Below are 57470 nucleotides of genomic sequence, written 5' to 3' on the forward strand. Positions count from 1 at the left end.
CGACAACGCCAACCTCACATCATCACCGGTTACTTCAAGGCCCCGCATGTCCGCTACACCCTCGACGAGTGAACCCCATGAGTTTCTGATCAATAGGCAGTCCTTTGCGGAACGACCAGGCCCCTGATAGACGGGATTTTCGACCAAGATCACCCGCGTCTGCCAAGAGCCTCGCGTGCTGTGACCTGCCTGCTTCTTCACCTTGAGGAACGGGTGCACCGTCACCGGCTCTCCTTCACGAAGAACCCTGTGACCCGCGTGAGGACGTCGACATCCTCACGCGGCCGACGGTTCTCCTGCCGCAGCGCGGTCGGTTCCTCGCGCTCACCCGCGTCTATCTCTGTCTGCCTCCCCCGACCCCGCACCGCGGCCTCGGCCGGTTCGAGTCCTTGGCGACCTGCCCGACCGGGGACTGTAAAACGTTCGGTGTAACTCCCGATCATGGAAGATGCATCGATGACCAGCAACAACGTGACCGAGGCCGAGACCGTCGAGCCGTCTGAGCCGGTGCCGCCGAAGTCTGTGGATGACCGGCTGATCGACGAGCTCATGAGTCGGGCCCAGGCCGAGGGCCTGCAGCTGACCGGCGAGGGCGGGCTGCTCCAGCAGCTGACGAAGCGACTTCTGGAGTCCGCTCTCGAGGGCGAGATCACCGACCACCTCGGCTATGACAAGCACGATCCCGCCGGGAAGAACGGCGGCAACTCACGCAACGGCACCCGAGCCAAGACCGTACTGACCGACGTCGGCCCGGTGGAGATAACCGTGCCCCGCGACCGCGAGGGCTCCTTCGAACCGAAGATCGTCAAGAAGCGCCAGAAGCGCCTGTCCGGCGTTGACGAGATGGTCATCTCGCTCGCCGCGAAGGGCCTGACGACCGGTGAGGTCCAGGCTCACCTGTCCGAGGTCTATGGCGCCGAGGTGTCGCGCCAGACGATCTCCACGATCACCGACAAGGTCCTCGAAGGCATGGCCGAATGGCAGAACCGGCCCCTGGACGCCGTCTATCCGGTGGTCTTCATCGACGCGATCCACGTGAAGATCCGCGACGGCGCGGTCGCCAACCGGCCCATCTACGTGGCCCTGGCCGTCACGACCGAGGGCCGGCGGGACATCCTGGGATTGTGGGCCGGTGATGGCGGCGAGGGTGCCAAGCACTGGATGCACATCCTCACCGAGATCAAGAACCGAGGCGTGAACGACGTCCTCATGCTGGTCTGCGACGGGCTGAAGGGGCTGCCCGACGCGGTCGAGGCCGTCTGGCCCCGCACCGTCGTGCAGACCTGCGTGGTCCACCTGCTGCGGAACTCTTTCCGCTATGCCGCCCGCCAGGACTGGGACAAGATCGCCAAGCTCCTCAAGCCCGTCTACACCGCGGCGACCGAAGAGGCCGCACTCGAGCGGTTCGCGGAGTTCGCCAACGCGTGGGGCAAGAAGTATCCGGCGATCGTCCGGCTCTGGGAGAACGCGTGGGAGGAGTTCACCCCGTTCCTCCGCTTCGACACCGAGATCCGCCGCATCGTCTGCACCACGAACGCCATCGAGTCCGTCAACGCCAGGATCCGCCGGGCCGTGAAGGCCCGCGGCCACTTCCCGAATGAGCAGGCCGCCTTGAAATGCGTCTACATGGCGATCATGTCGCTTGACCCGACCGGCAAGGGCCAGGCCCGCTGGACCATGCGCTGGAAGACCGCCCTGAACGCCTTCGATATCACCTTCGACGGCCGGCTCTCCGCAGCACGTCAGTAGCCCTCACCAACCCGAGTTACACCGCTCGTTTGACAGACCCCCCGACGAGCGGCCACCCCGTCGGTAGTCCGACGATCTTGGACTTGAACTCCAGCATGTGCGGCAAGGGCAGCGAGGCCGTTGCGCCTCATTCAAACTCGAAGTCAATTTCCGCCGTGCGGCCTCGTGCTGGCTCGTCCAAAGGCGTCTGTCCACCGGCTGTCCACCGGGCCACGCCCCACGCTGCTCGGGGTGACCACCTACTTGCACAGCGGGTACAACAGATGGCGATCTCCTGCGCCGACCGAGAGGTGCTTGTTGAGGTCCGACAAGCTCCGCTTTCCCCAGGGCACGGCGGCATGTCCGTCCCGATCGTCCCGAGAAGCCGCCGCTGGGCCCCGACAGGCTGTTGGCGGTACCGGCCTGCCGAGGCTTTCCGGTCAGGAGAGGTTCTTGGTGAAGAAGGCGTCGAGCTTGTCGAAGGGGATGATGTCCTTGCGGTCGTACAGGTCGATGTGGTCTGCGCCGGGGACGATCAGGAGGTCGATGGTGTCGGGGGCCATCTTCTGGACGTCTTCGGAGTAGTAGCGGGAGTGGGCGTCGGCTCCGGCTACCAGGAGGGCCTTGCGGGGGGCGAGCAGGTCGAGGTTGGCCATCAGGGGGAAGGCGAAGAACGACATCGGCGTGGTGCCGGTCCAGGCGGTGGTGGAGTTGATCGAGCGCGGGTGGTAGCCGCGCTCGGTGCGGTAGTAGTCGAAGAAGATCTTCGTGACCGGGTCGGCGTCCGCCGGGAGGGTCTTGGGCAGGATGCGGTTCGTGGGGGCGACGTCGCAGTTCTCGTCGAAGGGGACCTCGTGGGAGAGGCGGGCGTACGTGCCCTTCTCGGCGTCGATCCAGCGCTGCCGGCTGAGGTGGTCCACTACCTTCTGGCGCTGCTCGCGGGTGTAGAAGTCCTCGTGGCCGCGGGACATGCTGCGCGACATGTCGTACATCGAGGCGGTGGCGACGGCCTTGATGCGGCTGTCCGCAGCCGCTGCGCTGAGGGCCATGCCGCTCAGGCCGCAGACGGCCTGCGCGCCGATCCGCTCGCGGTCGACGTTCTTCTGCAGGCCGAGGAAGTCGACGGCAGCGCTGTAGTCCTCGGTGTAGATGTCGGGCGAGGCGACGTCGCGCACGGTGCCGCCGCTCTCTCCGGTGAAGGAGGGGTCGAAGGCGAGGGTGACCTATAGTGGGTAAATTCTGAGATCTCAGCAAGGGCCGTGATCACGTGCAACTGCTGGCACGACCGGTCGCGTGGAGTCTCTCTCTGCCTGGTTGAGTCCCCCAAGTGACTCAACTCAGGCAAAGAGACGGGCTCGAGCAGTGCTACTCGCCGTGGCCTTCGGAGTGGCCGTAGCCCTCGCCCTTCTCGTCGTGGCCACTCTTCTTGTCGTCGTAGCCCTTGCCGTCGTCGTGGCCACCTTTGCTGTCGTCGTAGCCCTTGCCGTCGTAGTCACCGTTGATGCAGGTGTTCCCGAAGGCCGGGTTCAGCAGGCCGATGACGTTCACGGAGTTGCCGCACGCGTTGATCGGAATGTTGATGGGGATCTGGACGACGTTGCCGGACAGCACACCCGGGGAACCGTAGGCGATCCCCTGTGCGCCGGCGTCCGCGCTGGCCGCGCCCGCACCGGCGAACACCAGGGCACCTGCAGCCGCGGCCAGAACTGCCGCGCTTCCGAACTTGAACATGAAATCTCCCGCAGAGTGTGAGTGTTGCCCGCCAGGATGGGGCAGCTTCAATCACCATGCGGGCTCATCCCCCTCGAGCACTTCGACGCGCCCGCCCGGGGCCGCCAATCCCCTCAATGGCCGATGCCCCACCAGCCTGACCACCGCCAGCCCCGCCTGCGTGCCGATGCCAGCGGCTGCCTCGTCGTGGAGCGAGGACGTCGGTGCCGCGGGCGTGACAGTGCCCCGGAGGAGAGAGAGCGGCAGGAGCGCTTCCCAGCCATGCACTCGTATGGCGACGAATGCCCGCCCATCGCTGCGGACCTCCAGACCACGAATGTCGGTGGGCTGCCAATCGGCGCCGTTGCGGTCCATGGCTCATGATGACGGGCCGAATCGCTGTTGCCCGGTTCTGACACGACCGAGCGCTGTTCGAGTGCCCGGCCTGGTGTGGAGCAAGGGATAGGTGTCGGATGGTTTGAGTCAGAGCGTTGCCGACAGCATCACGAACACAATCGCGGGTGCGGAGAAGCACTCCGTCGGGCGGCGCCTTTCGCTGCCCCCGGAAAGGAGCCGCGTCGCCACCGCCCGGCGCCTGCCTGGCGCAGACTGGCACCGGCCAGGTCGACGACGTCATTCCGAGTTCAGCGAGCGCCACGGACGAAGCGCACCGCGAAAGCCCCGAGGAGGGCGAAGGCTGCGGCGGCCAGGTACAGCGCCGTGTAGTTGTCCTTGCCGTCTGCTCCTCCGACCGCGAGGAAGAGGGGCGCGACGGCAGGAGCGACGCTCTGCGGCAGGGCGTTGGCGATGTTGAAGAGGCCCATCCCCTTGGCTGCTTCACCCTCGCTGTCCGGGAGTACGGAGGCGACCAGGGCGTAGTCGATGCCGACGTAGACGCCCTGCCCGATACCGGCGACGGTGACACCGACGAGGAAGCCCGTCACCGAGTCGCTGAAGGCGATGACCACCATGCCGGCGGCGAACAGCAGCGACGCGATTCCGATGAATATCTTGCGGCGCTCCAGCAGATCGGACAGCCAGCCGGCGACGTTGCTGCCCACGACGATGGCGACGCCGAGGATAAGCATCGTCCAGCCGAGGATCCGTGCCGCTTCGTCGGCGTCGTATCCGAGGTGGTCCATCAGGAAGTACGTCTTGTACGTCAGCAGAAATGCCTTGCCGGTCCATACCAGGAAGCGGCTGAGGAAGGCCCAGGCGAAGTCGGTGTGACGCAGGGGGTTGATCCACATGCTGCGCGGGATGTCCGACCAGGACAGCGGCCGCCGTTCCGTGCGGCTCTGGGGTACCTCGCGCAGATGGCAGGCGAAGACCATCACCAGGACGACGCCGATGAGGGCCGGAACCAGGAACATTCCCAGGCCGTGCGTACCGGTGAGCTGGATCAGGAACGTCCCGGCGACCGTGGCCACCTGATTGGTCATGCCCATGAGCCCGGAGACCCGGCCTCGCCGGTGTTCGGGAATGCGGTCGGGCAGTACGGCGATCAGCGCGGCCAGGGCAGCGTTGACACCGATCTGCAGGACGCACCAGCCTGCCAGCATGGTGGGGATGTTCGGGGCGCTGCCGACCACGAGCAGCGAGAGCGTGGCGAGCAGGACGCCGCCCACCATGAAGGGGCGGCGGCGTCCGAATCGTGAGGCCGACGCGTCGCTGAGCCTGCCGCAGACAGGGTTGGCCACCAGGGCGAACACTGCGCCCACGCCGGTCACCAGGGCCAGGGAGGAGCTCTTGTGTTCGGGGTCCAGCTCGGCCACCCGCAGCGACAGGGCGACGGCTGTGGGCGGGAGCACGGCCAACCACAGGCCGATGATGGCGAGGATGTAGAGGCTGATGAACGTGGTGCCGACCGGCTGCCCGGTGAGCTGGATGGACCGTTCCGGTAGGCCCTCGGCGGGCGGCTGGTGGGCGTCCGCTTCCGGAGTGGCGGCGGCGTGTGGAGGTGTCATGGGGCGACTCCGTTGTCGTCAGGGTGAGCGGATACGACGTGCGTGGCGGGTGCAGGGCGTTGCGGGCGGCGTTCGGAGCCGGTCCTCAGATGCTGTGCGTGGCCGCGAGTGCGGCGGCGTCTCGCAGGAGCCGAGCGTCCGCTTCCGCGATCCTGGAGCGCAGGTCCGCGGCGGCGCGGTGGTGCCCGGCCAGGTCGAGTTCTGCCTCGCGGGCCAGTTCCTCGCGGCGTGCTGCCGACGTGCCGCCCAGGCTCGTGCGGGTCTCCACGAAGGCGGCAGCGTCCAGAATCCGTGCCAGGTCCTCGGGGGTGTACCCGGTCGGCTCGCCGGGCGCCGGTGCCGGATCCAACGGGTTCGCCGGGGCGTTCGTCTCCTGACGGGCGATGTACCGGGCGACGGTCTCGTGGGCCTGGCGGAAGCTCAGCCCGCGGGTGCGGACCAGGTCGTCGGCGAGCGCGCTCGCCGTGGACCAGTGGCGTCCCGCTGAGGCCCTCATGGCCTCCCGGTCGACTTCGAGGGTCGTGACAGCCTCGGCGAGCAGGTCGAACGCGCCGGCGCTCTCGTGGCAGTACCCGGGTATGCGGTTGTGGACGTAGGCCTGGTCGGCGTCCGTGGACGTGGCCGAGTGCAGCGTGCCCAGCTGGCTCGCCGTCCAGCCCGCCGCCTCACCGGCCAGCCCCCGGATCCGTTCCAGGACGATGGGATTGCGCTTCTGCGGCATCATGCTCGACGTGCCGCACAGCGAGGCGGAGAGCCTGACCAGACCGACTTCGGTACTGGACCAGTAGAAGAGGTCGGACGCGCAGCGAGCCGCGCCGGCCAGAGAGAGGCCGAGCACCGAGGCGATCTCGGCGCCGCCGTCCTGCGCGGACAGCCCGGCGTCCCGGGCGTTACGCACGGGCCTGGCGAAACCGAGGTAGGAGGCGGTGGTCTCCCGGTTGATCGGCCACGACGTGCCGCTGTGCGCAGCACCGCCGAGCGGGCATTCGTCGAGTCGGTGCAGGGTGTGGATCATCCGGTCCAGCGCGCGGGCCACCGGCCAGTACTGGGCGTTGAAGTAGTGCCCCAGCGTGGTCGGTTGGGCGTGCTGAAGGTGCGTATAGCCGGGGGCGAGGACCGCGTCGTGGTGCGCGGCGGCGGCCAGGAGCGCCTCGCCCAGCCGCAGCAGGGCGTCCAGGGTGTTCAGCAGGGCTTCGCGGTCGGCCAGGCGTATGCCGGTGGCCTTCTGGTCGATCCGGCTGCGCGCCCGCTGGATGTCGAGACCGGAGGGGCCGCACTGCTCTTCGAGGTAGCGCTCGATCTGCAGGCCGAGCGTGCCGATCGCGGGATCCCCGGCCAGGAGCGTCCCCGGGTCCGTCTCCAGCAGCCGGAGCAGGGAGGCGGTGACGGCCGCGCCCTGCTGCTCGCGGAAGATGCCTTCCTGGGTGAGCATCAGGGTGTGGGCCAGGTCCATGCGGATGTAGTGCGCGACGGCTGCGGTCTCGTCGTCGAGTTCGACCGCGTTCACGTGGTCGACGAGACCTCGGGCAGGTCCTCTGCCGAGCCGGGCTTCAGTGAGGGTGGGACTCACGACTTCTGCTCCCTCCATGGCGCGGTTGCTGTGATGTAAACGTCAACATGGCCATGTAAACGTTGACACGGGGAGTATTGGATACCGGCACCCCCATGTCAACGTTTACATTGGAGGTAACGGCAGGTGACCGCGAGCCCGAAGCCGACGGACGTATGACCGCGGCCTCAGAAGGAGAGACATGCCGGACGAGCGCGCAAAGCGGAGGGTCACCCTGCGGGAGGTCGCCCGGGCGGCAGGGGTGAGCACGGCCACCGTCACCCGTACGCTGCAGCATTCGCCACGGGTCGAAGAAGCCACCCGGAACCGCGTCCTGGCGGCGGTCGAGGAACTCGGATACACCCCCAACCCCATGGCCCAGGGGCTGCGCGACGGCCGGCGAGACGGCGCGGTCGGCCTGGTGACCAGCGGCTTCACCAACGTCTTCCAGGCGGGTGTCGCCGCGGGCGCCGAGCGCGAACTGCGCCGCGCCGGACTCCAGATGATCATTGCCTCGACCGACGAGGACCCCGGCCGTGAGCCGGAGGTGGTCCGCGCCCTGATCGACCGACGGGTCAGCGCACTGCTGGTCATGCCTGACAGCGACGAACGCGACCACCTGGCCCCGGACCGCACCTTCGGCACGCCGGTGGTCATGGTGGGACGCCCGGCCGGTGGACTGTCAGCCGACCTGGTAACCACGGACGACGACGCAGCGGTCCAAGAGGCCACGAAGCGGCTGATCGGCCTCGGGCACCGCCGCATTGCCGCCCTTGCCGGCCTCCGCGCCACCTTCCCGGCGCGCCGCCGGCTCGAAGGATTCCACCGCAGCCTGGCCGGCGCAGCCATCGAGGACGAGCCGCACCTCGTGGTGAGCGACCTGGCCACCTCGGAGCAGGCCCGCACCGCGCTGCGGACCCTGCTGCGCACGCCTGATCCGCCGACCGCGGTACTCGGGCTCAACCTGGGCATCAGCACCGGCATCCTCCTCGAACGCCTGGCCGGTGCGACCCCGTTCGCCTTCATCGGCTTCGACGAGACCGAGGTGTCCGCGGGCCTCGGCATCTCCGCGATCGTCCGTGACCCCCAGGACGTCGGACGGCAGGCCGCACGCCTGGCAGTGGCCCGCCTGACCGAACCGGCCCTGCCCCCACAGACGTTGACCCTCCCCAGCCGCCTCGTCGCCCGCGGCTCCGGCGAGATCCCGGTGGACGAGCTCGCTCCCGGGACAAAACGCTGACCGCGCGCTGACCGGGCGAAGATCAGGCCGGGAAAGGGTTCTGTCAGGCGGTCCAGCCGTTCGTAGAGGGCCCGCACGAGACGGGCGCGGTCCTGTGCGCAGCGGGCGGTGCCCTCTACCGGTGCGGTCAGACGTGTGCTGGCTTCGCGGAGGATGATTTCGGCAAGGGCGCCGCGGCCGTCGTCCTTCGGCAGGGCAGCGGCGCGGCGCTGGACTGCGGCGGCGACCACCCCTGCGTGGCCGATCAGTTGGAGCACGGTCTGTTCGTAGTCGCAGGGCGTGAGGCTCGGTTTCTTCCACGCGAGGACGGCGGTGATGAGGGCCTCGAACGGAGCGCGGTCCGGTGGGGGTTCGGCTGCAGTCAGGCCGTGGGGGGCGGGGAGGGCAGCATCGCTGTCGCTCACCGGTACCTCGCTGCCCTGTCGTGGTCACCACCACCGGGGGCGGCCGGGGTAGGAGGTGCAAGGAAGCGGGCGTAGCCGCGGTCGGCTCGCGCCAGCAAGGCCGCGGAGGGTCGGCCGAAGACGGGAGGCTGGAGGTCCCGTCCTCCGGCGGGTGGGGGTGCGCTCATGGGCGGCCTTCTGCCGCTGATCACGTCGGTGTGATTCGACGCCGCGGGGAAGGCGGATTGGTCCTCGACGCGCGTACGGATCATCGCGGAGCTGGATGCCCGAGCGTCGGCGTGGCCGTCCCGCGCCGGGTCAGCCGTCACACGATTCGTCCACACCGGTGCCGACAGGTCTCTCCGCCGGCACCGGCGCAGGTGGTCCTCAGTTCTGGTTCAGCGGGAGTGCGATGTCGACGACCTGGCGTCCGGCCGGGAACGAGCCGACGAGGGATGTCTCACCGTCGAGGATGTTCACCCGGTAGAAGCGCTGCTTCCCGCCGGTGGACAGTGCGGCGAAGCCGCGGTTGGAGCCGTCGGAGGTCTTGTAGTAGATGTCGAACCCGGCCCAGGGCCCTGTGTCGACTCCCAGGCTTCCGGTGGGCGCGAGGGTGCCGGCGTTGGCCGGGGACTGGAGGGAGACCCGGTCGTTGACCGTGTCGATGTCGAACAGGGTGGTGGCGGTGGCCGCGTCGAGATCGTTGTTCGTGTAGGCGGTCCCCGTCACGCCGAGCGCGGTCGAGGGCGGCGTGGTCGGGTTGGTGAGCGTCCCGTCGACGGTGGTGGTGCGCGGTGCGGCCGGGTCGTCGATGTTGTGGCGCAGGTTCTGGCCGCTGTCGCTGATCACGCGCAGGCGGTTGGCGGCGGGGTTGAAGTCGACGCCGAAGTTCATACCCGCCAGTGCGACGGTGAGCTGGGAGACCTTGACCGCCTGCGCGTCGCTGTTGACGGTGTAGATGCCGCCCCGGTCACCGACACCGTAGAGCTTGCCGTTCTGGACCCGGAAGTCGATACCGACCAGCTTCCTGTCCGCCCTCAGGCCGGAGACCTTCCCGAACGACCAACTGTCGCCGGGGTTCGCGACCTGGAAGCCGATCAGGCGCTGGTCGGAGGTCAGCCCCACGCTGATGAGACCGGTCGACGCCGCCCGCCCACGCGGACCGAACGGGGTGGGCTCGGCTTCGGCCGATGCGAGAGCGGGGGCGGCGAGGGACAGCGCGACGGCGCCGACAGCGGCGGCCGAAAGAAGACGAGTACGCACGGTTGCACTCCGAACGGTAGTCAGCCCGCCCACGGAGCAGGCGAGTCACCCGTTACTTCGGCGCCACCTTCAACACGGTTTGCTCCCATCGCGTAATAAGCCTCGAATAGCCCATAAATGCACTTCTGTGCGCGACCGAATGGGGGCATCGCCGGTGAGCCCTGAGCGAGCATCTTCCGCAGCTCCCACGTTTGGCTGCGGAAAGTAGCCGCGCGTTGCCGTGCGTGATTACGTCACGGGTGATGCCGGTGTCCGGCCGGCCCCAGCCCCTGTAGGAGAAACCCATGCGTATATCCCTGCTCGCCCCCGCTGTCGCCGCCGCCGTCCTGAGCCCTCTCGCCTTCGCCGCATCCGCGGCAGCCGCCACGCCGGCCGGACCTGCCGCGCGGACCGCCGCCGTGGCGGGCGAGACAGCGGCCGACGACGCACCGCACGCGATTGGCCTCGCGCACGACCAGCTCGTCGCCTTCTCGACGCACGCCCCCGGCCACGCCCGATCGATCGGGCACGTGCGCGGCCTGTCCGGCGACACCAAGCTCGTCGGCATCGACTACCGCGTGCAGAACGGTGCACTGTACGGCGTGGGTGACCAGGGCGGCATCTACACACTCGACACCCACAACGCGAAGGCGGCGAAAGTGTCGCAGCTGACGGTGGACCTGGACGGCGAGTACTTCGGCGTCGACTTCAACCCGGCCGCCAACCGGCTGCGCGTCATCAGCGACACCGGGCAGAACCTGCGCCACAACATCGACGACAAGGCGGCCCCGCGCACCACCACCGTCGACGGCAAGCTCACCAACCCCGCCACACCCCCTTCCACGACGCCGCCCACCGCGAAAGGTGTCACCGGCGCCGGCTACACCAACAACGATCTGAACAGTGACACCGCGACCACTCTGTTCGACCTGGACACGGTCAACGACCGCGTCTCGCTGCAGTCCCCCGCCAACGCGGGCAGCCTCGCCCCCACCGGCAGCCTGGGTGTCAAAGCGGGCCCTTCCGCGGGCTTCGATGTCCACTACGCGCCCAAGAGCGGCACGAACCACGGCTTCGCCACACTCCACGTCAACGGCGCCGCCCGCCTGTACAGCATCGACCTGCTCACCGGTACGGCCACCCACAAGGGAGACTTCCCCTCGGACCTCCAGGTCACCGACCTCGCGGTGGCTCTGAACAAGAAGCCGCAGGGCGGCGTGCACACCGGCGGCGGCGCACTCGCCTCCGCCACCCTCACCCCTGACGGTGGCGGGAACCTCAACGCGGCAGGTGCAGCCGTCGGCACCCTGCTCCTGCTCGGCGGAATCGGCGCCGGCTTCCGGATCATGGCCAGGCGGACCAAGACCAACCGCGCCGCCTGACCGCACTCCCAACAGCTCCCGCTCCTCCCGTATCGGTCACCCGACGGGCTGCCAGTTCGAGAAGCTGTGCAATGCGAGACGATGAGCGCACCACCGCCCAGACCCCGCCGGTCAACACTCGGGAGTCCGGGCGAGAACCGCAGGGACATTGCGCTGCACGCAGGTGCCCCTGCGGCACTCGCTTCCGCATCCACCGAAGACGGCGGAAGCGGCGACGCGCCGCCGCCGGCGGGCTGGCCACGGCGGCGCGTCATCGACACCGCCACCCCCAGGTGACGCTGTCGACAAGCCGCCCTCGTGACACGTAAGGCCTTGCGGCTCTACTCACCCACGAGTGGTTCTGGCTCAACTTCTCTGGTCTGTAGAGCGAATGCCTGCTTCAGCAGCCTGATCCCCCGGCCTGACCTGCGAAACGCCGCATATTGGCTTCGTCCAGAGGCTGGCGCGACCGCCCAGATCACAGAAGTTAGGCCGGAGCCGCTTCTCGCGTCCAAAGCCAGCCTTGGATTGCCCAAACTCTCCACACCCGTCCATCAGCGTAGACCTGGCCCGCCCCAGGTGTCCGCGCACCTCGACATCTCCGTGGCCGAACAGGCACCTCGTCGAAGGACTCCGCGGGACCAGGTGACGTCACTTACACCGACGCCTGCGTGTCGCCGCGCAGGACGGCGCACCACAGGCGCCAGAGTGGCCAGCAGTGACGCGCTCAGCCTTGCCGTCAGCTTGCCGAGCGCCGACCCGCTGCGGCTCCCGGGGGCCAGCCCATCCGGCTCCTGGGAGCCGCAGCACCAGCTGTCGCTCCCCCTGTCGGCGTACACCGAAATGTGCACAGGTCGGTACAGGTCTACATGCACAGTCTTGAGGGTGCCGCCCGTCATGCGATGTCGGCATTGGTGCACGCTTCTACGCGGCCGGTGCCGCCAGGCGGAAGCCCACGCCGATCGCTTCAAGGTCCGGCTCGTAGGCACCATGGCGGCGGGCGCACCGGGCCAGGTCCCGGTCGTGGCGGAAGGCGCCGCCACGGGTGATGTGCCGGTCGAAGGCCCAATCCTCGGCGCTCGGCACCTCTGCGGGCGCGCCGGGGTAGGGAGCGTAGAGCGTAGAGGTCCACTCGTCGGCGTTACCGACCATGTCCAGCACGCCGAAGGGGCTGGCTCCGTCGGGAAACGAGCCGACCGGCGTCGTGGTGCCGATGCCGAGGTCCACCAGATTGGCCAGGCCGGTGCGGTACTCCTCACCCCACGGGAACTCCCGGCCGTCGTCGCCCCGCGCTGCGCGCTCCCACTCGTCCTCCGTGGGCAGCCGCACATCGAGGCCTAGCCGTGCTCCAAGCCACCGGCAGTAGGCCGTTGCCGCCTCCCAGGCGATCCCGATGACCGGGTGGTCCGCCGGGTTTTGTGGCACCGGTCGGCCGGTGGCCGCCGCGAAGAGTGCCCACTGGCCGACCGTGACCGGGGTGCGGGCGATCCGGAACGTCGGGATGTGAATCTCAGCGCGTGGGGAAGACCCTCCCGTAGTGAGCCGGACAGGGCTACTTCCCGGGCGTCCCAGTCCTCGCCCTCATCCGGGAGCTCAGAGCGATCCCACGTCCTGAGCACCGACCGAGAGGCGCGGCTGGTGGCGTTTTGGGTATCGGGGGCTGCCGGCGCGGTGGCGCGGGACAACGATCACGGCAGGCCAGCGGGCAGCAGCGCAAGGGTCCGCCTCGTCGGCCTGCTGGGTTGGGACCCTGGACGGCTCGCATACGCTGTGGCAACAATTGCCGCATGACAGTTGATGAAGAACGCGATCCTTCGTTGCCTGCGCCGCCTGTCCTCGCCCCTGCCGGCGAGCTCGACATGGATTCCCTCGGCCCACTGGCAGCGAAGATCGAGACCGCCCTCGCTCAGCACGACAGCATCGTCCTGGACGCCAGCGGCATCACCTTCGGCGACTCCATGTTCCTCAGACTCGTCCTGAGCGCCCACAGCCAGGGCGACCTGCGCATCGCGGCGCCGTCATCCACCGTCTCCCGCCTGTTCCGCGTCGTTGGCGCCGACACCGTCCTGCAGATCTACCCCACCATCAAAGACGCACTCGACACGGCAACATAGCGGTCAATCGGTCAATGCCAAACCCTGGCTGCGAGACGCCTACGACACCGGGAACGTCGGTCCACTCATGGAGCCACTCGTCCGCGGCGGATGGGTCCGTGGTCGAGGGGCAGAGCGGCCGTGGCGGGTCGAGCTGGCGGTTGGCGAACAGGGCTTCCAGGACCTCGCGGCGGCGCGCGAACGGTTCGGCCAGGAGCTCCTGGCCGTCGTGCTGCAGGACATCGACCGCGATGAAGTGGGCGGGCATCTCGGCCGCCAGGAATCGAGCATTGCTGCCAGCTGCCGCGCGGAGTTGCAGAGCGGTGAAGCTGAGCTGCCCGTGGAGGGCGAGGACGGCGAGCTCGCCGTCCAGGACGAGACCGGCCGGGAGGCTGCGGGCGGCGCCGGTGAGGTCGTGGAAGCGGTCCTGGTGCAGGGTCCCGCGCCTCGTCAGCAACAGCACCCGGGTCGCCGTCCCGGAGCGGGGTGTAGAGCAGAGCCCGGAACCCGTCGGTCTCGAGACTTTGGTATGTCTCATGAGACATCTGGGACGGTCGCTGGTGGTGCAACTATTATGCGGTCGACGAGTCCTTGCCGCTGGTGGCTCAGGAGAAGGGGATGAAGCCCTTTGACTGGTCGAGGCGGAAGGGGTAGCCGGGATTCTCTGCCACCCAGCCAACAGCGCGGGCGGCGCGGATGCTCGCGGCGACTTCGGACGGCAGAACGGGGACGGCTGCTGTGCCGTTCCAGTTGGCCGAGTGGGGCTTGTTGGTGGTGATCACCAAAGTGGTGCCCGGCGCCTCGGCATGTTCGACGGCGAACGTGAGGGGACGCCAGGCCATGCCTTGGCTATAGGTCGGCCTTCCGCGGAGCGTCCAGCGGTAGGTGGTGCCGTCGACGACGATGCGCCGCGCCCCCTTCTTGACCAGTGCCATGGCTCAAGATCGCTCTCGGGCGGCGTGCGAGCGGAGGGGGATCACGGTGGCTGACCGCTTGGCAAGTTGCTCGCCGAACGCTGAGTTCTCGGCGAGAAGGACGCTGATGGCGGTGGCCGCCGCGTCGACCTGGTCCTGGAGTCGTTGTCGCTCGGTCCGGTTGTCGTTCAGCCCGCGCCGCAGGAGGGCGATCTCCTCCGTCTGTTTCTGGTCGTGCTCGCTCGCTGTGCTCTGTTTGACGTGGTTGTCCCAGTCGGGGAAGTCAGCGGGCGCCCGGTTCATGGTGGCCCGGCTGACGTCGGCCTCGCGCCAGAGGTTTTGCTTCGTGAGCTTGCCGTCGGTGCAGCCGGTGAAGTGCCGGTTCATGGCGTCCTGCGACCAACCGGATAGACATTCAACCGGCCACGGCCAACCCACAAGACTCACCCGTATGAGACACATCTCAAGTGTCCGGGGAGCCATCGAACTTGGGCTGCCCCGCCCCCACCTGGCCACGACCAAGGCGCCCAGGACAACTCCGCTCGTGAGGACGAAACGCCTCAGGTGGCGCCCCCTCGCGTCCAGGGCACTACCCAGCACCCTTTGTGTGACAAGTAGTCGAAGAGCGAGGATGACGCACGTGCCCGGATGCCGGTGGTGGCTGGTGAGCGGATTCGCCGTGTGTCTGCTCCAGTGCGCTGTCGGCTGCCGGATCAACGGTGGGCGCCCGAGTGTCCCGCGGGGTCTCGCGGAAGTGGCGGCCGGCGCGCTGCTGGTGGCGGTCGACCGGGGCACCGGGACTGCCGGTGGGCACCCCGGGGGGTGCCCACCGGCGGGACGCCACTGAGGGCGGCGTGCCGCTACGCGACCGAGCGGAAGGCGGGGAGGTAGCCGCCGGACTGGCCCGCCGCCTTCGGGTGGTAGGAGTTGTAGACGGGGACGGCGACACTGTGGAGCCAGGAGTCCGACGAGCAGATCTCGTGGTTGGTGAACTCGTCGACGACGCTGGAGAAGGTGAAGCCCGCGTTGGCCGCAGCCTTGGCGAGGACGCCGTTGAGGGTGTCGGAGCCGCGGTTGATTGCGGCACGCTCGTTCTCGGTGAGGCCGACGATGCAGTTGCCGCTGAGCTTGTAGAAGCGGGGGTAGCCGAGGACGACGACCTGAGCGCGGGAGGCACGGCTGCGGATGTCGCCGTAGAGGCCGCTGAGGCTGCCGGGGAGCGTCCCATTCATCTTGCCGATCGCGGTGTTCACGACGGAGACGCAGGTGGCCTCGCTCTGCAGGACGCAGGTCTGCATGACGTCGGCGAAGCCCACGTCGTTGCCGCCGGCAGTGACGCTGACGAGCGTGGTCGCGCCGCTCAGCGCGTTGAGCTGACCGCTGCGGACGGTCCCGGTGGTCGCGCCGGAGCACGCCTTGAAGGCGAAGGAGGCGGGCGCGTTCTGCGCGGCCCACAGCGCGGGGTAGGCCTTGCTGCTCCGGCGGCAGTCACCGCTGTCGGAGTAGTAGCTGCCCGCGCCGACGCCCGAGGAGTACGAGTCGCCGAGGGCCACGTAGTTGTCGCCTGCGGCAGCGGCCGGCTGGGCGACGCCGAGCGCCGTCGCGGCGACGGCGAGCGCGGTGGTCGCGGAGAGGACGATTCTTCGCCAGAGCATGCCGATCAACTCCAAATCCGTTGTCAGGGAGTGGTGTTACGGGAAGGTTTCACTGTGGTGCGGGTCACTTCTAGCAGGCCCGCGTACCGGCGAGTAGCCCCCGTACGGAGGTCGTCCGATTTGGCCGCATGTTTATTTCTTCGCGCGTAGACTCGCCCCGTTTGCGACCCCGGTCACGGTGAAACCACCGAGCCCCCTCCGCCGTAACGGAGGGGGCTCGGTGGCCGTTCACGCCGGTCAGCTCACGCGGTTACGCGGAGGCGGTCAGACGGAGACTCAGCGTGGCGAACGGGGCGAGCGGCCACACACCGGGCACGGCGCCCTGACGGATCGTCGCCCCGCCCGTCGGCCGCTCGTCCAGGCGGACGGGGGTGAGCAGCGCGCCCTCGGGGGCGTGCACCCGCGCCTCGCATGCGACGGAGGCCGGGTTGGTGAGGCGCAGGACGATCCCGTCACCGTCCTCGGCGGGCTTAAGGGCGGCGAGGAGTGCCCCGCCGACGCGGATCGCCCCGGGAGCGGGCGCGGCTGTGGTGCCGGGCCGGAGCTGCCAGGCGCGTGGCGGGGCGCGGAACGCGGCTGCCTGGTGGGCCAGTCGGGTGTCCGTCGCCACGTCGGCCCCCAGGGCCAGCGCGAGGTCGAACCGCTGCGGGCCCTGGCACTGCGCCTCGGGTGTGGGGAGCATCGGCCCGGCCCCGGTGGTGCGGCTGGACAGGTCGAACCGGGAGAGCCAGCCGACGGACCGCAGCAGGGTGACCACAAGCTCCTGGTCGGCCCCGGAAGCGGTCTCCGCGGCCCCCAGCGCGCGCATCTCGGGCAGGCCGGGCGCGAACACGGCGGTGCGGTCCGCGCCGCGCCCGACCGCGCCGAGCCCCTGGACGGGCGCGGAGCCGCAGACGGCCTCGTGACCGCGCTCGGTGGGCAGCGGGCCGAGGTCGGGGCGCACCGGGCGCTCGATGAGGCTCCACTGCGCATCGCCGGTCCAGGTGTCCGCCCCGCGCGCGGTGGGCGCGTGGAAGCGGAGCCGGTGATCGCGGACGGTGTTGTCGAGCGCGACGTGCCAGCGCAGGAGCGGGTCGCCGTGCCAGTGGGTGACCTCGATCCGGACCGGGACGGCTGTGGCCTCCTTGGCCCGGCCTGTGCGGTCAGCGGTGAGGCCGACGGGCAGGTCGAGGACGGCGTCCAGCTCCAGGACCGTGCGCACGGCGGAGGTGCGGACGCGGGAGTCGAGCAGGCGCGGGACGACCGTACGGTCGTGCACCGGCGGGTCGTAGTTGTACGTGTCGCCGCTGTCGCCGCCGTCGGTCAGCAGGCCGAGCCCGGCCAGCCGCGAGCCGTCGGCGCGGGTCAGGGTGAGCGAGGCGTCGTCGGAGGCGGTCAGGAGACCCCCGCCCGGCGCGGGCATCGAACGGGCCTGCTCCGTCACGGCGTCGGTCTCCGCAGCCGGGGCGTCGCCGAGGGTGACGCGCAGGACCGTGCGGCCGAGGCCCGCGACGGCCGGTGCGGTGAGGTGCAGCCGGTGGCGCAGGGCGGGACGGGAGTCGGGCAGCAGGTCGAGGTCGGCCTCGAAGGCGGTCTCGGCGCCCAGGGTCTCGGCCTCGAAGGGGACGGGCGTGCCGTCCGGGGCGGTGAGCCCGACCGGGTGGCGGTCGGGCGCGGTGAGCAGTTCGACGGTGAGCGGGCCGCCGGTGGTGTCCGCGTGCGGGTTGAGGACGGCGATCTCGGCGTGCTCGCGCGCCGGGTCGCCGTACGCGCGCACGTCGAGCCCGGAGGCGAGAAGGGCCCGGCTGACGACGTGCTCGCCGAGCTGGCGGACCCGCTCGTAGCGCACCGCGTTCTCGCGGTGCACCTCGTCCACGCTGCACCCGCACAGCGAGTCGTGCGGGGCGTTGCGGAGCAGCAGCTCCCAGGCGTGGTCGAGGTCCGCGCGCAGGGTGCGGTCGCCAGGGGCGTGCAGGGCGAGGGTGGGCTCGGCCCAGCGCTCCAGGAGGTTCTGGGCGGCGGCGTTGGCCTGCTTGAGGTAGGTGCGGGCGGAGAGGGTGCCGGCGAGGATGAACGTGAGGTACCCGGCGGGCTCACGCAGTTCGCCCTCGACGAGCGGCAGCGGCTCGCCGTGCGCGGCGCGGGTGTCGGCCGCGGTGCGGGCTGCGGCAAAGAAGTCCTCCAGTGTGCTTTCTCGCAGCGCCGCCCCGGTGGCCTCTGCGCCGGAAGCGGCGTCGCGGATGCGGTCGCCGGGGCCGCTGGGGGCGAGGTGGTCGCCGCCGTTCATCAGCAGCCAGGGGCCTTCGGGGAGCCGCTTGTGCTCGCCTGCGAGGTAGTCGCCGAGCCGGGTGGCGGCCGTGGAGGCGTCGTCGGTGGCCGTGCCGGCGTAGGCGGTGGAGTCATCCTTGGCCTCGGCGGCGGCGTCCGGCCAGAGGACCTCGGCACCGTGGTAGCCCTGGTTGACGGCGAAGACCTCGGAGCCGTCGGGCGAGCGCCAGCGGAAGCGGGCGACGCCGTCGGGGGCGCCGCGCCAGATCAGGGCGGTGTCCATGCCGAAGCCGTTCAGCAGGCGCGGCAGGTCGGCGGGGTGCCCGAAGGCGTCGGGCGAGTAGCCGACGCCGGCCAGCCTGCCCGTCGCCGCCGCGTGGCGGCGTGCGGTGAGCAGGTTGCGGATCAGGTTCTCGCCGGAGACCAGCTGGTTGTCGGCGAGGACGTGCCACGGGCCGAGGGTGAGCCGGCCGGCGCGGGCATGGGCGCGCAGCCGCTCGGCGAGGTCGGGGCGCAGCGCCTCGACGTCCGCGAGGACGATGGTCTGGCCGTCCAGGTGGAATGCCTTCATGCGGCCGTCGTCCAGCTCCTCGCAGACGCGGCTCGCCAGCTCGACGAGCCGGGCGCGGAAGGACTCGAACGGGCGGTACCACTCGCGGTCCCAGTGGACGTGGGTGACGACGTGGCACTCGGGGGCGGTGGTCATGCGGTGGGCTCCTGGGCGGGGTGGCCGGCTGCCGAACGGGCGGACTGCCGACGGATGTCGGCGGCGAAACGCTGGGTGATGGAGGTGGGACGGGTGATCGCACCGCCGACGACGACGGCGTGCGCACCCAGGGAGAGGGCCCGCGCGGCCTCGCCGGGGGTGCCGATGCGGCCCTCGGCGATCAGCGGGACGGTGAGGGCGGGGGCGAGCGAGGCGATCAGCGTGAAGTCGGGGCCCTTCGGCGTGGCGGCGGTGTGTCCGGTGTACCCGGAGAGGGTGGTGGCCACCGCGTCCGCGCCTGCGGCCTCGGCGGCCAGCCCCTCCTCGTGCGTGGAGACGTCGGCGAGGACTCCGATCCCGAGCCGGTGCAGGGCGTCGATCGTCTCGGCGAGCGTCAGTCCGTCGCCGCGGGGGCGGGCGGTCGCGTCGAGCGCGACGAGGTCCGCGCCCGCCTCCGCGACCCGTCTGGCGTGCGCGAGCGTCGGCGTGATGTAGACGCCCGTCTCGCCGTCCTTCCAGAGGCCGATCACGGGGACGGCGACCGCTTGGCGGACGGCGTCGACGTCCTCGGGGGAGTTGATGCGGACGGCGGCGGCCCCGCCCTCGACGGCGGCGCGCGCCATCCGGGCCATGATCTGCGACCCGTGCAGGGCCTCGCCGGGCAGTGCCTGGCAGGAGACGATCAGCGATCCGGCCAGCTCGTGCAGTGCGGCGGTGGTCCGGGTGGGACGGGGGGCTCGGGTGGGTGACACCGGGTCCCTTTCGGTGGTAGCGGTCGGGGGTGGGGTGGTGGCGCTGTCAGACACGGGAACCACCGGCGGTGGGAGCGGCCTGGTCCAGGACGCGCTGCACCAGGGTGACGGCGAGGTCGCCCCAACTCATCTGCCAGATGGTCGGGTTGAGGTCATCGAGCACGGATCCCGGCTCGCCCAGTAGACGCGCTGCTGCCTCGTGCAGCGCTTGCCGCTCCGCGGCGTCCGCCGATTCCTGTGGCCTGATGTCGAGTTCGGCGGCGCGGCGGCCGCGCAGCGCTCCGGCGGCGGCGAGTAGCTGGACAGCGACGAAGCGCGGGTCGCCGGGCGGGACGTCGAGGGCCCAGGCGATAGGCACCCCGTCGCCCACCAACCTCACCTGAAGGAGCGTCAGTTCGCGGCGTTCGCTGACGATCTCGGTTGGTGCGAGCGAGCGGGCGCAGGACTGTGCGGCCAGCGCGCCGGCCGCCTCGCCGACGGCCCACTCGCCCTGGTGCACCCGGTAGGCGGACGCGGCGACCTGGGTGGCGGCGAGGTTCTTCGCCGCGGCGAGCAGGTTGCCGGGCTCGGCGGCGACCAGTGACGAGAGCGGCACCTGGAACGGGGCGGTGGGCGCGTAGGCGCTCGCTGGGTGGCCGATCCGGCTGTGCAGGTCCATGTGGTACATCGCGAGCCCGCCGGTGTCCGGGCGGTTCGCAGCCCGGGCGAGGCCCGGCACCGGTTCCAGGTCCTGCTGGCGGACGGGGTCGGCGGTCTTCAGCCTGCGGGACTCCCGCAGGTAAGGCTCCTCGGCGTAGCCGTCGGCTGTGCCCGCGACTTCCGGGGCGAGCCGCAGCCCGGGGTAGCCCAGGCCGTTGCCGTCGTCGCGTGGACACTCGGTGCGCAGCCAGTGCAGGAACGCCGCGGACAGCCGCTTGGCCTGCGCGTACGCCTCTTCCGGGTGGTCGATCGACGAGCGGTCGGCGTAGTCGTTGCCCGCCCAGTTGATCAGCGCGGCGTCCTGGCCACCGAGGACCGCGCCCTCGCGCAGTCGGCGGTAGGTCCAGAACGGCAGGTGACCGTCGGGGCCGTGCTCGAACATCCGGTAGCGGTGCTCGCGGTCGTCCCAGCCGGCGATCTCCAGTGTGAACGGCTGGGCGTCGCGCCAGCGTTCGTAGCCTTCGGGGGCGGGGTCCGTCACCGGGTGGGCGTCCGCGGCCGGATGGTGCTCCACGACGAAACCGACCGTGCAGGACTGCACGGCGCCCGGCTGCGGCCCGCCGGCCAGGGCCAGCGGCTCCCCGTACGCGTCGCGGCCCTCGGAGCCGACGACCCAGGGCGCGCCGGCGAGGGGCAGCAGGTCGCCGGCCTCGGTTGCGTCGCAGAAGACCTCGGCGAAGAGGTCGGTGTCCGGGACGCCCCGCCCGCGCAGCCGCACGGACGCCAGCCGCCCGCCCTCCCGTCGCGCCTCGGCAGGCACCCGGCCCCGGAGCACCGTGAGCCGCCCCTCGGCAACGTGCGGGGCGAGCAGTTCCCCGATCGCCTCCTCGGCGGCGGACGGTTCGAAGCAGAGCCGGCTCACCCAGCCGCCACCGGGGTTGGCGATCCCGTCGTACCGCGCGCGGACCAGGTCGCGGAACGCCTGGTATGACGCGGACACCCCGCCGGTCTCGACGTGCGGGTGCTCGTCGAGCGCCGGAACCAGCTGCGTCGTCGCCTGGCCGCCGAGGCGGTCGAACCGGGCGGCGAGCACCACCCGGCGGCCGGCCCGCGCGGCCGCGAGGGCTGCGGCGACGGCCCCGAGGCCGGATCCGACGACGGCGACGTCGGCGTGGAGGGCGGGGACGGTGCTCATGCGGTGGGCTCCTCAATGGGCCGGTGGACGGGGGCGGCGGTGCGGACGTCGAAGTCGGTCTCGAACGTGCGGTGCCAGGGGAGGTGGACGGAGCCGGGCTCGACACTGGCCTGGAAACCGGGGAGTCGCCGGGCGTACGCGTCCAGCGAGGTGGCCAGCCGGGCGCGGACCGGGTGGTCTTCGGGGACGTGGTCGTGTCGTCCGGGAACACTGCCGAGCTCGGCGCGGATCTCGGCGCGCACCCGCGTCATGTAGCCGTGGTCCTCGACGAAACGGTGCGCGAGCAGGTCCAGATGGGCGCGCTCGTCGAACCGCCCGGCGCGCCGCGCGGCCACGGCGGTCACCGCGTGGGCGACGACCGTACCGAGCGTGTTCCCGGCCGTGTTCCAGCCCGCGTACGCGGTGAGCCGGTGGGCCGCCCCCGTCCGGATCAGGGCGTCGGCCAGGAGTGGGTCTGCCCCATTGGGCTGGGCGCAGTCCGCCACGGCGACCGCGCGCCCCGCCCGGAGGTGCCCGGCTGCCAGGTCCGCCAGCGCCCGCGCGCCGCGCGCCGCCGTCGCCGAGCGCCGGGCCGGCGGGCCGGCCGCCCAGTCGCCGTCGCCGTCCGGGGTGTGCACGAGGAGGACCAGGTCCGCGTCGGGCCCCTCGTGGACCGTCGCACCGCACGCCTCCACCTGCCCCGCCGCCGTCCGGCCCACGGGGATGTTCTCGTACGGCGCCACTCGGTCGAGGCCGCTCGGGTCCACCGCCTCGATCCGTATGCTCACGGGTCCGCCGCCGAGCAGGCCGAGGAGAGTGCGGGCCACCAGCGTCGACGTCGCCTCGTCCGCGCCCGGCCGCACGGCGACCCGCGCGTCGGCCTCCAACCGAGTTCGCCAGAAGTCGAGTTGCCGCAGCTCTGCCGTAGCGACGGCCCACGGGGCAGTGTCGTCCGCCCCGACCACGAGGCTCTCCAGGACCCCCTCCGCGGCGAGTTCCAGCGCGGTCAGGTTCAGCGCGTGGTTCCGCAGCCGCCGGCGCGCGAAGTCCGCCCGGATCTCCGCGGGCACGGCCTCCCTGGCCACCCGCAGGCCGTCCGGCTCGGCCCCCTCCTCCGAACGGTGCAGGGCCGCCGACAGCCGGTGCAGCGCGGGGCCGTGCGGGTCCCAGTACGCCGGCTCCTCCATCGCGTCCGGCGAGTCCGGCGTCCGCGTGATCAGCGTGACCGCGTGCACGGGCGTCGCGATCTCCCGCAGCACCTCCCAGCGGGCCGCCACCTCGGCCACCGTCGTGGCCCGCGTCCGCGACGCGATCAGGCCGCCGTGACCCAGCGTCTCCAGACTCACCACGGCAGCGTCCGCGCTCTTCGCCGCCGTCCGCAGCCATTCCCCGAGCGCTCCTGCGTCCCCCGGCTCCCGCAGCCGCGGCATCAGTGCGGTCGGTGGCACGAGGGTTGTCGCGCCGGCGACGGCGGCGATCTGGGTGGGGAGCCGGGAGCAGGCGGGGCGGTCATCGAGGGGGAGGAGGGCGATGGTGTGCACGATGGGAGGCCTCGGCTTTCGGATGGGGCGGGGTGTTCGGGCCAACTGCTCTGCGCGCGGGGCCATTCAGCCAGGCCGGCGGGAGGAGGCGTTCATCTCGGCCAAGGCCCCCGCGGAGCGAGCGATACCGCGCCCAGGAGCACCGCGTCGGAGCCGAGTGCCGAGCGCACGACGGGGACGGACCGCAGCAACGGGAGCACACGCGCGCCGAGGGACGCCCGAAGCGCCTCCTCGTACCAGGGGCCCGCGTGGAGGACGCCGCCGGCGAGGACGACGACGTCGGGATCGAGCGTGCCGACGACACCGGCGAGCGCGTCGCCGAGCGCGGCACCACCACGCCGCAGGACGTCACGCGCCTCGACGGACCCATCAGCCGCCGCCGCGGCGACCACCCGCAGATCGGCCGCTCCGGCGTGGGACGCCATCGCCGGCCCGGAGGCGACCGCCTCCACGTGCCCCAGCGCCCCGCACGGACACCGGAGCCCCTCCGCTGCGGCGACCGGCACGTGGCCGAGGTGCCCCGCCGCCCCGTTTCCGCCCCGTACGACCACCCCGTCGACGGCGACCGCGCCACCGATCCCCGTACCGGCCATGACGGCGACCGCACCGCGCGCACCACGGGCGGCCCCCACGGCCAACTCGCCTGCTAGGAAGGCCTGGACGTCACCGAGCAGCACCGCCGGCGCCGCGAGCGCCTCCTCCAGAAGCGCGGCGAGCGGCGTCCCCGCCCACCCTGGCAGCGCGTCCGTCGCGGAGGCGATGGTCCGCCCGTCCGGCGCGACGACCCCCGCCGTGCCGACGCCGATCCCGGTCAGCCGCCCCGTGCCCGCGGTCGGCTCGGCGAGGACCCGCCCGGCGAGTTCGAGGACGCCGGCGACGACGGCTGCCGCGCCCTCGGCCGCCGGGGTGGGGGCCGTCGCGCGGGCGAGCACCACGTCGCCCTCGCCGATTACGGCGACGGCCGTCTTCGTCCCCCCGATGTCGACCCCCAGCCGCAGCCCGGGGCCGCCGGCCGGGCGCGCCCCTGAGGCTGACAGGGTGGGCGCGGTCGCCGCGTCGGAAGACATCGTACGGCCGGTCATCCGCGGCGCTCCCGGCTGATCGTGAGGCGGTAGTCGTAGCGGTCCGCCCGGTAGATGCTGACCGCTCGCTCGACGGCCCGCCCGCGGATGTCCCGGGTGACACGCTCGACGAGCAGCGCGGGGAACTGCGGCGGCACGCCGAGCAGCGCGGCCTCGCGCGGGGCGACGACCGTGGCGCGGATGGTCTGGTCCGCGGTCTCGGGCGCGGCACCGGCCCGCTCCAGCCAGCCGTACAGGCTTTCCGGTTCGCCGTGCTCGACGAGTCCGGGTACGAGCGCCTCCGGCAGCCAGACGTTCTCCAGGCACATCGGCTCGTCGTCCGCCGTGCGCAGCCGCTCCAGGTGGACGATGGGGGTGCCTGGGGCGAGGAACAGGTCGCGGGCGCAGTCGAGGTCGGCCTCGGTGCGCTCCAGGACGAGGAGCCGGCTGTCGGGGACCATGCGCCGGCTGCGGATGTCCTCGGAGAACGAAGTCAGGTGCAGCGACTTGCTGATGGTGGCCGGGTCGGCGACGAACGTGCCCGCGCCCTGCACCCGGTAGACGCGCCCCTCCTGGGTGAGCCGCTCGACGGCGCGCCGCACCGTCATGCGGCTCACCGAGTAGCGCTGCATCAGGTCGCGTTCGCTCGGCAGCGCCTCGTGCGGGGCGAGCCCGCCGTCGATCAGTGCGGTGAGCGCGGTGCGCAGCGCCTCGTGCTTGGGCTCGCGCTCAGCGGGCGCGCCCACTCCCGAACCGCCTGTCGGGGCGACCCCACTGCTGGTTTCTGTGTCGCTGTTCATCCCTTGACCGCCCCTTCGCCAACGCCTCGGAAGAAGTACCGCTGCAGCGTGAAGAAGAGAACCAGCAGCGGAACCACCGCAATCATGGTCCCCGCCGCCACGACCCGCTGGTCATTGGTGAACGTGCCGGACAGGTACTGAATGCCCACGGTCAGCGTGTAGTTGGCCGGGTCGTTGAGCACGATCAGCGGCCAGAGGAAGTCGTCCCACGCGAAGACGAAGCTGAAGATCGCGACGACCGCGGTCGTCCCCTTCACCGAAGGCAGCGCGATCCGCCAGTACCGCTGCCACTCCCCCGCGCCGTCCAGGGTCGCCGCCTCCTCGAGCTCCTTCGGCAGCCCGAGGAACGCGTTGCGGAACAGCAGGATCGAAAGCCCGGTCGCGGCCATCGGCAACATCACCCCGACGAGGGTGTCGTTGAGCCGCAGCGACCGCATCATCAGGAACTCCGAGACCATGATGGACTCGAAGGGGATGATCATCGTCGCCAGGAAGACCCCGAACGCGATCTTCCGCCCCCGGAACTCCATCCGGGCCAGCGCGTACCCGGCCAGCGACCCGAACAGGCAGTTGGTCGTCGCGCAACCGATGGCCACGAGAAGTGAGTTGAACGCGTAGGAGAATACCGGGACGGTGTCTGCGGCCTTCGCGTAGTGGTCGAGCGTCGGATTGGCCGGCAGCAGTTGCGGCGGGTATCCGAAGACGCTCTCCCCGGCCCCCTTCAGCGACGTCGACAGCTGCCAGAGGAACGGGCCGACGGTGACGACGAGTACGAGGAGCAGCAGGACGTACCGGACGCCCTTGCCGCCCGCGGCGCGCAGCCTGAGCGAGCGGGGCCTGGGCGCGACCGGGGCAGGCGGCCGGTTCGCGGCCTTCACCGCGGGACGGGCTTCGGTGGCCGGCGGGTTGGTGGTGGGCGCGCTCATGCCTGCTGCTCCCGGGAGTTGAGACGGGTGACGAAGACGGACAGACCCAGCGTGCCGAGGAAGAGCGCCAGGCTCATCGCGGAGGCGTACCCCGCCTCCCCGCTCAGCCCGAGGCCGGCCTCGCGGATCGTGTAGACGATCGTGCGGGCCTCCCCACCCGGGCCCGCGCTGCCGTCACTGAGGGTGTAGACCTCCGCGAACACCTTCGCCGACGCGATCGCCGACAGCGTTGCCACCAGCACCATCGTCGGACGCAGCAGCGGCACGGTCACACTCATGAACCGGCGCACCGCACCCGCCCCGTCGACCTCCGCGGCCTCCAGGAGAGACCTGGGCACGTTCGCCAGCGCGGCCAGGTACACCACCATGTAGTACCCGAGCCCCTTCCACACCGTCATCGCCATCGCGCTGAACAGCAGCAGCGTCGAGTCCGTCAGGAACGGAACCGGCTCGGCCACCACGTGCAGCCCCCGCAGCAGCGAGTTCACCAGACCGTCGCTCGACAGCAGCCACGACCAGATCAGCCCCGCCACCACCATCGACGCCACGACCGGCGAGTAGAACACCGCCCGGAAGAACCCGACCCCCGCGATCCGCTTCTGCACCAGCACGGCGACCAGCAGCGGCAGCACCACCATCAGCGGCACCACGACCACGACGTACAGCGCGGTGTTGCGTACCGAGAGCCAGAAGTCAGCGTCCCCGAGCAGTCGTTCGTAGTTCGCGAGGCCGGTGAACTGCCCTCCGCCGAGCGTGCTGGCGTCCGTGAACGACAGCACGACCGTGTTGCTGAACGGGACGATGAAGAACGTCACCGCGATGGTGAGCGCGGGGGCGAGGAACAGCCAGGGGGCGTACCAGCGACGGCCGGTCACGGGTCCTCCAGGGGGTAGGGGTGGAACGTCGTCGCGGCCGAGGACTTCGGTTCGGCCGGCGTCTGATGCCGCCGGCCGGAGGCCGGTACCCGCGGCGGAGCCGCGAATCTCACGTCGTCGGCCGCTCAAGGCCTGCGCGGAGCCCCCACCCCTTTGCGGGGGCGAGGGCTCCTCACCGCGTCAGCCGGTGATCTGGTTGGCCGCCTCGACGGCCTGGTCGAGCGCCTTCTGCGGGGCAAGCTTCCCCTGCAGGGCCAGCTGTACTTTGGCGACGACCGCCTTGGTGACGCGCTCGTCGTACTGCACCGGAACCAGGTTCTTCCCGTTCGCGATCTGCTCCGCCGAGATCTTCCGCGCCTGCGCTTCCGCGGACCCGTCACCCGCCTCGGTGAAGTACGGGTCCTTCAGAGCGTCGGAGACCGACGGCAGCACCGTCACGATCTTCGAGAACGCCAGCTGGTTCTCCGCGTTCGCCATGTACGACGCGAACGACACCGCCGCCGCCTGGTTCTTGCTCGACTTCGGCACGAGCAGCCCCATGACGGACATGTTCGTTGCCCCCGTCGACCCAGTGATCTGCGGGCCGACCGCCGTCGCCTCGGCGATCTTCGGCGCGTTCTCCTTGATGATCGTCAGGAAGTTCGGCCCCGACGGCAGGACGCCGATCTGACCGGCCTGGTACGCCTCGGTCGCCTTGCTGTGATTCTGCGTGAGCGAGTCCTTGGAGAACACGCCCTTCTTGTACGCGTCGGCGAGCTTGCCGAGGTAGGCCGCCGCCTCGGGCGTGTTGAAGGTCCACTTCTTGCCGGACTCGTCGAGCAGCGGCACACCCTGCTTGGCGAGGTCGGCGATGAAGCGGTTCTCCAGCGCCGGGTGGAGACCGTAGGCCTTGCCCTTGCCCGTCTCGGACAGCTTCTCGCCGGCGGCGAGCAGCTCGTCGAAGGTAGCCGGCGGCTTCTCCGCGTCGAGGCCTGCCTTCTTGAACTGTTCCTTGTTGTACATGGTGACCTCGGAGGTGAGGTACCAGGGGATGCCGAAGGACCCCTCCTTGCCGGGCACGGTGAACGCGTCCCAGGCGCCCGGGATGTAGTCGGCCTTGACGTCCTTCGCCGTCTTGTCCATGTCGACGAACAGGCCCTTGGCCTCGAGCGCCTGGGCGAACTGCGGGTTGAGGTTGACGACATCGGCCATGGAGCCGGCGACCGCGTTGGCCGTCATCTTCTCCTGGGCGCCCTCGAAGGGCACGTCGACCCACTCGACGTCGACGTCCGGGTGCTTCTTCTCGTAGGACGCGATGACGCCCTCGATGTACTTCGTGAAGGTCGGCTTCAGCTGGAGCGTCTCGAAGCGGACGGTGCCCTTGAGGGCGGCGCCGGGCTTGTTCGCGGCCTGCGTGTCGGAGCCGCTGTCCGTGGCACCGCCCAGGCCGCAGGCGGTGGTGAGGACGCCGAGGGCGACGGCGACGGACGCGAGACGGGTGCCTCTGCTGGAGGGCATGACGCTCCTAGGGGAGTTCCGGACACCGGCCGGAGAACGGAGAGGCCTGCGACGGCATGCCGTGCAGCCGAAGTAAGTGGTCCGTACCACTTGACGAGCATGAGTTTGCTGAGGGTTCGGTTCCCCGTCAAGAGGTTCACCGGATCTTTCTCCCGGATCCCTTGCTCCACGGCCCGGGCAGCTCGCCGGGAAGCAGTGGAACCGACTCCGCAGGCCTTGCCAACACCCGCTCTCACATGGCTTGATGTGCGCCGTCACTCCGCTGTACCCAACGAAGGGAACACCGCGCGATGTCTCATCTCCCCAGTCGGCGCCGTCTGCTGCTCACCGCTCCCGCCGCGCTCGCCGCCGTGGTCACGGCCCGTACCACCGCAGAAGCCCTGGCCGTATCAGGTACGAACCAATCGGCGCGGCTCGCCGCGGCAGCGACCACCATCGGTGAGAGCCAGTGGACCGCGGGCACCCCGACGGCCCCCGGCCCCACCGTCGCGCGGGAGCTGCTGCGGCAGCTGCCCGGCTCGATGGCCGGCCCCGAACTCGTGGTCTCCAACAACCCGGAGACCGTCACCGGCCCCGGCTGGCTGATGCAGCACGCCCGCACGACCTCGAACCGGGGTGGCACAGCCCGCGCCCTCTCGGGCACGTTCCCGCTGTACCTGTACCACCAGAACAGCACCGGCGGCACGGCCTACCTGCACGTCCTGGTCTCCAACCCGGGCAGCTCCGCGGTGACGGTGAGCGCCAAGGGCTCAGCCTGGACGAACGCTGACAAACCACTCGTCCAGGACCCGGGGGCGCGCGCCGGTACCGGCCCCTGCCACGCCGTCTCCGCCGACTGGGCCTCGGGCAACCTGCGCGCGTACCTCTCCCCCACCTCCGTCGGCGCGACGAAGGTGGTACAGGCAGCGCGGATCCAGATGACCGGCTCCATCCTGGACGGGCTCCTGGAGATCACCGCGAGCGGCGGCGTGTACACCTACACCGTGGTCACCCGGGACGGGAACCTGAACACGGCGATCAACTACACGCAGAACGACGGCAACGCCGCCCCGGGCAACATCATCGGCCAGACGGACACGACGTACGGCCGCGAGGCCGGCGTCTACGGCGGCTCGCGCTGGACCACCGGGGTCACCACCATCGACGTCCCCACCGCCGGAAAACACCTCGGGCTCGCGCTCAACACCACCGTCCGCCAGGTCGCCGCGCTCGACCAGACCGTCCCGGCCACCGCCGCGCTCCGCGACTCCTCCCAGCGCAGCTGGGGCAACTACGGCGCGCGCTACGCGATCGAACTCGCCCTGCACAACCCGTCCTCGGCATCGCGCACCGCCCGCCTGGCCTTCGGCTCCAACGTCACCGGCTCCACCGACGTCCCCGGCAACACCTGGAACGGCGCGATGGCCGTCTCGGTCGACGACGCGGCCCCTCAGCTCCAGACCGTCTATGTCCGCCCCACCGTCCCCCGCGACACCATCGGCACCTACACCCTCGCGGCCGGCGCCACCCGCGCCTTGAAACTCGACTTCACGGTCCCGGGCCTCATCACGGCCGGCTCCCAGCTCCTCCTGGAGAGCATTTAGCCCTGCCCCTCTCCCGCCCCGTGCGGGGGAGGGCCGGACCCCCTCCCCCGCCGATACCCCGCACAGAACTCCGACCGCCGTGCCGCAGGTGCGGTACGGTGGTCGTATGTCCAAGAACATCAGCCTGCGCATCCCGGACGAGGACTACGAGGCGCTGAAACGCCGCGCCGAGGCCGAGCACACGACCGTCTCCGCGGTCATCACCTCGCTGATCCGCCGCGACCCCCGGCTCTACGGGACTGGCGCACGCGTCCGCGCGGACATCGACCGGTACGGCGCGGAGTTCGCAACAGCCTTCCCCGACGAGGAACCCGACGGGCCAGGCGCAGAGGGCCCCCGGACCGAGGCCGCCTGACGTGGAGCTGTACGTCGACACGCCCTGGCTCCTGGAGATCCAGGCCGAGGTGCTCCCCAAGGAACTGGCCGTGGACGACTACTCCGCCCTCCGCGCGGCGATCTCCCGGCACCAGGAGTCCCAGCCCCGGCTCGGCTACGTCCCCGACGCCGCCTGGCGGGCCGCCGCGCTCCTCGAAACGCTCGCCCTGCTGCACCCCCTTCCCGTGCGCAGCGCGTTCTTCGCCGCGATGGTCGTCGTGCGGTACATGGGCGACAGCGGCGAGGGCATCGACGCCCCCTACGGGGCCCTCTCCGACCTCGTCACCGACGTCCGCGCCCGCCGCACCGATGTCTACGACACCGCGGACCGCATCCGCTCCTGGCGCATCTGACTCCGCTGCATCGCGCGGTTCTCCGGCACGGAAGGCGCTCTTGCGCACCGTGCCAGGTGCCGGGGGGCGAGAGCGGAGCGTCAGGGGGCGCGCGTGGACAGCAAGTCGGGGTCGCCGAGTACGTTCGAGAACTTGTACAGGAGCAGCCGCTGGGCGCACGCTGCAGCAGGAACAGCGCCACCGGTTCGAGAAGGACGTGAGCGACCGGCTCGGCGCGCTCGGTTCCAGGGTCAACGGCGTCAAGGACGAAACCACCGCACCGAAAGAAGCCTTGGAAAGCAAGGAAGAAGGCAAGAGCCTGCGCACGGACTGAAGGGGCTGATCGAGGAGTTCACAGGATTCCGCACCGAGGCGGAGGCGGCTCAAGACGCATTGCCAGCTCCACCAACTGCAGCGCAGCCAGGACGAGCGGCAGACGGAAGTAGGCCCGTGACCTGGCGCATGACCTCGTCCGTGAACTGGACCCCGCGCGCTGCCCGAGCGCAGGGGGCCCAGGACGCTCTACCTGGGCCAGGCCGCCGGGAAGCGAGCCGGGATCGATCCGGACTTCACTTCTAGCTTCACAGCCCTCGGATTCACGAACCATGACAGACGCGCCGGGTGGGGGCATAGCGTGACGGAAAGTCACACACCGCCATCCGCAGCCAGGGGTGGTGCGGGATGGAGCGGTCCGAGCAGGACGACGACGGCACGGGCGGGCAGATGGCAGCCCAGCGACCGGAGGACGAACCGGGGACGGGGATCGTTGCGGCGTTCGGAAGTCAGCTGAAGTGTTCCGCGTGTAAGAGCGTCCGGCCAGTAGGTCATCGGATGCGCGCTGAGCGAGGTCGAGTGTCCCAACGGTAGTGGGTCCAGGCGCGGCTGATCAGGGCTCCGACGGTAATGACGGTGGCGGCAGGCCGCGAATCGAGTCGAGAATGCATGATGGGACGGCAGGCGAATCTCCTGATGATCATGAAGCGTGAAGAACTCCATGATCGGTGAACCGTGCCAGTCCGGCTACGGCAGCTGCGGAGAGGCGAGCCCGCCGTTCTCGGTGGGTTGCTGATCGGGCAGGACGCGCCAGGACGCTTCGAGGGGCAGCACATGGCCGGTCATCGACTGGATGTCGCTCTCGGGTGTGGCGCGAGAGCGCAGGGCCGGCAGATGCTGGGTGGTGTAGCTCTGGTGGACGGCGGAGCCGGACCACAGGGTCGTGACCAGGTAGCGGTTCGCCCCGAGTCGGGTGACGACCCCGGCGAGCATGCCACCGGCCGCTGCCATACCGGGCGCCCACACGCTGCGCTGGGCTTCGAGGAAGTGCTCCTTGCGGCCTGGCAGCAGACGGCAGTCGGCGACTCGTAGGAGAGCAGCGCGTTCGAGAGCGTGGGGCAGGTCGGCTGTGTCTCCCACCATCTCGAAAATGATCTCGCCGGTGGCGATGTCCATCTCGGTGTAGCTGGCGCTATGCCGATTGTCGGCTGCCACAGCGTCGTGTCGCCCGCTCATGAAGCACCGGTAGGCCTCCGCATCGGTCCACAGCCCCAGCAGATGAGCGCGGCCGGTGTCCGAATCCCAGCCGCCCACCTGTCCGACCAGGCCCGGCTGGTCGCTGATCGTCGACCAGCCGCTCTGGGCCGCGGAGAACTGCCCCCGCGCGGCCACCGGCACCCAGCAGCCAATCCACTTGCCCCACATGTACAGCCTGCTTCCCAGCCGCCCGACGAACCGACGGGACACATGATCAACCACAGACCCCTCCCGGCGACAATAGGCCCACGGACGGAACCAACTGGGACCAGCGAAGTACGGCGTAGCCGGGCGGATACACACACTGAAGCCGAGCTAGCGGTTCCACACACCTGGGGACACCCCTGACATTTACTGGCGGACGCTCTAAGTGGGCTCGGAACAGGCGGAGCTGGGCGCACGAACCGGCTACTCGGCGACGACGATCGCCTCCTTCGTACAGGGGCGACGGATCCCACCCCCGAAGTTCATCGACCGCGCGGACGAGGACCTGGACGTGAGTGGGTCTCGCGCGCGCACCGGTGCAGGAGGGTTCCGGCCGACGTGCGAGGGAGGCGCGCGACTACGGACGCTCCGCCGACTCGATGGCCGCGAGACGGTTCACGGCTCTCCGCCCTGCGGGCGTGACCTGCGGTGTCGCGCCGTGAAGTAGGGTGACGCTCCGATCAAGAGGGAGTGGGTGCGTTGGCGCGGGTGACCATGGCGGACGTGGCCCGGGCGGCGGGGGTGTCGTCGGCGACGGTGAGTTACGTGCTGTCGGGGAAGCGTCCGGTCGCGGAGGAGACGCGACAGGTCGTGGAGGCCGCGATCGCCGAGCTGGGATTCAGCGTCAACACGATGGCTCGGAGTCTGCGGACCGGACGGTCGAGCATCGTCGCGCTCGTCGTGCCGGACCTGGCCAACCCGTTCTACGCGCAACTCGCCGCGTCGATACAGGTGGAGCTGCGGCCGCTCGGCCTGCACGTCATGGTGTGCGATACACGCGCCGACCGCGACGAGGAGCGCGCGTTCCTGCGGGAGGCGGTGCAGCAGCGGTTCGCGGGGGTGGTGATCACCCCGTTCCGGCTGGCGGCGAAGGACTTCCTGCCGCTGTCGGAGGTGGGCATTCCGGTCGTGGTCAGCGCAGACGTGCCGTTCGGCGACGCCGACCTGGTGACGCCGGACGCGCGCGCAGCGATGCGGGCGGCGATGACGGAGGTCACGAGGGCGGGGCGGCGGCGCATAGCGATGATCGCCGGGCCGCGGGACGCGACCGGGGGCGATCCGCGGCTGGAGCTGCTGCGGGCGCTCGCCGTGCAGTTCGGGGTGTCCCTGCCGGGGCGGCTCGTCGTGCGGGGTGAGCACACGCGGGAGGCAGGGGCGGTGGGCTTCGGGGAGTTGATGGGGATGAAACACCGACCGGACGCGGTGTTCTGTGCGAATGACGTGGTCGCAGTGGGGGCAATGGGGCGGGCGGAGGCCCTGGGGATCGACGTCCCGGGTGACGTCGCGCTCGTCGGGCACGATGACGCGTCGTTCGCGTCGCTGGTGCGGCCGCGGTTGACCACGGTCAGGTATCCGGCCGCGGATGTCGGGCGGGCGGCGGCGCGGTTGCTGATCGAGCGGTTGGACGGGCGGGTCGCGCGGCGCACGGTGCACGTCCGCGCGGAGTTCGTCCCGCGCGGCACCGTCTGAGCGGGCGCTCTGCCCCCAACCCCGTTCACGGCTCGGCCGCGGATACCCAGTTGCGCCGGGCGGCCTCGAGCGCCGACCGGGCAGCCGCCGCTCATCGACCCGGCTGATTTTTCTTCCGCTTCTCGCCGGCCCGGCGGGGAGGGGTGTCAGCGCCGGGCAGAGTGAAATCGCCACCTCGCACGTAATCGATTACGCGATCTTCTTGTCATCACCGACTCCGCACCCGCTACCCTAAGTTCTCGCAGTTCAAGCCCCATTTTCCCGCCCGTCGTCGCCGCATCCCCGCATCACGAAACGGTCGCGTTACCTACCAAAATTCGCTAGAACTGTTGACTTCTGTTGATCTCTGTTGTGAGGGTAGCCGCCGTCGCCCCAACGAAGGTGCGACGCCCCTCGGCTCCAGGAGCACCCTCGTGGCACTTCGCAAGCGCGGCACTGTCATCCCTCGCACGTCGTTCGCACGCCGCGGCCTGGTCGGAGGGGTTGTGCTCTCACTGACCGTGCTGACTGCGTGCGGTGGGGGCGGCTCGGACGACAGCAGGGACGCGGCAGGCGAGGCGGCGGCGTGCAAGCCCGCGTCGGGCAAGGTGACGCTGGACTACTGGTCGTGGGTGCCCGGCATGCAGAAGGCCGTGGACGTGTGGAACGCGGAGAACCCGAAGATCCAGGTCAAGGTGAAGACGACCCCGGCCGGCAACGCGGGCACGTACCAGAACATGTCGAACGCACTGAAGGCGAACAAGGCCCCCGACCTCGGCCAGATCGAGTACGACTCGCTGGCGAGCTTCCGCCTCAAAAACGGCCTGACCGACATATCGAAGTGCGCCGGCGTCACCGACGCCAAGGGCGACTTCGTCGACTGGACCTGGTCTCAGGTCGACTTCGGGGCGGACGGCAAGGACGGCGTGTGGGCGGTGCCGCAGGACACCGGGCCGATGGCGCTGTTCTACCGCAAGGACGTCTTCGACAAGCTGGGCCTCGCCGCGCCGACGACGTGGGCGGAGTACGAGGCCGCCGCCAAGAAGATCAAGGCGGCGAAGAAGGGCCAGTACATCACCCACTTCTCGCAGACGGACCCAAACTGGTTCACCGGTCTGCTGTGGCAGAACAAGGGCTCCATGTTCGAGCGGGACGGCGACACCTGGAAGGTCAGCGTGGACCGGCCCGAGAACCGGCAGGTGGCCGACTACTGGCAGAAGTTGATCGACGAGAAGCTGGTCGCGACCGACCTGCAGGGCTTCTCGCCCGCGCTGTACAAGGCGTGGAACGACGGCGAGGTCGTCACCTGGATCAGCGCGGCCTGGGGTTACAGCACGATCCGCGACAACGCGAAGTCGACCGCAGGCAAGTGGGCCGTGGCGCCCATGCCGCAGTGGGAGAAGGGCCGGAACCAGGCCGGCAACTGGGGCGGTTCGACCACGGCCGTCCTCAAGGGCAGCAAACACCCGGCCGAGGCGACGAAGTTCGCACTGTGGCTGAACTCGGACGCGAAGGCGCTGGAGATCCTGAACAAGGAGGGCGGCCTGTACCCGGCGGCCAAGTCCGGCCTGGAGCTGCCCGCGCTGAAGCAGCCGGTCGACTTCTACGGCAAGCAGCCGATCTTCGACGTGTTCGCCCAGGCGTCGGTGAACGTGGACACAGATTTCACCTGGGGTCCGACGATGACGGACACCTACCGCTTCATCAGCGACGGCACCGCGAAGGCCACCGGCGGCGGCTCGACACTCGGTGACGTGCTGAAGGATGCCGACTCCCAGAGCGCGGACTCGCTGCGCAAGCAGTCGCTGGACGTACAGGAGTAGCCCACGGACGGCCGCCCCTCTGCCCCGCTCCCCCGGCGGCGGTGGGGCGGCCCGTACGCCTCTCGCCCCGATAGTCCACCGACCGGAAAGTCACCGGTGATGACCACCCCCACCACCACAGCCGTGCCGGAAGCGCCCGGCCCGCTGACGCGGACGGCGGCGAAGGCGAAAGCCCCGCGCCGCACTCTCGCCCCGCTCGCGTTCCTCGCCCCTTTCCTGATCCCGTTCGTCCTGTTCACGATCGTCCCGGTGGGCTACGCGTTCTGGCAGAGCCTGCACGCCACCGAGCGCGTCGGCGGCACCTTCGGCCGCACCGAGACGGTGTTCGCGGGCTTCCGCCAGTACGGCGATGTTATGTCCGAGCCGTTCTTCACCGACAGCCTGCTGCGGGTGCTGCTCTTCGCCTTCGTGCAGATCCCGGTGATGCTGGCGCTCGCCCTGGCCCTGGCCCTGCTGCTCGACTCCGCGGTCGGCCGCCTCAAGCGGTTCTTCCGCCTGGTCTACTTCGTGCCGTACGGCATCCCCGGCGTCGTCGCCGCCCTGATGTGGGCGTTCCTGTACGACCCGCGGCTCTCGCCGATCGTCGACCTGCTCCGCTCGGTGAGCGTGGACGTCGACCTGCTCGGGCCCGGCGCGATCCTGTTCTCCATCGGCAATGTCGTGACCTGGACGTACACCGGCTACAACATGCTGATCATGTACGCGGCGCTCCAGGCCGTGCCCGCCGACCTCTCCGAGGCGGCGCGGGTGGACGGGGCCGGCGCGTGGACGATCGCGCTGCGGATCAAGGTGCCGATCATCCGGCCCGCAATGGTGCTCACAGGGGTGTTCTCGCTCATCGGGACCTTCCAGCTGTTCACCGAGCCGCAGGTGTTCCGCGCCATCTCCACCGGCGTGACCAGCACGTACACGCCGAACCTGGCCGCGTACTCGCTGGCCGCGGCCGACCGCTACGGCGAGTCGGCGGCCCTGTCGGTGCTGCTCGCGGTGGCGACGTTCGTGCTGTCCTTCCTGTTCCTCCGCCTCACTGCCAGGGGGCAGAAATGACTCTCCTGACCCGTACCGAGGGGGCGCACGCTCCCGCGCCGAACGGCCCCAAGCGCGGCCGGAATCTGGCGGCCGTGCCGGCGTTCGTGTTCATGGTGCTGGTCGCCGGATACATGCTGCTGCCGGTGTACTGGCTGATCGTGTCGTCGACGAAGAGCCAGAGCGACCTGGTCACGACGCCGGGACTGCTGCCGGCCGACTGGCACCTGGGCGAGAACCTGAGCGCGCTGTTCAGCCAGCAGGACGGTATCTACCTGCGCTGGCTCGGCAACAGCCTGCTGTACGCCGGGCTCGGCGCGGCCGTGGGCACCCTGCTCGCCGCGATGGCCGGATACGCTCTCGCCGTCTATGCGTTCAAGGGCCGCGAGGCGGTCTTCTCCGTCGTCCTGGGCGGTGTCCTGGTGCCCGCGACGGCGCTCGCGCTGCCGCTGTTCCTGCTGTTCGCCGAGGTGGACGCGACCAATTCGTTCTGGTCGGTGTTCCTGCCCAGCATCGTCAGTCCGTTCGGGGTGTACCTGTCGCGGATCTTCGCCGTCGCGTCCATCCCCGAGGAGGTCATCGAGGCCGCCCGGATCGACGGGGCCGGCGAGTGGACGATCTTCCGGTCGATCGCGCTGCGGATGATGTCCCCGGCCCTGGTGACCGTCTTCCTGTTCCAGTTCGTCGTCATCTGGAACAACTTCCTGCTGCCGCTGATCATGCTCCAGGACGAGCGTCTCTACCCGGTCACCCTCGGCCTGTTCACCTGGCAGTCGCAGACCAGCCGGGCGCCCGGTCTGCAGACGCTGACCCTGGTCGGCGCGCTGGTGTCGGTGGTGCCGATCGTGATCACGTTCCTGCTGCTCCAACGCTATTGGCGCGCGGGTCTTGCCGCGGGGGCAGTGAAGTCATGACGGGCGCGACACGCACCGCGGACGGCACAGACCCGCTGGGCGCTCTCACCGACCGGCTCGGCGGGATCGCCTACGGCGGCGACTACAACCCCGAGCAGTGGCCGGCCGACATCTGGCCCGAGGACGTGCGGCTCATGCGGGAGGCGGGGGTCAACCTCGTCACCGTCGGAGTGTTCTCCTGGTCCCGCCTGGAGCCCCGCCCCGGGGGGTACGACTGGACGCTGCTCGACACCGTCCTCGACCTGCTGCACGCGGGCGGCATCGCCGTCGACCTCGCGACGCCGACCGCCGCTCCCCCGCCGTGGTTCAGCAAAGCTCACCCCGATGCGCGCCCGCAGACCGCGGCCGGCACCCGGCTCACTCACGGCAGCCGGCAGGCGTTCTGCCCGAGCAGCCCGGCGTACGCGCGGGCGTCCGACGCGATGGTGACCGCGCTGGCGAGCCGGTACGCCGACCACCCGGCCGTGGTCATGTGGCACGTCCACAACGAGTGGGGCAACCACAACGCGCTCTGCTACTGCGAGGCCAGCGGGGCGGCGTTTCGAAAGTGGCTGCGCGAGCGGTACACCTCCCTGGACCGGGTCAACGAAATGTGGGGCACGGACTTCTGGGGGCAGCGCTACGGCGAATGGTCGGAGATCGACCCGCCGAGCGAGACCACCGCGTTCCGCAACCCAGGCCAGGAACTGGACTACCGGCGCTTCTCCTCCGACGCGCTGCTCGCCCGGCACCGGGCCGAGAGCGCGCTTCTGCGCGAGCTGGGCCCCGGCATCCCGCTGACGACCAACCTGCTCGGCACCCTGGAGAAGAAGGTCGACGGGCACGCCTTCGCCCGCGAGTCCGACATCGTCTCCGTCGACCACTACCTGGTCGCGGCCGATCCGGGCAACCACGTCGACCTGGCGCTCAACGCCGACCTGGCGCGGGGCATGGCCGGCGGGCGGCCTTGGGTGCTCATGGAGCACTCGACGTCGGCGGTCAACTGGCAGCCGGTCAACGTGCCGAAGGCGCCCGGCGAGATGCGCCGCAACAGCCTCACCCACCTGGCGCGCGGCGCCGACGGCATCATGTTCTTCCAATGGCGGCAGTCCCGAGCGGGCGCCGAGAAGTGGCACTCCGCGATGCTGCCGCACGGAGGTACCGAGACCCGCACCTGGGGCGAGGTTGCCGCGCTCGGCGCCGAGCTCGCGGAGCTGTCGGAGGTGCGCGGCACCCGGGTGGCCGCGCGGGTCGCGCTGCTCTTCGACTGGCACGCCTGGTGGGCGCTCGAGCTCGAGGCGCGCCCCTCGGAGCGGCTGCGGTACCTGGACGCGGTCCGCGACTGGTACAGGGCCCTGTGGGACCTCGGCATCACCTGCGACCTCATCGCGCCGGACGCGGACCTCACCCCGTACAAGGTCGTCCTCGCGCCCTCGCAGTACCTGGTGACGGACGCCGACGCGGAGTCCCTGCACGCGTTCGTGCGCGGCGGCGGGCACGCGGTGATCGGCCCGTTCAGCGGGGCGGTCGACGTCAACGACCGGATTCGTGGCGGGGGTCACCCCGGCGCGTTCCGCGAGCTGCTCGGGCTCGTCGTCGACGAGTACCTGCCGCTGCGGGTGGGCGAGTCAGCGCTCCTCTCCGACGGTTCGCGCGCGGCGGTGTGGACCGAGCGCGTCGAGTCGCGCGGCTGCACCGCCCGGCTGCGGTTCGCCGAGGGGCCCGAGGGCGGTCCGGCGCGCGGCGATCCGGCGGTCACCCGGCACGCCTACGGCGGCGGGGCCGGCTGGTACGCGGCGGCGGCGCTCCCCGCGCCGGCGTTGCGGGCGCTTCTCGGCGAGGCGTGCGGGGAGGCCGGGGTGGCGGCGGTGGCAGAGGTTCCGCCGGGCGTCGAGGCCGTTCGGCGTGCCGCGGGGGACCGCGGGTACCTCTTCCTCGTCAACCACACCGACGCCGATGCGGTCGTTCCTGTCGGGGACGGGTGCACCCGGATCGACGGTTCGGCGCTCACGGGTTCGGTGACCGTCCCGGCCGGTGACGTCGTCGTCGTACGGGAGTCCCCGGTGGCTCCCGGCGAGCGCGCCGTGAATTACGGGGAGGGCGCCTGATGCCGCTGATCGAGACCGACCGCCCCTCGGGGACCGTCCTCCTGCACGCGGGCCCCACCGCCTACGCGCTGCGCGTCGACACCGGGGCCGGCACCGTCCGCACCCTGCACTGGGGCGGGCCGCTCACCCTCGCCGACGCGGTGGCCGCGTTCGAGCCGGACGCCGAAGGGAACAGCTTCCACTCGCCGCTCGACGGGACGGAGGAGCTGGCCGTCGACGGCCAGGTGCGGTTCGCGCCGCCCGCCCTCGACGTGCGGTACGCGGACGGCACGGGCTCGGTCGAGCCGGTCGTGGATGGCTACGCCGTCCAGGAGGACGCCGAGGGCGCGGAATTGACCGTCAGCCTGCGTGACACCGGGCGGCCGCTGGGGTGGCGGCTGCACTACCGGGTGCACCGGGACCGCGCGGTCATCGAGCGCTGGACGGAGCTGCGGCACACCGGGGGGCACGGCGAGCAGCCGCTGACGCTGGTGCGGCACGCGGCAGCCCAGTGGAACCTGCCGGTGCTCCCGGAGTACCGGGCCGGCTCCGTGCACGGCCGCTGGATTAGTGAGTTCCAGCTGCGGCGGACGCCGCTCTCCGTGGGCGAGACGACGTGGAGCAGCCGGCGCGGGCACACCGGCCACCAGGGCAACCCCTGGGTGACCCTCGACGGCGGGGGCGCCACCGAGGAGAGCGGCGAGGTGTGGACCGTCGCGCTCGCCACGTCCGGGAGTTGGCGGACGACGGTGGTGCGGTCGGCGGAGGGCCGGTGCAGTGTGCTCACCGGCAGCGGGCACGAGGGCGTCGAACTCGCCCTCGCCCCGGGCGAGACGTGGACGACGCCGGTCAGCGCCGGGCAGTACGGGGCGGGTGGCTTCGGCGGGGCGTCGCGGGGGTGGCACGCGTACACGCGTGCCACTGTCCTGCCTGCGGCCGACGAGTTGCGGCCGGTCCTCTACAACTCCTGGGAGGCGACGGCGTTCGGCGTCACTTTCGACAACCAGCGGGACTTGGCCGATCTGGCCGCCGGGATCGGTGCGGAGCTGTTCGTCGTGGACGACGGGTGGTTCGGGGCGCGCGACAGCGACCGGGCGGGGCTCGGCGACTGGACGGCGAGGCCCGGTGTGTTCCCCGACGGGCTGCGGCCGCTGGCCGACCACGTGCACGGCTTGGGGATGCGGTTCGGGCTGTGGGTGGAGCCCGAGATGGTCAACCCCGACAGCGAGTTGTTCCGCGCCCGGCCGGAGTGGGTACTGCACCTGCCCGACCGGACTGCGCACACCCTGCGCAACCAGCTGGTCCTCGACTTTTCGCGGCCCGAGGTCGCCGAGTGGGCGTTGGAGTGGCTGGTGCGGACGGTCGACGCGTTCGACGTCGACTTCCTGAAGTGGGACTTCAATCGGTCTTTCACGGAGGCGGGTTCGACCGGCGGCCTGACGGACGCCCGGCGGGTCTTCGTGGAGCACGCGCTCGGCACCCAGCGGGTCCTCGACCGGCTGCGGGCCGCGCGTCCCGCACTGCGGATCGAGGCGTGCTCGGGCGGCGGCGGGCGGGTCGACCTGGCGAGCCTGGCCCGGACGGACCAGGCGTGGGTGTCGGACAACACCGACGCGGTGGACCGGCTTGCCATTCAGCATGGTTTTTCGCAGGTGTATCCCGCGCAGGTGATGGGGGCGTGGGTCACGGACAGCCCGAACCCGTTCACCCGGCGGTCCGTGCCGCTCGGTTTCCGCTTCCACAGCGCGATGGCCGGGGTCCTCGGCGTGGGTGGCGACCTCACCCGCTGGTCGGCGGACGAGCTCGACGAGGCGGCGGCGTTCGTCGCGCGGTACAAGGCAGTGCGGGAGACGGTCCAGCATGGTGACCAGTACCGGCTCGGCTCGCCGGGAGACGTGTCGCACGCCGTTCAGTACGTGGCGCGGGACGGTGCGGAGTCGGTCGTCCTGCAGTGGCGGGTGGGGCCGACGGGCGGGGTGCCCGTTCCCCGGCTGCGGCTGCGCGGGCTCGACCCTGGGGCCGTCTACCACGTCGACGACGACAGCGGGACGCTTCCGGCTGGCGTCGTCCGCACCGGGGCAGCGCTCGCCGCGCACGGTCTCGCGGCGGAGCTGCCGGCCGGGGAGTACGCGAGCCGGATGCTCACGGTGCGCCGGGAGGTGTGACCTCGGAGATTGTGCGTGCCGGCTGCGGCGGGAGGAAGGGGCCTCCCGCCGCGCTCTTTCGTGTGAGCCGCCTCAGCAGGAGGTGACGGGGGTGCCGCTGTAGAGGTTGCCGTCCGGCACGCCGGTGTCGATGCTGCGGAGATAGTACCCGCAGGTGGGGCGGTTCCTGAAGTCGTAGGTGGCGCCGGGGCGCAGGCGCCAGATCTTGTAGTCGTAGTAGGTCAGGTAGCGGTCGGGGTCGGCCCGCTCGGGTCGGTGGTCGCCGAGGACGACGAAGGTGTCGGCGCCGGCGGCGGTCGCCTGGCCGTTCTTGTCGATGAAGAGGGAGCCGCCCTCGTTGACGCCGACGCCCCAGGCGGCGCCGCCGGTGGTGAGGCCGTCCTCGATCGCGCGGGCGACGAAGGCCATGGTGCGGCCCATGCGGTCGCGTTCCTGGAAGTGTGAGTCGTTGATGGTGTTGGCGTAGTTCGCCCAGTTGAACATGCCGGTGGTGAAGGTGATGTACGGGTCGTAGGGGTCGTAGAGCGCCTCGTCCGATGTGACGCTCCCCTCACAGGCGTCATACACGACGGCGCTGTTGATGTGGTGGCCGGCGCTGCCGCCACCGGAACCGCCGCCCTTGGCGACGACGGACTTCACCGAGTTCTGGAGTGCAGTGCCTTTCCAGTCCGCGTACTTGCACTGGTCGCCGCCCGCGAAGTAAACGAACTCGGCGTTGCGGATGTCGGTGTTGGCCTGGCTGTTGTTGCCGTCGTTGCGGGTGCCCAGGGTCCAGGTGGTGCAGGAGTTGACCCCGGCCAGGCGCATGGTGGCGTCGCACTCGGGGGTCTGGCTGCCGGAGGTTGGGGCGGAAGCGGCGAGGACGACGACGTCGAGGCTGCCGGTGCCGCCGCGGATCGCGTCGATGGCCTTGGTCATGGTGGCGGGGATGACCGCGCCGGAGCCGTTCATGGTGTAGGCGGGGCCGGACCAGGTGGTGCGCGAGACGTCGGACGCGCTGCCGAGTCTCACTCTCTTCGCGGCAGCCTCGGCCGGCTGCGCGGAGACGACAGCGGTGGAGAGCAGGACAGCCAGCGAGGTGGCCAGACAGGTCAGAGGGGCGGCCAGGCGGCCGGTGGGACGTAGGGACACGGAGTTCTCCCGGGGGATGGAGGGGGTCGACCACGCCGACGAGGGCCGATGGTGATGGAAGGTACAGATGCCCAGGTGCGATGAACAGATGTAACGCGGATACCGTCCTGCGTCCGTGTTTCGAGTGGCGCACCGCGCCGTGACATGAACGTAACGTTCATTACATCTGTTCAAACAACATCGCTATGTGTAACTTCACATCCAAGCCGACTGCGGTGCACGGACGTCACGTCATCGGCGGCTGACACTCCTCGGGAGGGAACCATCGTGAAGTACGCACATCTGCCTCGCCGCGCCTCTGTCGCCGCTGTGACGGTCTCGGCCCTACTGACGCTCACCGCCTGCGGCGGGGACGACACCACGGAGAAGACCTCCGCGAAGGCGCCCGCCGCCGTCGAGATCGCCGGCGTGAGCGTCAAGAAGGACGCCACGCAGCACGACGCGCTGCCGGCCGCCATCAAGGCCTCCGGCACCGTCCGGGTCGCCACCGACGTGCCGTACGCGCCCTTCGAGATGTTCGTCGAGGAGGGCAAGCCCGAACTGACCGGTCTCGACTACGACCTGGGCCAGGCCATCGGCGCCCGGCTCGGCGTGAAGTTCGCCTTCACCCCGCAGAAGTTCGACGGGATCGTGCCCGCGATCCAGGCCGGCAAGTTCGACGTGGCGATGTCCGCGATGACGGACAACAAGGAGCGGCAGGCCGTCGTCGACTTCGTCGACTACTCCGTCTCCGGCTCCGGGATCCTGGTCGCCAGGGGCAACCCGGAGAAGATCACCACGCTCGACGACCTGTGCGGCAAGAAGGTCGCCGTCCAGGCCGCGACCAACCAGCTCGACCTGCTCAAGGGGCACCAGAAGGCCTGCAAGAAGGCCGGCGGCAGCGGCCAGATCGACATCCAGACCTTCCCGAAGGACTCCGACGCCCAGCTCGCCCTGCGCGCCAAGAAGGTCGTCGCCCAGGTGCTCACCAAGCCGGCCGCCGGCTGGACCGCGAAGACCGCCGACGGCGGCGCCACCTTCGAGGTCGTCGACGACCCGGCCGCCACCGGCGGCTACAACGCCTCCCCGAACGGCATCGCGGTCTCCAAGAAGCTCCCCGAGCTGACCGACGGGATCCAGAAGGCCCTCCAGTCGCTCATCGACGACGGCACCGCAGCCAAGATCTTCGACAAGTACGGCGTCGGCTCCATCGCGGTCAAGGAAGCCACCAGGAACGCGGCGGTCGACTAGAGATGACCACCACACTCGACACCGTGCCGCGGACGACGGCCGACGAGGACCTGACCGTCGTCCCCGTACGCCACTGGGGCCGCTGGATCGCTGCGGGCGCCGCGCTGCTCTCGCTGGCCGGACTCGTCGGCTCGCTCGCCACCAACGCCAACCTGCGATGGGACGTCGTCGGCAACTACCTCTTCGCCGACCTGATATTCGACGGGCTCGCCACCACCCTCTGGCTGACCGTCGCCTCGATGGCCCTGGGGCTCTCCCTCGGCACCCTCGTCGCGGTCATGCGGCTGTCGTCGAACCCGGTGCTGCTCAGCATGTCGTCGCTGTTCGTGTGGGTGTTCCGCGGCACCCCGCTGCTCGTCCAGATCATCTTCTGGGGGTACGCGGGGGCGCTGTACCAGCACGTGAAGATCGGCGTCCCGTTCACGGACATCACGTTCGTGCAGGCCGACACCAACGACCTGCTCACCCCGACGGTCGCCGCCCTGCTCGCCCTCGGCCTCAACGAGGCGGCGTACGCGTCGGAGATTGTCCGGGCCGGCATCCAGTCCGTCGACGTCGGCCAGACCGAGGCCGCCCACTCGCTCGGCATGCGGCCGGCGCTGACCATGCGCCGGATCGTGCTGCCGCAGGCGATGCGGGTCATCATCCCGCCGATGGGCAACGAGACAATCAACATGCTCAAGATGACCGCGCTGGTCTCGGTCATCGCCGCGCACGACCTGATGTCCAACATCCAGGACGTGTACGCGCAGAACTACCAGGTCATCCCGATGCTCGTCGTCGCGTCTCTCTGGTACCTGGCCCTGGTCAGCCTGCTGAGCGTTCCGCAGGCGTGGCTGGAGCGACGGTACGGACGGGGCACGGGGCGGACGGAACGGGCCACAGCGCTCGGGCGGTTGCTCGGTAGGGCGCGGCTCGTCGGTGGGCGTCCGAAGAACGCGAAGGAGACAATGCGTTGAGCGCGCCCATGGTGCACGCCCAAGGCGTGCGCAAGCACTTCGGGAAGCTCGAGGTCCTCAAGGGCATCGACCTGACCGTCGAACGTGGCGAGGTCTGCTGCCTGCTGGGCCCCTCCGGGTCGGGCAAGTCGACCTTCCTGCGCTGCATCAACCACCTCGAGAAGATCGACGGCGGCAAGCTCGCCGTCGACGGCGACCTCGTCGGCTACCGGCGGCGCGGCGACAGGCTGCACGAGCTGCGGGAGAAGGAGATCGCGGCCCATCGCCGTGACATCGGCATGGTGTTCCAGCGGTTCAACCTCTTCCCGCACCTGACCGCCGAGCGCAACATCATGGAGGCGCCCGTCCGCGTCGGCGGCGCTTCTACGGCCACCGCGCGGGAGGACGCCCGCCGACTCCTGGACCAGGTCGGCCTCGGGGACCGGGCCGGGCACTACCCCGCCCAGCTCTCCGGCGGCCAGCAGCAGCGGGTCGCGATCGCCCGGGCCCTCGCGATGAAGCCCAAGCTGATGCTCTTCGACGAGCCGACGTCCGCGCTCGACCCCGAGCTGGTCGGTGACGTCCTGGACGTCATGAGGCAGTTGGCGGCCAACGGCATGACCATGGTCGTCGTCACCCACGAGATCGGCTTCGCCCGCGAGGTCGGCGACACCGCGGTATTCATGGACGACGGCGTGGTCGTCGAGGCGGGCGACCCCCGCCGGATCCTGGTCGAACCAGAGCAGGAGCGCACCCGCGCGTTCCTCTCCAAGGTGCTGTGACCGCGCCCTCGCGGCAGGGGGCCCGCACGGGTCGGCTCCTTGCGGACGCGGAGTCGCGCCTGGAGGGGTACCTGTCCTCTCTGGCGGAGCTGGTCGCTATCGACTCCGGGTCGTACAGCCCGGCCGGGGTGAACCGGGTCGCGGACTGGACGGCCCGACGGTTGGCGGGGGCCGGGTTCGAGGTGGAGCGGGTGCGGGGCGGACCGGACGCGGGGGACGTCCTCGTCGCGCGCCGGCGCGGCTCGCTCGCCCCCGAGGACGGGGGGCGGCGGGTGCTGCTCGCCGCCCACATGGACACCGTCTTCCCCGACGGGACCGCCGCCGCGCGGCCGTTCTCGCGGCGCGGTCGGTTCGCCCACGGGCCCGGCGTCAGCGACGACAAGGGTGGACTGCTCGCCGGAATCACCGCGCTGGAGATCCTCGCTGCGAAGGGGGTCACGGAGTACGCCGAACTCGTCCTGCTCGCCACGCCCGACGAGGAGATCGGCTCGCCGTCTTCCCGGGCGGTCACCGAGCGGGTGGCGCGGGGCGTGGACTGTGCGCTGGCGCTGGAGTGCGCGCGGGAGAACGGGGATCTCGTCGTAGCGCGCAAGGGGGTCGCGGACTTCCTGCTCACCGTGACCGGGCGAGCCGCGCACTCCGGGATCGAGCCGGAGCGGGGGGCGAACGCGGCGCTGGCCGCGGCGCACCTCGTCGTCGAGTTGCAGGCGCTGAACGGGCGTTGGCCGGATGTCACCGTCAACGTCGGGGTCGTCCGGGCTGGCGAGCGCACCAACATCGTCTGTCCGGCAGCGGAGTTGCAGGTCGAGGTGCGGTCGGCGACCGCGGAGGGGATGTCCTGGGCCCGCGCCGCGATCGAGTCGGCAGCGGCGGTGCCGGTGGTCGCTGGGACGTCCGTCGAGGTGCGGCAGGTCGATCTGTGTCCGCCGATGGAGGCGACGGGTGCGGTGCGTGGGCTGCTCGCCCAAGCACGTTCGGTCGGGGCGCAGTGGGAACTGTCGTTCGGTGCGGCGGCGACAGGGGGTGTCGGTGACGCGAACATCATCGCCGGGGTCGGTGTGCCCGTCCTCGACGGGCTCGGGCCCGTCGGAGGCGCGGACCACACTCCCGAGGAGTGGCTCGACGTGACCACGGTCCCGGCGCGGGTCGCTCTCCTCGCCGGCCTAGTCGCCTCCCTCGGCACCACCCACACCGACTGACCTGTCTGCGGCCAGGCCAGCTCACGCGGCACGCGGGCTCCCCCTGGCTGGGGGCAATCGTCCGCAGGGCGGAACGGGTGGGCACAGCCCGACGTGCCGAGCGCACAGCGACGCTTGCAGCCCTAACGTCCCGCCCGCCCCGCGCAACGGGGATTCGCGGCTCCGCCCGGTGGCCTCAAACTCCCCCGCTCTCGGCTTCGCTCGAGCAGGGGGCACCCCCCACCGGGCTGAGGAACGCCACTTCTCGCCGGCCCGGTGAAGCCCTTGTGGGCTCGCCCTCGACCTCGAGTGCAGGTCGAGCTGTTTCCCCAACCAGGAGGTTCTGATGACCAGCTCCACCCTCACCGCCTGCGCCACCGCCCTCCTCCTCACCCTGGTGACCGCCCCCACGGCCGCCGCCGACGGCGGCAACGGACACGACGGCTCCCTCGTCCTCGTCGGCGGCGGCCTGAAGGACGACAACAAGCAGGTCTACGGCGAGATCATCAATCGCGCCGGCGGCGCGACCGCCCGGATCGGCGTGATCACGGCCGCATCCGTGCCGGAGAGCCAAGACCCGGACGCCGCGGACCCCGAACTGTGCTCCAACTCCAAATGCAACGGGGCGTACTACGCCGGCCTGTTCAAGTCGCACGGCGCGGCGGACGCGCAGTGGATCCCGATCGATCTGGACCACGTAGCGAACGCGGACGACGCCGCCGTCGTCCGGCAGGTGAACTCGATGAGCGGGTTCTTCTTCGGCGGCGGTGACCAGTCGCGTTACCTGATGACGCTGCTGAACGGCCCCGCGCACAAGGACACCAAGGTACTCGCGGCGATCCGCGCCAAACTCCGGGCGGGCGCGGTCGTCTCCGGGTCGAGCGCGGGCGCGCAGATCGCGGCCGGCAAGGACATGGTGACGGGCGGCGAGTCGTACGAGGGGCTGCGGGACGGCAGCAGCCCGGGGTACTTCGATGAGCCGACCGTGCTCGGGTACGAGCCAGAGGGCGGGTTCGGGTTCCTGCGGTCGGGGCTGATCGACACGCACACCGGGGCGTACGGCCGGGAGGGGCGGGCGATACGGCTGGCCGCGGACACCGGGAACGACCGGGTGTACGCACTGGAGGAGAACACCGCTCTCGTCATAGAGCACCCGGGCAGCACGCGCGAGCGGGTGCGGGTGCTCGGCCCGCGCGGCGTCGCCGTGCTCGACCTGCGGAGGGCGCGAGGAATCGAAGGGACCGAAGCCGGGGCCTGGTCCGTGAGCGGTGTGCGCTACAGCTACCTCACCGACGGCGACCGCTACGCTCCCCGGACGTGGCTTACCCTGCCCGCCCCGGGCAAGCGGCCGCTCCTGCCCCGGTCGACCGCGCCGGTGCCCGTGAACGGCGACGTCTTCTACTCCGTCGGCAACCCCGACGGCGTCCCGTACTCCTTCCTGGACACCGCCCGCGCCCTGGCCGCGACCCGCGCTCAGCGCACCGCCGCGGCGACGACGTACGAGGACGGGCCGCGGTTCACGGTCACGTTCGACAAGGCGCCCGGCTTCGTCGCCTGGGGCAAGGACGCCGCCGCACCGCAGACCCTGACCGGTCTCGGCATCCGGATCACCTCCGAGTAGCCGCGCCGACAGCCCCGGGCGGTAGGGGGCCGGCCAACCGGGCGGGGCGGCGCCGGACCGCCAGCTCCGCCCCGCTCGATGCCGCCCATACACCCGGCACCGACTCCTGCCCGCCCGGCCTACCCCGTGGCCGGGGCAGGCCGGGCGTCGTCCGCGGACGCTCCACGCCAGTAGGCTCGCCGGACAGCCCGCACACCCCGAAGGGATCGAACACCATGGCCTCTGGCGCGCTCGCCGACGACATCCGGCAGAAGCTGGGCGAGCTGAGCCCGGCCGAGCGCAAGGTCGCGCGAGTGCTTCTGGCGGGCTATCCGGCGGCCGGGTTCGAGACCGTCGCGGTGCTCGCCAAGCGGGCCGTCGTCAGCGCGCCGACGGTGATCCGGTTCGTGAACCGGCTCGGCTACCGGGGCTTCCCCGACTTCCAGGCCGCCCTGCGCGACGAACTCGACGCGCGCAACGCCTCTCCGCTGTCGCTGTACGAGACGACCGGGTACGCGCGCGCCGAGAAGACGAGCGGGGACGGCGACGACCAGGACTCCGCCCTCCTGCGCCACGGCAGCGAGGTTTTCACCGGTGCGCTCACCGCGACCCTCGCCGAACTCCCGCCGCACGACTTCGAGCACGCTGTCCGGCTCCTCGCAGACCGCAAGCGCCGCATCACGCTGGTCGGCGGGCGCTTCACGCACCTCCTCGCCCAATACCTCGGTCTACACCTGATGCAACTCCGCGACGACGTACGGTTTCTGCCGGATCGCGACGTCGAACGCACCGCCATCCTCGCCGCGTTGGCCCGGCGGGACGTCTTCGTCGTCTTCGACTACCGCCGCTACGAGGCCGACGCGACCACCGTCGCCGCCCTCGTCCAAGAACACGGCGGCAAGGTCATCCTGTTCACTGACACCTGGCTCTCGCCCGCCGCGCCGCACGCCGAGGTCGTCCTGCCGAGCCGGGTCGCGGCACCCTCCCCCTACGACAGCCTCGTCCCCACCCTCGCCGTCCTCGAGACCGTCGTCGCCGGCGTCATCACCGCCCTCGGCGACGACGCGCGCCGCCGGATGCAGCACGGCGAGGACGTCGCCCGGCGCGCAGGTCTCTACTGACCCGGCCGCGTCCGGCGGATTGGCCGGCGGCCCGAACGCGTTTCGCGGCGGCCGGGAGCGACGTTCGGCCTGCCGCGGTTGTGGCAGACCGGCAGGCCGGTCTGCCACAACCTTGGACTTCAACTCCTCGACGCCGTGTCGTCGGCGGGATCGGGCGGGGGCCTGCCGCAGCAGGTGCTCCGAGAGTACGTCGGTCCCCAGGTAGCGGGTGACAGGGCCCAGGTCGCGGTGGGGCAGTTGAACCAGGCGCGGGCGCGGCGGCGAACTCGTCGGGGAGGTCGAGGAAGTGCTGATAGATCCGGGAGTAGTCGGGGTACACGCGCACCGCGGCCGAACAGGGTCGTTCTGGACTCCCCCACCTTTCCGCGCACCCGTTGGTCTCCTGCTAAGGCGGGCGCTCGGGCTTTATTGCAACGCGACCATTCGTGCGACGAAAAAGCCTGCGACCAGTACGGCGCCCAGCGCGATCAACCATAGCCAGATATGGGGATGCTCTTGAAGCCCCCCATCCGGGCGTTCTTCATGAGCCTCAGCAGTCGAGCCCTCGACTGGAGGCGTCTCTTCAGGGGGTACAGGGGCTTCTGCCATCGCTCCAGGGTCATCCCTTACGGCCGTAACGGCACTGTGGACGTCCTTCGTGGTGCGGCGAGCGGCGACTGGGCTCGCCGCACGGCAGTTCAATCGCGCTCGTAGTTGGCCAGAGCGAGACCCAGGGCGAAGAAGGTGGGGGCCCAATGGCCCACGAAGATCCCCCATCGGTCAGCACGGTCCACTCCGGCGCTCTCGGCCTGCTCGGACACCGCCCAGGCAACGTACGAAGCAGCGATGGACGCGAAGCCTGCGGTGTAGCAGTGTTCGCTGCGCAGACCACTAGCGTTAAGCGACTTGACGATCACGATCATCTCTCCCTTTGCCTGGCAATCGGTGTCATAGCACCACAGCATTCGTAGAGGCGCCTTCGGTGGAAGCCAGATGGCGCAGTGACAGCGACGAGATCGCCCGCACGTGTTGGAGCAGAATGAACCGGCTCCAAGAAGGCCGCCTTCCGTGCACGGATGTACTGGAACAGAGCGCTTGTTCCGTTGCCGTCGTCTTCCTGCGGCTAGTGTGATGCGCCAGAAATCCTGAGGGTTAGTTGTGCTCGGTTTTCTGGCCGGTGGTTCCGACCTTGGCGAGGTAGTAGGCGAGAGAGTTGAGGATCTCGTCGGCTGTCTTGGGTCGCTGGCCTTGCTCCAGGGCCCATCGGAACCGTATGCCGTCGATCGATTACGCCTCGCGGTCAGACTGTGGTGCTGCTGGCCACGTGCTTCCTGCGCGGTGAGGGGGAATTCATGTGACGCTAAAGGGGCTGGGTTCCAGCGGACCCTCGAAGGTTCCTTCAGGAAGACGCGCGCAAAGCCAATTCTGACTCTGTGAGTCTGCGGCATCTTCCATCCGTGTAGCCAGACCTCTTCGAGGAGGAGAGATCTCATGCATGTCACCCACATCCGTCGCACGCTAGCTACTGCTGCAGCGGCTGCCGTACTTCCTGTCGCGATCGGGATCGCTGCTCCGGTCGCGTCCGCCGACACCGGCACACAACCGTTCGGACCTGGCTGTTCCTCCCTTCCGCAGGAAGGGAAGGGCAGCCTCAGTGACATGGCGAGTACCCCGGTGGCGACCGCAGCCGCCAACAACCCGGAGCTGAAGACGCTCGCCGCTGCAGTAAAGGCTGCGGGCCTGGGCGACACATTGAACAACGCCAAGGACATCACGGTGTTCGCTCCGACCAACGCGGCGTTCGAGAAGATCCCGAAGGCAGACCTGGACGCACTGCTCGCCGATAAGGCTCAGCTGGCGAAGGTCCTCAAGTATCACGTCGTGGACCAAGACGTCACTCAGAAGGATCTCGCGAAGGGGGACTTCACGACTCTGGAGGGCAGCAAACTCACCACCTCGGGATCCGGCGACTCCTTCACCGTGAACGACTCCGCGAAGATCGTCTGCGGTGGCATCCCCACTGCCAACGCCACGGTAGAGCTCATCGATACGGTCCTGATGCCCAAGTAGGCGCGCGCAGCACAGTGAGTGCAGTGGTGGTCCACGGCTCATGGTTACGACCCGGACCCGCTTCGCACGCCGTGACACAGCGCTACTCCCCCGCTGCTCCGCCAAAGGTCTCCGCAGGCTCTTCGCGTAAAAGGCAGCCTCATCGGTCTGCGATTAGCCGAAAGGTGGCGGACTCTGCTGGAGCGGTCGGCTGGGGAGCCATTGGTAGGCACGCGCTGTGTGCGATCACCGGTTTCTACGCACAATGCTGACGTTGAGAGCGGTAGCAAAGCAGCACCACATGGCGTACGGCGTTAAGGCCCTGCCCGTCAAGACCTACTGAGGTTTAACTCGTGGTGTCGTCATGCGGATTTGATGGTCAGGCCGGTCTCGGTGAGGCAGCCGTCGATGAGGTTGCTGCGGTACTGGATGTGCCGTAGGCCGCTCCGGAGGGTGCGGATGAGGTGTTCTGGCGTGGAGAAGGCGACGTTGGAGAGCCAGCCGCGACGTAGCAGGGACCAGATGCCTTCGACGGGGCTGAGGTCGGGTGCTTATGCAGGCAGGTAGTGGATGGTCAGCCAGTCGCGGGATGCGGCGAACTCCCGGAGTCCGCGGCTTTGTGGACGTTGAGGTTGTCCCAGATGAGGACGATTGGGCCGCCGAGCTGTTGGTGGGCTGCGGTCAGAAGGTCCCGGTAGTCGCGCCAGGAGAAGCTCTTGCGCCCGTCGCGCCGGCCGTCGTCCCGTCGCGGCCGGTAGATCAGCCGGGATCGGTGGCCGGGTTTGTAGCAGGTCAGCGCGGCGATCGATATCCGTCTGCGTGAGTGGCCGCGGACCCGCTCCACCGGGGTCCGCCCGCGCTGCGACCAGGTCTTGGCGTGCGACGGCGTCATTCGACGGCCACCGTGGGAGGCGCATTGGGTTCGGGCCTGGAGAGCGACGAAGCGATCCGGGCATCCGCATACTCCAAGCGCGAACAGGAACGCCGCCAGATGCTCCAGGACGACCACGACGCGTAGCAGGTGATTTGAACCGGAGACGTGCCGCCGCTCGACGGCCGCCTGGATCCATAGAATCCCCCGCGTTGCCCGGCCGACGCACAGTCGTTTAGCAAGGGTTTCTATGGATATGGGCAAAATGTGCATGCTAGGGCCGCCTGGGCTCCTACTGGCGGTCCGGCCGTGGTGCCACCGCGCACCTGAACCGGGTGGGCGGCCCGCCGAGGCGTGCCGGAGCCGAAGACTCCGTCGTACCACCGCGCGAGAGTCGGGCTGCGTGCTGCGCCTCCATCGCAGCCGCGCTGCGGTCATGCCGCGGCGCCGAAAGAAGCGATCATGAAAGCAGCGGTATATGAGAGCCCGCGTACGGTCACGGTGAAGGACGTGCCGGACGCGAAGATCGAGCACCCCTGCGACATCATCGTCAAAATCACCGCCACCAACATCTGCGGCTCGGACCTGCACATGTACGAGGGGCGCACCTCGTTCGAGTCCGGTCGCACCCTGGGCCACGAGAACATGGGCCAGGTCGTCGAGGTCGGATCGGCCGTGAGCAAGGTCCAGGTCGGCGAGTACGTGGTCCTGCCCTTCAACATCGCCTGCGGCTTCTGCAAGCAGTGCGAACGGGGCCTGACGAACTACTGCCTGACCATGCAGCCCGAACCGGCCCTCGCCGGAGCCGCCTACGGATTCGCCGAGATGGCCCACGTCAAACCAGGCGACCAGACCGTCGTCTTCGGAGCCGGCCCGGTCGGCCTGATGGCGGCCTACTCCGCCCTCATCAAGGGCGCAGGACGCGTCTGGGTCGCCGACCACCAGCCCGACCGGCTGCGCAAGGCGGAGGAGATCGGCGCCATCCCCATCAACACCGCCGAGCAGGATCCGGCAGAAGTCGTCAAGGAAGCCACCCTCGGCCTGGGCGCCGACAACGGCTGCGAATGCGCCGGCTACCAGGCACACGACCCCCAGGGACACGAGGACGCCGGCCTCACACTTAACGGCCTGATCGACTCCGTCAGGTTCACCGGCGACCTCGGCGTCGTGGGCGTGTTCCTGCCCGAGGACCCCGGCGGCGAAAAAGCCCAAGGGAAGCTGGAGGCACAGGGCAAGGTCCCCATCGACTTCGGCATGATGTGGTTCAAGGGCCAGCACATGGGGACCGGACAAGCACCCGTGAAGAGGTACAACCGGGCGGTGCGCGACCTCATCGCCGGCGACAAGGCAAAGCCGAGCTTCATCGTCTCCCACGAACTCGGCCTCGACGAAGCCCCCACCGCCTACAAGCACTTCGACGCCCGCGACGAGGGCTGGACCAAGGTAGTCCTGCACCCCAACGGACACAGCAACGGTCACAAGCGGTAAGGCTCCCGGGGCTGCCATCCCGCCCGTATCCTCCGAACCGAACCGGCCGAGGCAGTTGTTCAGGGGGTAGGGAGGCGACAACCCCACGACGCAGGTTGGACGGCGCGAACGAGCGCGCGGTCCACACGCCGACGTCCCCTCTGCCACAGCCAAGTCAATTTGTGGGATCCCTTCAAACGAACCTCGGCCTCAACCTGGTTCCGGCCTGGCTCCCTGGCAGAGCGCAGGAAGCCGGGCGGCCACAGCTCATTGCCCCGACAAGTCTGCCGCTCCAGGACTGTTCGGTGTGGGGTCGAGCGCACGCCTGGACGAATAACAGTTAGCTGACTACCCATCAGCAAAGTCAGCATTGGGTCAGCATTGGTCCGGCTAGGCCTGCCCACACATGGCGACACCTCCGCCTGGAAGCCAGCCCCGGACGGTATCGCAGAGCAAACTTGCAGCAGCAATTCACACCTGACAGTCAGGTGCGGTCCACGCCCCACTTCCGCTGACCTCTGGATCCCCATAAGGCCCTGCTCAGCGAGTACGACCCCGCGGCTTCAAGGGCCCCGGCGGTAGCTCCGGAGCGGAGAGCCGCGCCCCTGCATACCCGTTCACATCCCCAAACCTCACCCCCTTCACCCAGTCCTCGCGCGCCCTGCTGATATCGTCGTGGGATCTAGCGATGAAGTTCCACCACATGACGACCTCCTCCTCGAACGGCTCACCGCCGAGAAGCATCAGCCCGGCGTCGGAGACCGCGCGCAGTGGCAGTTCGGTTCGGCCGCAGCCGAGGTAGAGCATCGAGCCGGGCAGGACGGGGACGCCGTCGACCTCGGCCTCGCCGGACATCGAGAGCACGGCGTACTCGAAGTCGGGATCCAGCGGCAGGCGGGCCTCGGCGCCGTCCGTGAGGGCCAGGTCGGCTCCGACGATCGGCGTGTAGGCCGTGCCGGGTGACACGGCACCGTCGAGTTCACCCAGGATGACGGTCGCGGTGAGGCCTGGCGCCGTGACGGTGGGCAGGTCGGCGTGATGCTGGAAGTGCGGCTCGACATGCCGGTGGGCGTCGGGCAGTGCCACCCAGAGCTGGGCCCCGTGCAGGAACCTCCCATGCGGCTTCGGGCTCTCCTCGGAGTGGCTGATGGCCCTCCCGGAGGTCATCAGCCCCAGTTCGCGCGGGAGGATCCGCTGGAGACTCCCCAGGCTGTCGCGGTGCAGGACCTCTCCGTCGTGCAGCCAGCTGACCGTCTGCAGGCCCATGTGGGGGTGCGGCGGCACCTGCATCCCCGGCTCGTCCGCGATGTCGTCCGGGCCGTAGTGGTCCACGAACGCCCAGGCGCCGACCATGCGGCGGCCCAGGTTGGGCAGCAGTCTGCGTACCTCGGTGGACTCGCCGAGCCGGACGTGGCGCGGAGTGAGGAGTTCTCGTACCGGTTCGGCGACGACGAAGCCACGCCCCCCGCAGACGGAGGGGGAGGCCTGGCGATCGAGATTGCTCATGGCGCACAACCTATTCCCGTGCGGTCTGTGAGCGCCGGTCGTCCACGCCCAAAATTTAGTGGAATGTTTAACTACCTCGGCGTGTTGACGGACCTGGAAGCATTCCGGCCGAGGAGGAGAAGTGGACGACACCTACTACGAGTTCGGCACACCGGCCGACCGCTGGGACCGGGCGCAGCTGTTCTTCGAGGCGAAGGAGTACCAGACCGCTGCCCGGATCCTGGGCGGACTGGTCCAGGAGGTGCCGGAGCAGGTGGCGCCGCGACTGCTGCTGGCGCGCGCCTACTACCACTCGGCCCGGCTCGCCAAGGCGGAGGCGGAGCTGCGGGAGGTGCTGGAGCTCGATCCCGTCGAGGACTACGCACGGCTGATGCTCGGGCGCACCCTCGAACGCCAGGGCCGGAGTGCGGAGGCGGCTCCTCATCTGCGCCTGGCCCGTGCGATGGCCGGGGATCTCGAGCCCGGGTCTGCCGAGCACGGCCGGCAGGACCGGGGGTGAGACCCTCGCGCGACGGGGCCGGGGAGCGGTGCGAAGGCACCGCTCCCCGGCGCCGGCTGCGGCCGGTCAGCGCTCCGCGTTCGACACCCGGTCCAGCCACTCCGTCATCAGCGCCGACTCGGCCGTGCTCAGGCCGGAGCCGTGCGACCGGCGCAGCAGGGCACCCAGTCGGGCCGCCGCGGAGGGGACTTCGACGTCCTGTTCCTCACCGGCGTGCGCGTCCGGCGTGAAGACGGCGGCGTGCACCGCGTCGCGCACCCGCGCGGACACCCCGGCGTCCGAGAAGGTCGCGGGGCGAGAGACCAGCATCAACGCGACGCCGGTCGTGGCCGACATGATCATCTGAGCGGCCAGCTCGGGCGTGACGCGCAGCCTCCCCTGCTCGGCCGCCCGCTCCAGGTCACGCGTCAGGATGCGGTGCGACTCGAAGGCGGCCGCCGGCGGGGTCCTCATCGCAGGGGAATTCATCAAGCGGTACAGATTCGGGTTACGGAGGGCGAAGTCGATGTGGCTGTCCCATCCGTTGCGGAGATCCTCGACGGGGTCCGTGGTCCGGCCACGCTCCCTCTTGGTCGCCAGGTAGGCGTCGAAACCATGGTCGACGACGGCCGCCAGCAGCCCTTCCTTGTCCCCGAAGTGCCGGTAGAGCGCCGGTGCTCCGACCTGCGCGGCCTCACACACGGCACGCGTGGAGATGTCCCCGTCAGGGGACTCCGCGACCAGCCGGGCCGCGACGTCGAGGATGCGTGCTCGTGTACTGCTCACCGGACGGACGCTATCAAGTGCCGTGCAGGGTGGTGCGGACAGTGGCCGTGGGGGCCGCCGGCCACGCGGGACGCTCCTCGCGGCATGCGGGTCACGTACTTCACGGCGACCGGGGGCATGGCTCGTACTCCTCATCAGGACGGCGGACCGGGGTGGGCCCGGGCCGCGAGCAGTCCCTGTCAGACGATGCCGCCGTTGGCACGCAAGACCTGACCGTTGACCCAGCGGGCCGGGCCGGCGAGGAAGGCGACGACCTCCGCGATGTCGTCGGGAGCGCCGAGCCGCTCGAGGGGCGGCTGCGCGGCCAGCTTCGCGACGGTCTCCTCGTCCTTGCCGTCCAGGAACAGGGCGGTGGCGGTAGGCCCGGGGGCCACGGCGTTGACCGTGATGTCGCGGCCGCGGAGCTCACGGGCGAGGATCAGCGTCATCGCCTCGACGGCCCCCTTGGTCGCGGCGTACGCCGTGTATCCGGGGATGGCCAGCCCCAGCACCGAGCTGGAGAAGTTGATGATCGCCCCGCCGCCGCGCAGACGGCGGGCCGCCTGCTGGCCGACGACGAAGGTGCCGCGGACATTGGTGCGGTACATCCGGTCCAGCGCGTCCAGATCGAGGTCGACCAGCGGGGCGAGCGACATGACGCCCGCGGCATGGACGATCACGTCCACGCCGCCGAAGGCCTCTTCGGCGGCGTCGAAGAGAGCGGCGACCGCCACCTCGTCCGCGACGTCCGCCTGGTGCGCCACGGCCTCGCCGCCCGCCGCGACGACCGCCGCCACCGCCGCTTCGGCCTCCGCCTTGTTCCCCGCGTAGTTGACGACGACCGCGAA

General features: G+C 70.2%; 49 protein-coding genes and 4 pseudogenes (1 of these 53 running past the window's edge). 23 read left to right on the top strand and 30 right to left on the bottom strand.

What is annotated here, in order from left to right; all coding sequences use genetic code 11:
* The coding region (locus ACIRJR_RS30325) for a hypothetical protein (RefSeq protein ID WP_403786500.1) at positions 1-225 on the bottom strand (225 nt) is incomplete at its 3' end.
* 324 nt (positions 226-549) lie between these two features.
* On the opposite strand from ACIRJR_RS30325, the gene ACIRJR_RS30330 reads away from it, so the two are divergent.
* A complete protein-coding gene (locus ACIRJR_RS30330; RefSeq protein WP_403786743.1) occupies positions 550-1749 on the top strand; it encodes an IS256 family transposase in 1200 nt (399 codons plus the stop codon).
* A 419-nt stretch (positions 1750-2168) separates the two neighbouring features.
* Here the strand turns inward: ACIRJR_RS30330 and ACIRJR_RS30335 are convergent, their stop codons facing one another.
* The 5 genes from ACIRJR_RS30335 to ACIRJR_RS30355 all read right to left on the bottom strand — a co-directional run bounded on the left by ACIRJR_RS30335 (position 2169) and on the right by ACIRJR_RS30355 (position 6975).
* Positions 2169-2903, bottom strand: coding sequence for an alpha/beta hydrolase (locus ACIRJR_RS30335; RefSeq protein ID WP_403786502.1), 735 nt, complete (start codon positions 2901-2903; stop codon positions 2169-2171).
* Positions 2904-3093: 190 nt separating this feature from the next.
* On the bottom strand, positions 3094-3459 hold the full coding sequence (locus ACIRJR_RS30340; RefSeq protein WP_403786504.1) for a chaplin: 366 nt from the start codon (positions 3457-3459) through the stop codon (positions 3094-3096).
* A gap of 51 nt (positions 3460-3510) precedes the next feature.
* Positions 3511-3813: a hypothetical protein gene (locus ACIRJR_RS30345; protein WP_403786506.1), complete on the bottom strand. Its 303-nt coding sequence runs from the start codon at positions 3811-3813 to the stop codon at positions 3511-3513.
* A 269-nt stretch (positions 3814-4082) separates the two neighbouring features.
* A complete protein-coding gene (locus ACIRJR_RS30350; RefSeq protein WP_403786508.1) occupies positions 4083-5405 on the bottom strand; it encodes an MFS transporter in 1323 nt (440 codons plus the stop codon).
* A gap of 85 nt (positions 5406-5490) precedes the next feature.
* Positions 5491-6975, bottom strand: coding sequence for a lyase family protein (locus tag ACIRJR_RS30355; RefSeq protein WP_403786510.1), 1485 nt, complete (start codon positions 6973-6975; stop codon positions 5491-5493).
* 181 nt (positions 6976-7156) lie between these two features.
* Here ACIRJR_RS30355 and ACIRJR_RS30360 point away from each other — a divergent pair, with 181 nt between their 5' ends.
* Positions 7157-8194 carry a LacI family DNA-binding transcriptional regulator gene (locus tag ACIRJR_RS30360; RefSeq protein ID WP_403786512.1) on the top strand — a complete coding sequence of 346 codons (1038 nt, stop codon included), beginning with the start codon at positions 7157-7159 and terminating at the stop codon, positions 8192-8194.
* Between the two features lie 770 nt (positions 8195-8964).
* Here the strand turns inward: ACIRJR_RS30360 and ACIRJR_RS30365 are convergent.
* Entirely contained in the window at positions 8965-9840 is an 876-nt protein-coding gene (locus ACIRJR_RS30365; RefSeq protein WP_403786514.1) for a DUF4394 domain-containing protein, read from the bottom strand.
* 284 nt (positions 9841-10124) lie between these two features.
* Between ACIRJR_RS30365 and ACIRJR_RS30370 the strand changes: the two are divergent.
* Positions 10125-11024: pseudogene (locus ACIRJR_RS30370) on the top strand (DUF4394 domain-containing protein); the annotation flags it as partial.
* A gap of 1080 nt (positions 11025-12104) precedes the next feature.
* On the opposite strand, the pseudogene ACIRJR_RS30375 reads toward ACIRJR_RS30370, so the two are convergent.
* Positions 12105-12704 (bottom strand): annotated as a pseudogene (locus tag ACIRJR_RS30375) (formylglycine-generating enzyme family protein); the annotation flags it as partial.
* A 263-nt stretch (positions 12705-12967) separates the two neighbouring features.
* On the opposite strand from ACIRJR_RS30375, the gene ACIRJR_RS30380 reads away from it, so the two are divergent.
* On the top strand, positions 12968-13294 hold the full coding sequence (locus ACIRJR_RS30380) for an STAS domain-containing protein (protein ID WP_403786516.1): 327 nt from the start codon (positions 12968-12970) through the stop codon (positions 13292-13294).
* Here the strand turns inward: ACIRJR_RS30380 and ACIRJR_RS30385 are convergent.
* The 13 genes from ACIRJR_RS30385 to ACIRJR_RS30445 all read right to left on the bottom strand — a co-directional run bounded on the left by ACIRJR_RS30385 (position 13266) and on the right by ACIRJR_RS30445 (position 28060).
* The gene (locus tag ACIRJR_RS30385; protein WP_403786518.1) at positions 13266-13736 is read right to left on the bottom strand and encodes a hypothetical protein; all 471 of its coding nucleotides are present in this window, start codon (positions 13734-13736) and stop codon (positions 13266-13268) included. The genes ACIRJR_RS30380 and ACIRJR_RS30385 overlap by 29 nt on opposite strands.
* A gap of 142 nt (positions 13737-13878) precedes the next feature.
* Entirely contained in the window at positions 13879-14208 is a 330-nt protein-coding gene (locus ACIRJR_RS30390; RefSeq protein WP_403786520.1) for a hypothetical protein, read from the bottom strand.
* A gap of 3 nt (positions 14209-14211) precedes the next feature.
* Positions 14212-14574 carry a hypothetical protein gene (locus tag ACIRJR_RS30395; protein ID WP_403786522.1) on the bottom strand — a complete coding sequence of 121 codons (363 nt, stop codon included), beginning with the start codon at positions 14572-14574 and terminating at the stop codon, positions 14212-14214.
* Positions 14575-15047: 473 nt separating this feature from the next.
* Positions 15048-15842: an SGNH/GDSL hydrolase family protein gene (locus tag ACIRJR_RS30400; protein ID WP_403786524.1), complete on the bottom strand. Its 795-nt coding sequence runs from the start codon at positions 15840-15842 to the stop codon at positions 15048-15050.
* Positions 15843-16092: 250 nt separating this feature from the next.
* Positions 16093-18795: a hypothetical protein gene (locus tag ACIRJR_RS30405; protein ID WP_403786526.1), complete on the bottom strand. Its 2703-nt coding sequence runs from the start codon at positions 18793-18795 to the stop codon at positions 16093-16095.
* A complete protein-coding gene (locus ACIRJR_RS30410) occupies positions 18792-19547 on the bottom strand; it encodes an N-acetylmannosamine-6-phosphate 2-epimerase (RefSeq protein ID WP_403786528.1) in 756 nt (251 codons plus the stop codon). The genes ACIRJR_RS30405 and ACIRJR_RS30410 overlap by 4 nt, the downstream gene beginning before the upstream one ends.
* 46 nt (positions 19548-19593) lie before the next feature.
* Entirely contained in the window at positions 19594-21381 is a 1788-nt protein-coding gene (locus ACIRJR_RS30415; protein ID WP_403786530.1) for an FAD-dependent oxidoreductase, read from the bottom strand.
* The gene (locus ACIRJR_RS30420; RefSeq protein ID WP_403786532.1) at positions 21378-22901 is read right to left on the bottom strand and encodes a DUF4127 family protein; all 1524 of its coding nucleotides are present in this window, start codon (positions 22899-22901) and stop codon (positions 21378-21380) included. The genes ACIRJR_RS30415 and ACIRJR_RS30420 overlap by 4 nt, the downstream gene beginning before the upstream one ends.
* A 92-nt stretch (positions 22902-22993) precedes the next feature.
* On the bottom strand, positions 22994-23983 hold the full coding sequence (locus ACIRJR_RS30425; protein WP_403786534.1) for an ROK family protein: 990 nt from the start codon (positions 23981-23983) through the stop codon (positions 22994-22996).
* Positions 23980-24762, bottom strand: coding sequence for a GntR family transcriptional regulator (locus ACIRJR_RS30430; protein ID WP_403786536.1), 783 nt, complete (start codon positions 24760-24762; stop codon positions 23980-23982). The genes ACIRJR_RS30425 and ACIRJR_RS30430 overlap by 4 nt, the downstream gene beginning before the upstream one ends.
* On the bottom strand, positions 24759-25688 hold the full coding sequence (locus ACIRJR_RS30435) for a carbohydrate ABC transporter permease (RefSeq protein ID WP_403786538.1): 930 nt from the start codon (positions 25686-25688) through the stop codon (positions 24759-24761). Before ACIRJR_RS30435 ends, ACIRJR_RS30430 begins: the two co-directional genes overlap by 4 nt.
* A complete protein-coding gene (locus ACIRJR_RS30440; protein ID WP_403786540.1) occupies positions 25685-26563 on the bottom strand; it encodes a carbohydrate ABC transporter permease in 879 nt (292 codons plus the stop codon). The genes ACIRJR_RS30435 and ACIRJR_RS30440 overlap by 4 nt, the downstream gene beginning before the upstream one ends.
* A gap of 180 nt (positions 26564-26743) precedes the next feature.
* Positions 26744-28060 carry an ABC transporter substrate-binding protein gene (locus ACIRJR_RS30445; RefSeq protein WP_403786542.1) on the bottom strand — a complete coding sequence of 439 codons (1317 nt, stop codon included), beginning with the start codon at positions 28058-28060 and terminating at the stop codon, positions 26744-26746.
* A 290-nt stretch (positions 28061-28350) separates the two neighbouring features.
* Here ACIRJR_RS30445 and ACIRJR_RS30450 point away from each other — a divergent pair, with 290 nt between their 5' ends.
* From ACIRJR_RS30450 to ACIRJR_RS30460, 3 genes are all read left to right on the top strand, one after another.
* Positions 28351-29643, top strand: a complete 1293-nt coding sequence (locus tag ACIRJR_RS30450) for a DUF3370 family protein (RefSeq protein ID WP_403786544.1) — start codon at positions 28351-28353, stop codon at positions 29641-29643.
* Between the two features lie 106 nt (positions 29644-29749).
* Complete coding sequence (locus tag ACIRJR_RS30455) at positions 29750-29998, top strand: ribbon-helix-helix protein, CopG family (protein WP_403786546.1); 249 nt, start codon at positions 29750-29752, stop codon at positions 29996-29998.
* A 1-nt stretch (position 29999) separates the two neighbouring features.
* A complete protein-coding gene (locus ACIRJR_RS30460) occupies positions 30000-30371 on the top strand; it encodes a toxin Doc (RefSeq protein WP_403786548.1) in 372 nt (123 codons plus the stop codon).
* Between the two features lie 999 nt (positions 30372-31370).
* Here the strand turns inward: ACIRJR_RS30460 and ACIRJR_RS30465 are convergent.
* The gene (locus tag ACIRJR_RS30465; protein ID WP_403786550.1) at positions 31371-32102 is read right to left on the bottom strand and encodes a DUF4937 domain-containing protein; all 732 of its coding nucleotides are present in this window, start codon (positions 32100-32102) and stop codon (positions 31371-31373) included.
* A 151-nt stretch (positions 32103-32253) separates the two neighbouring features.
* Between ACIRJR_RS30465 and ACIRJR_RS30470 the strand changes: the two are divergent.
* The 7 genes and pseudogenes from ACIRJR_RS30470 to ACIRJR_RS30500 form a co-directional block, all read left to right on the top strand.
* Positions 32254-32385: pseudogene (locus ACIRJR_RS30470) on the top strand (helix-turn-helix domain-containing protein); the annotation flags it as partial.
* A gap of 194 nt (positions 32386-32579) precedes the next feature.
* A complete protein-coding gene (locus tag ACIRJR_RS30475; protein WP_403786745.1) occupies positions 32580-33554 on the top strand; it encodes a LacI family DNA-binding transcriptional regulator in 975 nt (324 codons plus the stop codon).
* 413 nt (positions 33555-33967) lie between these two features.
* The gene (locus ACIRJR_RS30480; protein WP_403786552.1) at positions 33968-35356 is read left to right on the top strand and encodes an ABC transporter substrate-binding protein; all 1389 of its coding nucleotides are present in this window, start codon (positions 33968-33970) and stop codon (positions 35354-35356) included.
* A gap of 99 nt (positions 35357-35455) precedes the next feature.
* Positions 35456-36403, top strand: a complete 948-nt coding sequence (locus ACIRJR_RS30485; protein WP_403786554.1) for a carbohydrate ABC transporter permease — start codon at positions 35456-35458, stop codon at positions 36401-36403.
* On the top strand, positions 36400-37296 hold the full coding sequence (locus tag ACIRJR_RS30490; protein WP_403786556.1) for a carbohydrate ABC transporter permease: 897 nt from the start codon (positions 36400-36402) through the stop codon (positions 37294-37296). Before ACIRJR_RS30485 ends, ACIRJR_RS30490 begins: the two co-directional genes overlap by 4 nt.
* Entirely contained in the window at positions 37293-39383 is a 2091-nt protein-coding gene (locus ACIRJR_RS30495) for a beta-galactosidase (RefSeq protein WP_403786558.1), read from the top strand. Before ACIRJR_RS30490 ends, ACIRJR_RS30495 begins: the two co-directional genes overlap by 4 nt.
* Positions 39383-41527, top strand: a complete 2145-nt coding sequence (locus ACIRJR_RS30500) for an alpha-galactosidase (protein ID WP_403786560.1) — start codon at positions 39383-39385, stop codon at positions 41525-41527. Before ACIRJR_RS30495 ends, ACIRJR_RS30500 begins: the two co-directional genes overlap by 1 nt.
* Before the next feature lie 72 nt (positions 41528-41599).
* On the opposite strand, the gene ACIRJR_RS30505 is transcribed toward ACIRJR_RS30500, so the two are convergent.
* Positions 41600-42658 carry a hypothetical protein gene (locus tag ACIRJR_RS30505; protein ID WP_403786562.1) on the bottom strand — a complete coding sequence of 353 codons (1059 nt, stop codon included), beginning with the start codon at positions 42656-42658 and terminating at the stop codon, positions 41600-41602.
* A gap of 267 nt (positions 42659-42925) precedes the next feature.
* Here ACIRJR_RS30505 and ACIRJR_RS30510 point away from each other — a divergent pair, with 267 nt between their 5' ends.
* The 6 genes from ACIRJR_RS30510 (at position 42926) to ACIRJR_RS30535 (ending at position 49507) form a co-directional block, all read left to right on the top strand.
* Positions 42926-43888 carry an ABC transporter substrate-binding protein gene (locus tag ACIRJR_RS30510; RefSeq protein ID WP_403786564.1) on the top strand — a complete coding sequence of 321 codons (963 nt, stop codon included), beginning with the start codon at positions 42926-42928 and terminating at the stop codon, positions 43886-43888.
* 2 nt (positions 43889-43890) lie between these two features.
* Positions 43891-44847 carry an amino acid ABC transporter permease gene (locus ACIRJR_RS30515; protein WP_403786566.1) on the top strand — a complete coding sequence of 319 codons (957 nt, stop codon included), beginning with the start codon at positions 43891-43893 and terminating at the stop codon, positions 44845-44847.
* Positions 44848-44855: 8 nt separating this feature from the next.
* Complete coding sequence (locus tag ACIRJR_RS30520; protein ID WP_403786747.1) at positions 44856-45608, top strand: amino acid ABC transporter ATP-binding protein; 753 nt, start codon at positions 44856-44858, stop codon at positions 45606-45608.
* Complete coding sequence (locus ACIRJR_RS30525) at positions 45605-46807, top strand: M20 family metallopeptidase (protein WP_403786568.1); 1203 nt, start codon at positions 45605-45607, stop codon at positions 46805-46807. The genes ACIRJR_RS30520 and ACIRJR_RS30525 overlap by 4 nt, the downstream gene beginning before the upstream one ends.
* Before the next feature lie 325 nt (positions 46808-47132).
* Positions 47133-48407: a cyanophycinase gene (locus tag ACIRJR_RS30530; protein WP_403786570.1), complete on the top strand. Its 1275-nt coding sequence runs from the start codon at positions 47133-47135 to the stop codon at positions 48405-48407.
* Between the two features lie 215 nt (positions 48408-48622).
* A complete protein-coding gene (locus tag ACIRJR_RS30535) occupies positions 48623-49507 on the top strand; it encodes a MurR/RpiR family transcriptional regulator (RefSeq protein ID WP_403786572.1) in 885 nt (294 codons plus the stop codon).
* Between the two features lie 405 nt (positions 49508-49912).
* Here the strand turns inward: ACIRJR_RS30535 and ACIRJR_RS30540 are convergent, their stop codons facing one another.
* Both ACIRJR_RS30540 and ACIRJR_RS30545 read right to left on the bottom strand, forming a co-directional pair.
* Complete coding sequence (locus ACIRJR_RS30540; protein WP_403786574.1) at positions 49913-50095, bottom strand: DUF6480 family protein; 183 nt, start codon at positions 50093-50095, stop codon at positions 49913-49915.
* Between the two features lie 89 nt (positions 50096-50184).
* Entirely contained in the window at positions 50185-50403 is a 219-nt protein-coding gene (locus ACIRJR_RS30545) for a hypothetical protein (protein WP_403786749.1), read from the bottom strand.
* Between the two features lie 574 nt (positions 50404-50977).
* Here ACIRJR_RS30545 and ACIRJR_RS30550 point away from each other — a divergent pair.
* Positions 50978-51556 (top strand): fasciclin domain-containing protein, encoded by a 579-nt coding sequence (locus tag ACIRJR_RS30550; protein WP_403786576.1) that lies wholly within the window; start codon positions 50978-50980, stop codon positions 51554-51556.
* Between the two features lie 225 nt (positions 51557-51781).
* Here ACIRJR_RS30550 and ACIRJR_RS30555 read toward each other — a convergent pair whose 3' ends face one another.
* Both ACIRJR_RS30555 and ACIRJR_RS30560 read right to left on the bottom strand, forming a co-directional pair.
* Complete coding sequence (locus tag ACIRJR_RS30555; RefSeq protein ID WP_403786751.1) at positions 51782-51868, bottom strand: tryptophan-rich sensory protein; 87 nt, start codon at positions 51866-51868, stop codon at positions 51782-51784.
* A 29-nt stretch (positions 51869-51897) separates the two neighbouring features.
* Positions 51898-52427 (bottom strand): annotated as a pseudogene (locus ACIRJR_RS30560) (transposase).
* Positions 52428-52868: 441 nt separating this feature from the next.
* On the opposite strand from ACIRJR_RS30560, the gene ACIRJR_RS30565 reads away from it, so the two are divergent.
* The gene (locus ACIRJR_RS30565) at positions 52869-53894 is read left to right on the top strand and encodes a glutathione-independent formaldehyde dehydrogenase (RefSeq protein ID WP_403786578.1); all 1026 of its coding nucleotides are present in this window, start codon (positions 52869-52871) and stop codon (positions 53892-53894) included.
* Positions 53895-54413: 519 nt separating this feature from the next.
* Here ACIRJR_RS30565 and ACIRJR_RS30570 read toward each other — a convergent pair.
* Positions 54414-55379, bottom strand: a complete 966-nt coding sequence (locus ACIRJR_RS30570; protein WP_403786580.1) for a pirin family protein — start codon at positions 55377-55379, stop codon at positions 54414-54416.
* A 121-nt stretch (positions 55380-55500) separates the two neighbouring features.
* On the opposite strand from ACIRJR_RS30570, the gene ACIRJR_RS30575 reads away from it, so the two are divergent.
* Positions 55501-55878 (top strand): tetratricopeptide repeat protein, encoded by a 378-nt coding sequence (locus ACIRJR_RS30575; protein WP_403786582.1) that lies wholly within the window; start codon positions 55501-55503, stop codon positions 55876-55878.
* A 66-nt stretch (positions 55879-55944) separates the two neighbouring features.
* Here ACIRJR_RS30575 and ACIRJR_RS30580 read toward each other — a convergent pair whose 3' ends face one another.
* On the bottom strand, positions 55945-56643 hold the full coding sequence (locus ACIRJR_RS30580) for a TetR/AcrR family transcriptional regulator (RefSeq protein ID WP_403786584.1): 699 nt from the start codon (positions 56641-56643) through the stop codon (positions 55945-55947).
* 179 nt (positions 56644-56822) lie between these two features.
* A protein-coding gene (locus tag ACIRJR_RS30585; protein ID WP_403786586.1) for an SDR family oxidoreductase crosses the window boundary here: on the bottom strand, positions 56823-57470 show its 3' portion. It continues 105 nt past the right edge of the window; only the last 648 of its 753 coding nucleotides appear in the window; its start codon lies beyond the right edge, outside the window; the stop codon is at positions 56823-56825.

The sequence above is a fragment of the Streptomyces sp. NPDC102402 genome, assembly GCF_044765765.1.
Classification (GTDB): Bacteria; Actinomycetota; Actinomycetes; order Streptomycetales; family Streptomycetaceae; genus Streptomyces.

Coding starts and splice junctions, on each gene's coding strand:
- ACIRJR_RS30330 (WP_403786743.1), top strand. CDS start 550: ATGAGTCGGGCCCAGGCCGAGGGCCTGCAGCTGACCGGCGAGGGCGGG.
- ACIRJR_RS30340 (WP_403786504.1), bottom strand. CDS start 3,459: ATGTTCAAGTTCGGAAGCGCGGCAGTTCTGGCCGCGGCTGCAGGTGCC.
- ACIRJR_RS30345 (WP_403786506.1), bottom strand. CDS start 3,813: ATGGACCGCAACGGCGCCGATTGGCAGCCCACCGACATTCGTGGTCTG.
- ACIRJR_RS30350 (WP_403786508.1), bottom strand. CDS start 5,405: ATGACACCTCCACACGCCGCCGCCACTCCGGAAGCGGACGCCCACCAG.
- ACIRJR_RS30360 (WP_403786512.1), top strand. CDS start 7,157: ATGCCGGACGAGCGCGCAAAGCGGAGGGTCACCCTGCGGGAGGTCGCC.
- ACIRJR_RS30380 (WP_403786516.1), top strand. CDS start 12,968: ATGACAGTTGATGAAGAACGCGATCCTTCGTTGCCTGCGCCGCCTGTC.
- ACIRJR_RS30390 (WP_403786520.1), bottom strand. CDS start 14,208: ATGGCACTGGTCAAGAAGGGGGCGCGGCGCATCGTCGTCGACGGCACC.
- ACIRJR_RS30395 (WP_403786522.1), bottom strand. CDS start 14,574: ATGAACCGGCACTTCACCGGCTGCACCGACGGCAAGCTCACGAAGCAA.
- ACIRJR_RS30400 (WP_403786524.1), bottom strand. CDS start 15,842: ATGCTCTGGCGAAGAATCGTCCTCTCCGCGACCACCGCGCTCGCCGTC.
- ACIRJR_RS30405 (WP_403786526.1), bottom strand. CDS start 18,795: ATGACCACCGCCCCCGAGTGCCACGTCGTCACCCACGTCCACTGGGAC.
- ACIRJR_RS30415 (WP_403786530.1), bottom strand. CDS start 21,381: ATGAGCACCGTCCCCGCCCTCCACGCCGACGTCGCCGTCGTCGGATCC.
- ACIRJR_RS30425 (WP_403786534.1), bottom strand. CDS start 23,983: ATGACCGGCCGTACGATGTCTTCCGACGCGGCGACCGCGCCCACCCTG.
- ACIRJR_RS30430 (WP_403786536.1), bottom strand. CDS start 24,762: ATGAACAGCGACACAGAAACCAGCAGTGGGGTCGCCCCGACAGGCGGT.
- ACIRJR_RS30435 (WP_403786538.1), bottom strand. CDS start 25,688: ATGAGCGCGCCCACCACCAACCCGCCGGCCACCGAAGCCCGTCCCGCG.
- ACIRJR_RS30445 (WP_403786542.1), bottom strand. CDS start 28,060: ATGCCCTCCAGCAGAGGCACCCGTCTCGCGTCCGTCGCCGTCGCCCTC.
- ACIRJR_RS30450 (WP_403786544.1), top strand. CDS start 28,351: ATGTCTCATCTCCCCAGTCGGCGCCGTCTGCTGCTCACCGCTCCCGCC.
- ACIRJR_RS30455 (WP_403786546.1), top strand. CDS start 29,750: ATGTCCAAGAACATCAGCCTGCGCATCCCGGACGAGGACTACGAGGCG.
- ACIRJR_RS30475 (WP_403786745.1), top strand. CDS start 32,580: ATGGCGGACGTGGCCCGGGCGGCGGGGGTGTCGTCGGCGACGGTGAGT.
- ACIRJR_RS30485 (WP_403786554.1), top strand. CDS start 35,456: ATGACCACCCCCACCACCACAGCCGTGCCGGAAGCGCCCGGCCCGCTG.
- ACIRJR_RS30490 (WP_403786556.1), top strand. CDS start 36,400: ATGACTCTCCTGACCCGTACCGAGGGGGCGCACGCTCCCGCGCCGAAC.
- ACIRJR_RS30495 (WP_403786558.1), top strand. CDS start 37,293: ATGACGGGCGCGACACGCACCGCGGACGGCACAGACCCGCTGGGCGCT.
- ACIRJR_RS30500 (WP_403786560.1), top strand. CDS start 39,383: ATGCCGCTGATCGAGACCGACCGCCCCTCGGGGACCGTCCTCCTGCAC.
- ACIRJR_RS30515 (WP_403786566.1), top strand. CDS start 43,891: ATGACCACCACACTCGACACCGTGCCGCGGACGACGGCCGACGAGGAC.
- ACIRJR_RS30520 (WP_403786747.1), top strand. CDS start 44,856: ATGGTGCACGCCCAAGGCGTGCGCAAGCACTTCGGGAAGCTCGAGGTC.
- ACIRJR_RS30530 (WP_403786570.1), top strand. CDS start 47,133: ATGACCAGCTCCACCCTCACCGCCTGCGCCACCGCCCTCCTCCTCACC.
- ACIRJR_RS30535 (WP_403786572.1), top strand. CDS start 48,623: ATGGCCTCTGGCGCGCTCGCCGACGACATCCGGCAGAAGCTGGGCGAG.
- ACIRJR_RS30540 (WP_403786574.1), bottom strand. CDS start 50,095: ATGGCAGAAGCCCCTGTACCCCCTGAAGAGACGCCTCCAGTCGAGGGC.
- ACIRJR_RS30550 (WP_403786576.1), top strand. CDS start 50,978: ATGCATGTCACCCACATCCGTCGCACGCTAGCTACTGCTGCAGCGGCT.
- ACIRJR_RS30565 (WP_403786578.1), top strand. CDS start 52,869: ATGAAAGCAGCGGTATATGAGAGCCCGCGTACGGTCACGGTGAAGGAC.
- ACIRJR_RS30570 (WP_403786580.1), bottom strand. CDS start 55,379: ATGAGCAATCTCGATCGCCAGGCCTCCCCCTCCGTCTGCGGGGGGCGT.